Source organism: Streptomyces sp. NPDC001401 (assembly GCF_042895385.1).
GTDB lineage: Bacteria > Actinomycetota > Actinomycetes > Streptomycetales > Streptomycetaceae > Streptomyces.
Map to the genome: position 1 here is coordinate 229,038 of NZ_JBIAWI010000007.1, position 56,038 is coordinate 285,075.

50 protein-coding genes (2 of these 50 only partly in view) are annotated in these 56,038 nt (G+C 71.3%); 21 read left to right on the top strand and 29 right to left on the bottom strand.

What is annotated here, in order from left to right; all coding sequences use genetic code 11:
• Positions 1 to 541, bottom strand: the beginning of a protein-coding gene (locus ACFY10_RS24450) for a YncE family protein (RefSeq protein ID WP_390667312.1). The gene continues 1,367 nt to the left of window position 1, outside the view; only the first 541 of its 1,908 coding nucleotides appear in the window; the start codon lies at positions 539 to 541; its stop codon lies beyond the left edge, outside the window.
• A 66-nt stretch (positions 542 to 607) separates the two neighbouring features.
• On the bottom strand, positions 608 to 1,063 hold the full coding sequence (locus ACFY10_RS24455) for a hypothetical protein (RefSeq protein ID WP_390667313.1): 456 nt from the start codon (positions 1,061 to 1,063) through the stop codon (positions 608 to 610).
• A 407-nt stretch (positions 1,064 to 1,470) separates the two neighbouring features.
• Between ACFY10_RS24455 and ACFY10_RS24460 the strand changes: the two genes are divergently transcribed.
• The 3 genes from ACFY10_RS24460 (at position 1,471) to ACFY10_RS24470 (ending at position 4,115) form a co-directional block, all read left to right on the top strand.
• A complete protein-coding gene (locus ACFY10_RS24460; protein ID WP_390667314.1) occupies positions 1,471 to 1,926 on the top strand; it encodes an RpiB/LacA/LacB family sugar-phosphate isomerase in 456 nt (151 codons plus the stop codon).
• Between the two features lie 75 nt (positions 1,927 to 2,001).
• Positions 2,002 to 3,162, top strand: a complete 1,161-nt coding sequence (locus tag ACFY10_RS24465; RefSeq protein ID WP_390667315.1) for a PfkB family carbohydrate kinase — start codon at positions 2,002 to 2,004, stop codon at positions 3,160 to 3,162.
• Complete coding sequence (locus tag ACFY10_RS24470) at positions 3,159 to 4,115, top strand: pseudouridine-5'-phosphate glycosidase (RefSeq protein ID WP_390667316.1); 957 nt, start codon at positions 3,159 to 3,161, stop codon at positions 4,113 to 4,115. The genes ACFY10_RS24465 and ACFY10_RS24470 overlap by 4 nt, the downstream gene beginning before the upstream one ends.
• 18 nt (positions 4,116 to 4,133) lie before the next feature.
• On the opposite strand, the gene ilvY is transcribed toward ACFY10_RS24470, so the two are convergent.
• Positions 4,134 to 4,976 (bottom strand): HTH-type transcriptional activator IlvY, encoded by an 843-nt coding sequence (gene ilvY / locus ACFY10_RS24475; RefSeq protein ID WP_390667317.1) that lies wholly within the window; start codon positions 4,974 to 4,976, stop codon positions 4,134 to 4,136.
• A gap of 89 nt (positions 4,977 to 5,065) precedes the next feature.
• On the opposite strand from ilvY, the gene ACFY10_RS24480 reads away from it, so the two are divergent.
• Both ACFY10_RS24480 and ACFY10_RS24485 read left to right on the top strand, forming a co-directional pair.
• Positions 5,066 to 6,535 (top strand): ketol-acid reductoisomerase, encoded by a 1,470-nt coding sequence (locus tag ACFY10_RS24480; RefSeq protein WP_390667318.1) that lies wholly within the window; start codon positions 5,066 to 5,068, stop codon positions 6,533 to 6,535.
• A gap of 34 nt (positions 6,536 to 6,569) precedes the next feature.
• Positions 6,570 to 7,097, top strand: coding sequence for an SMI1/KNR4 family protein (locus ACFY10_RS24485; RefSeq protein ID WP_390667319.1), 528 nt, complete (start codon positions 6,570 to 6,572; stop codon positions 7,095 to 7,097).
• A gap of 9 nt (positions 7,098 to 7,106) precedes the next feature.
• Here the strand turns inward: ACFY10_RS24485 and ACFY10_RS24490 are convergent, their stop codons facing one another.
• From ACFY10_RS24490 to ACFY10_RS24510, 5 genes are read right to left on the bottom strand one after another with little or no spacing between them, the layout of a single operon-like run.
• The gene (locus ACFY10_RS24490; protein ID WP_390667320.1) at positions 7,107 to 7,502 is read right to left on the bottom strand and encodes a tautomerase family protein; all 396 of its coding nucleotides are present in this window, start codon (positions 7,500 to 7,502) and stop codon (positions 7,107 to 7,109) included.
• A gap of 23 nt (positions 7,503 to 7,525) precedes the next feature.
• Entirely contained in the window at positions 7,526 to 8,437 is a 912-nt protein-coding gene (locus ACFY10_RS24495; RefSeq protein WP_390667321.1) for a phosphotriesterase, read from the bottom strand.
• Entirely contained in the window at positions 8,431 to 9,015 is a 585-nt protein-coding gene (locus ACFY10_RS24500) for a DUF4865 family protein (protein ID WP_390667322.1), read from the bottom strand. The genes ACFY10_RS24495 and ACFY10_RS24500 overlap by 7 nt, the downstream gene beginning before the upstream one ends.
• An 11-nt stretch (positions 9,016 to 9,026) precedes the next feature.
• Positions 9,027 to 9,446: a cupin domain-containing protein gene (locus ACFY10_RS24505; RefSeq protein ID WP_390667323.1), complete on the bottom strand. Its 420-nt coding sequence runs from the start codon at positions 9,444 to 9,446 to the stop codon at positions 9,027 to 9,029.
• A gap of 12 nt (positions 9,447 to 9,458) precedes the next feature.
• The gene (locus tag ACFY10_RS24510; protein ID WP_390667324.1) at positions 9,459 to 10,043 is read right to left on the bottom strand and encodes a TetR/AcrR family transcriptional regulator; all 585 of its coding nucleotides are present in this window, start codon (positions 10,041 to 10,043) and stop codon (positions 9,459 to 9,461) included.
• Positions 10,044 to 10,227: 184 nt separating this feature from the next.
• Here ACFY10_RS24510 and ACFY10_RS24515 point away from each other — a divergent pair, with 184 nt between their 5' ends.
• The 3 genes from ACFY10_RS24515 to ACFY10_RS24525 are packed head-to-tail and all read left to right on the top strand — an operon-like array spanning position 10,228 to position 13,819.
• Entirely contained in the window at positions 10,228 to 10,515 is a 288-nt protein-coding gene (locus ACFY10_RS24515; protein WP_390667325.1) for an SHOCT domain-containing protein, read from the top strand.
• Complete coding sequence (locus ACFY10_RS24520; RefSeq protein ID WP_390667326.1) at positions 10,512 to 11,261, top strand: ABC transporter ATP-binding protein; 750 nt, start codon at positions 10,512 to 10,514, stop codon at positions 11,259 to 11,261. The genes ACFY10_RS24515 and ACFY10_RS24520 overlap by 4 nt, the downstream gene beginning before the upstream one ends.
• Positions 11,258 to 13,819 carry an ABC transporter permease gene (locus ACFY10_RS24525; RefSeq protein WP_390667327.1) on the top strand — a complete coding sequence of 854 codons (2,562 nt, stop codon included), beginning with the start codon at positions 11,258 to 11,260 and terminating at the stop codon, positions 13,817 to 13,819. The genes ACFY10_RS24520 and ACFY10_RS24525 overlap by 4 nt, the downstream gene beginning before the upstream one ends.
• A 198-nt stretch (positions 13,820 to 14,017) precedes the next feature.
• Here the strand turns inward: ACFY10_RS24525 and ACFY10_RS24530 are convergent, their stop codons facing one another.
• Positions 14,018 to 14,548 (bottom strand): ATP-binding protein, encoded by a 531-nt coding sequence (locus ACFY10_RS24530; protein WP_390667328.1) that lies wholly within the window; start codon positions 14,546 to 14,548, stop codon positions 14,018 to 14,020.
• 234 nt (positions 14,549 to 14,782) lie between these two features.
• On the bottom strand, positions 14,783 to 15,106 hold the full coding sequence (locus tag ACFY10_RS24535; RefSeq protein WP_266963703.1) for a hypothetical protein: 324 nt from the start codon (positions 15,104 to 15,106) through the stop codon (positions 14,783 to 14,785).
• Between the two features lie 329 nt (positions 15,107 to 15,435).
• Here ACFY10_RS24535 and ACFY10_RS24540 point away from each other — a divergent pair, with 329 nt between their 5' ends.
• Positions 15,436 to 16,560 carry a PLP-dependent cysteine synthase family protein gene (locus tag ACFY10_RS24540; RefSeq protein ID WP_390667329.1) on the top strand — a complete coding sequence of 375 codons (1,125 nt, stop codon included), beginning with the start codon at positions 15,436 to 15,438 and terminating at the stop codon, positions 16,558 to 16,560.
• 158 nt (positions 16,561 to 16,718) lie between these two features.
• Here the strand turns inward: ACFY10_RS24540 and ACFY10_RS24545 are convergent, their stop codons facing one another.
• Positions 16,719 to 17,189: an SRPBCC family protein gene (locus tag ACFY10_RS24545; protein ID WP_390667330.1), complete on the bottom strand. Its 471-nt coding sequence runs from the start codon at positions 17,187 to 17,189 to the stop codon at positions 16,719 to 16,721.
• A 94-nt stretch (positions 17,190 to 17,283) separates the two neighbouring features.
• The gene (locus ACFY10_RS24550) at positions 17,284 to 18,102 is read right to left on the bottom strand and encodes a DeoR/GlpR family DNA-binding transcription regulator (RefSeq protein ID WP_390667331.1); all 819 of its coding nucleotides are present in this window, start codon (positions 18,100 to 18,102) and stop codon (positions 17,284 to 17,286) included.
• A gap of 286 nt (positions 18,103 to 18,388) precedes the next feature.
• Here ACFY10_RS24550 and ACFY10_RS24555 point away from each other — a divergent pair, with 286 nt between their 5' ends.
• On the top strand, positions 18,389 to 20,743 hold the full coding sequence (locus tag ACFY10_RS24555; protein WP_390667332.1) for a hypothetical protein: 2,355 nt from the start codon (positions 18,389 to 18,391) through the stop codon (positions 20,741 to 20,743).
• Here ACFY10_RS24555 and ACFY10_RS24560 read toward each other — a convergent pair.
• From ACFY10_RS24560 to ACFY10_RS24575, 4 genes are all read right to left on the bottom strand, one after another.
• Positions 20,713 to 23,157: a right-handed parallel beta-helix repeat-containing protein gene (locus ACFY10_RS24560; RefSeq protein ID WP_390667333.1), complete on the bottom strand. Its 2,445-nt coding sequence runs from the start codon at positions 23,155 to 23,157 to the stop codon at positions 20,713 to 20,715. The two genes, ACFY10_RS24555 and ACFY10_RS24560, sit on opposite strands and share 31 nt — an antisense overlap.
• 108 nt (positions 23,158 to 23,265) lie before the next feature.
• A complete protein-coding gene (locus ACFY10_RS24565) occupies positions 23,266 to 23,871 on the bottom strand; it encodes a hypothetical protein (RefSeq protein ID WP_390667334.1) in 606 nt (201 codons plus the stop codon).
• 239 nt (positions 23,872 to 24,110) lie between these two features.
• Complete coding sequence (locus ACFY10_RS24570; protein WP_390667335.1) at positions 24,111 to 24,938, bottom strand: MOSC domain-containing protein; 828 nt, start codon at positions 24,936 to 24,938, stop codon at positions 24,111 to 24,113.
• Between the two features lie 43 nt (positions 24,939 to 24,981).
• Positions 24,982 to 25,416 (bottom strand): DUF6643 family protein, encoded by a 435-nt coding sequence (locus tag ACFY10_RS24575; RefSeq protein WP_390667336.1) that lies wholly within the window; start codon positions 25,414 to 25,416, stop codon positions 24,982 to 24,984.
• A 298-nt stretch (positions 25,417 to 25,714) separates the two neighbouring features.
• On the opposite strand from ACFY10_RS24575, the gene ACFY10_RS24580 reads away from it, so the two are divergent.
• On the top strand, positions 25,715 to 27,034 hold the full coding sequence (locus ACFY10_RS24580; protein WP_390667529.1) for a TerD family protein: 1,320 nt from the start codon (positions 25,715 to 25,717) through the stop codon (positions 27,032 to 27,034).
• 5 nt (positions 27,035 to 27,039) lie between these two features.
• On the opposite strand, the gene ACFY10_RS24585 is transcribed toward ACFY10_RS24580, so the two are convergent.
• Complete coding sequence (locus tag ACFY10_RS24585; RefSeq protein ID WP_390667337.1) at positions 27,040 to 28,239, bottom strand: glycosyltransferase; 1,200 nt, start codon at positions 28,237 to 28,239, stop codon at positions 27,040 to 27,042.
• Positions 28,240 to 28,278: 39 nt separating this feature from the next.
• Here ACFY10_RS24585 and ACFY10_RS24590 point away from each other — a divergent pair, with 39 nt between their 5' ends.
• Positions 28,279 to 29,064: a glutamate racemase gene (locus ACFY10_RS24590; RefSeq protein WP_390667338.1), complete on the top strand. Its 786-nt coding sequence runs from the start codon at positions 28,279 to 28,281 to the stop codon at positions 29,062 to 29,064.
• Between the two features lie 87 nt (positions 29,065 to 29,151).
• On the top strand, positions 29,152 to 29,697 hold the full coding sequence (locus ACFY10_RS24595; RefSeq protein WP_390667339.1) for a hypothetical protein: 546 nt from the start codon (positions 29,152 to 29,154) through the stop codon (positions 29,695 to 29,697).
• Between the two features lie 9 nt (positions 29,698 to 29,706).
• Here the strand turns inward: ACFY10_RS24595 and ACFY10_RS24600 are convergent, their stop codons facing one another.
• A complete protein-coding gene (locus ACFY10_RS24600; protein WP_390667340.1) occupies positions 29,707 to 30,774 on the bottom strand; it encodes an O-antigen ligase family protein in 1,068 nt (355 codons plus the stop codon).
• 246 nt (positions 30,775 to 31,020) lie between these two features.
• Here ACFY10_RS24600 and lnt point away from each other — a divergent pair, with 246 nt between their 5' ends.
• From lnt to ACFY10_RS24620, 4 genes are all read left to right on the top strand, one after another.
• Positions 31,021 to 32,631 carry an apolipoprotein N-acyltransferase gene (gene lnt, locus ACFY10_RS24605; RefSeq protein WP_390667341.1) on the top strand — a complete coding sequence of 537 codons (1,611 nt, stop codon included), beginning with the start codon at positions 31,021 to 31,023 and terminating at the stop codon, positions 32,629 to 32,631.
• 67 nt (positions 32,632 to 32,698) lie between these two features.
• Positions 32,699 to 33,178: an NUDIX domain-containing protein gene (locus ACFY10_RS24610; RefSeq protein WP_390667342.1), complete on the top strand. Its 480-nt coding sequence runs from the start codon at positions 32,699 to 32,701 to the stop codon at positions 33,176 to 33,178.
• Between the two features lie 54 nt (positions 33,179 to 33,232).
• The gene (locus tag ACFY10_RS24615; protein WP_390667343.1) at positions 33,233 to 34,033 is read left to right on the top strand and encodes a 3-hydroxybutyrate dehydrogenase; all 801 of its coding nucleotides are present in this window, start codon (positions 33,233 to 33,235) and stop codon (positions 34,031 to 34,033) included.
• A gap of 76 nt (positions 34,034 to 34,109) precedes the next feature.
• A complete protein-coding gene (locus ACFY10_RS24620; RefSeq protein ID WP_390667344.1) occupies positions 34,110 to 36,059 on the top strand; it encodes a helix-turn-helix domain-containing protein in 1,950 nt (649 codons plus the stop codon).
• A 39-nt stretch (positions 36,060 to 36,098) separates the two neighbouring features.
• Here ACFY10_RS24620 and ACFY10_RS24625 read toward each other — a convergent pair whose 3' ends face one another.
• The 7 genes from ACFY10_RS24625 to ACFY10_RS24655 all read right to left on the bottom strand — a co-directional run bounded on the left by ACFY10_RS24625 (position 36,099) and on the right by ACFY10_RS24655 (position 46,317).
• Complete coding sequence (locus ACFY10_RS24625; protein ID WP_390667345.1) at positions 36,099 to 37,493, bottom strand: MFS transporter; 1,395 nt, start codon at positions 37,491 to 37,493, stop codon at positions 36,099 to 36,101.
• A gap of 222 nt (positions 37,494 to 37,715) precedes the next feature.
• Positions 37,716 to 38,576, bottom strand: coding sequence for a 3-hydroxybutyryl-CoA dehydrogenase (locus tag ACFY10_RS24630; RefSeq protein WP_390667530.1), 861 nt, complete (start codon positions 38,574 to 38,576; stop codon positions 37,716 to 37,718).
• A gap of 29 nt (positions 38,577 to 38,605) precedes the next feature.
• Positions 38,606 to 41,836 (bottom strand): fused isobutyryl-CoA mutase/GTPase IcmF, encoded by a 3,231-nt coding sequence (gene icmF / locus ACFY10_RS24635; protein ID WP_390667346.1) that lies wholly within the window; start codon positions 41,834 to 41,836, stop codon positions 38,606 to 38,608.
• An 82-nt stretch (positions 41,837 to 41,918) separates the two neighbouring features.
• A complete protein-coding gene (locus ACFY10_RS24640; protein WP_390667347.1) occupies positions 41,919 to 42,893 on the bottom strand; it encodes a PDR/VanB family oxidoreductase in 975 nt (324 codons plus the stop codon).
• Positions 42,894 to 42,912: 19 nt separating this feature from the next.
• Entirely contained in the window at positions 42,913 to 44,103 is a 1,191-nt protein-coding gene (locus ACFY10_RS24645; protein WP_390667348.1) for an acetyl-CoA C-acyltransferase, read from the bottom strand.
• Positions 44,104 to 44,133: 30 nt separating this feature from the next.
• Positions 44,134 to 44,739: a histidine phosphatase family protein gene (locus ACFY10_RS24650; protein ID WP_390667349.1), complete on the bottom strand. Its 606-nt coding sequence runs from the start codon at positions 44,737 to 44,739 to the stop codon at positions 44,134 to 44,136.
• Positions 44,740 to 44,778: 39 nt separating this feature from the next.
• Positions 44,779 to 46,317, bottom strand: a complete 1,539-nt coding sequence (locus tag ACFY10_RS24655) for an AMP-binding protein (RefSeq protein ID WP_390667350.1) — start codon at positions 46,315 to 46,317, stop codon at positions 44,779 to 44,781.
• A 193-nt stretch (positions 46,318 to 46,510) separates the two neighbouring features.
• Here ACFY10_RS24655 and ACFY10_RS24660 point away from each other — a divergent pair, with 193 nt between their 5' ends.
• The 3 genes from ACFY10_RS24660 to ACFY10_RS24670 all read left to right on the top strand — a co-directional run bounded on the left by ACFY10_RS24660 (position 46,511) and on the right by ACFY10_RS24670 (position 49,421).
• A complete protein-coding gene (locus ACFY10_RS24660) occupies positions 46,511 to 47,749 on the top strand; it encodes an acyl-CoA dehydrogenase family protein (protein WP_390667351.1) in 1,239 nt (412 codons plus the stop codon).
• 106 nt (positions 47,750 to 47,855) lie between these two features.
• A complete protein-coding gene (locus ACFY10_RS24665) occupies positions 47,856 to 48,620 on the top strand; it encodes an SDR family NAD(P)-dependent oxidoreductase (RefSeq protein ID WP_390667352.1) in 765 nt (254 codons plus the stop codon).
• Between the two features lie 3 nt (positions 48,621 to 48,623).
• Positions 48,624 to 49,421, top strand: coding sequence for a ThuA domain-containing protein (locus ACFY10_RS24670; protein ID WP_390667353.1), 798 nt, complete (start codon positions 48,624 to 48,626; stop codon positions 49,419 to 49,421).
• A gap of 36 nt (positions 49,422 to 49,457) precedes the next feature.
• Here ACFY10_RS24670 and ACFY10_RS24675 read toward each other — a convergent pair whose 3' ends face one another.
• From ACFY10_RS24675 to ACFY10_RS24690, 4 genes are read right to left on the bottom strand one after another with little or no spacing between them, the layout of a single operon-like run.
• Entirely contained in the window at positions 49,458 to 50,501 is a 1,044-nt protein-coding gene (locus tag ACFY10_RS24675; RefSeq protein ID WP_390667354.1) for an NAD(P)-dependent alcohol dehydrogenase, read from the bottom strand.
• 2 nt (positions 50,502 to 50,503) lie between these two features.
• Positions 50,504 to 51,634 carry an ABC transporter permease gene (locus ACFY10_RS24680; RefSeq protein ID WP_390667355.1) on the bottom strand — a complete coding sequence of 377 codons (1,131 nt, stop codon included), beginning with the start codon at positions 51,632 to 51,634 and terminating at the stop codon, positions 50,504 to 50,506.
• Between the two features lie 27 nt (positions 51,635 to 51,661).
• A complete protein-coding gene (locus ACFY10_RS24685; RefSeq protein ID WP_390667356.1) occupies positions 51,662 to 53,173 on the bottom strand; it encodes a sugar ABC transporter ATP-binding protein in 1,512 nt (503 codons plus the stop codon).
• The gene (locus tag ACFY10_RS24690; RefSeq protein WP_390667357.1) at positions 53,170 to 54,312 is read right to left on the bottom strand and encodes a sugar ABC transporter substrate-binding protein; all 1,143 of its coding nucleotides are present in this window, start codon (positions 54,310 to 54,312) and stop codon (positions 53,170 to 53,172) included. Before ACFY10_RS24690 ends, ACFY10_RS24685 begins: the two co-directional genes overlap by 4 nt.
• Before the next feature lie 354 nt (positions 54,313 to 54,666).
• On the opposite strand from ACFY10_RS24690, the gene ACFY10_RS24695 reads away from it, so the two are divergent.
• Positions 54,667 to 56,038, top strand: partial view of an SRPBCC family protein gene (locus ACFY10_RS24695; protein ID WP_390667358.1) — the 5' portion only. Its footprint extends 38 nt past the window's final position; the window shows 1,372 of its 1,410 coding nt (coding positions 1-1,372); its start codon is at positions 54,667 to 54,669; its stop codon lies beyond the right edge, outside the window.

A 56,038-nucleotide genomic window follows, 5' to 3' on the forward strand; every position in this document is an offset into this window, starting at 1 on the left:
TAATCTTCTCGGACTGGTTCATCGCCATGCTCTTCTGTAGCTGCTGCTGCAGTGATGCTATGGCCTTTGCCCCGAAAGTGAGCTGTACCTGTCCCTGGAGCGACCAGCTGATTGTGTTCGAAATCGAGAATTCGACAGTGTGTGACCATTTGGTGGGTTCGGGATCGGTTCGATTGACGTACGTCTGCTTGGAGATCACGTCAGGAGGGGGCTGTACAATATCGCCTCGCTCATCGACAAGTGGTACCCCCACCGTCATATAGGCACGCCATCCGCGCTCGTGCGCCGCAGCCTCCTCGGCGGGAAAATCGCCGAACCGCTCCTTGTTCAAAGAAAACCCGGTAGGGGAGACATACCGGTCCGTTCCGTCTGCCGATTTCTTCTCGGCCCTCCTCTTCAGTTTGTCCCGGTCCCGCTCCAGGATGGCATCCGACTTGTCGGCGACATTCAGCTCCTTCAGGTTGCGGCCCGTCAGTGGGTGACGCATAAATCGTTCGCCGAGATAGGCCGTACTCACGTTGTTCTTGGTGGCTCCGCCCATGTCCTTCGGTCTCCTCGCGTAGTGGAACTCGATGATGTGTCAGCGAGTCGGCTTCCTGATCGGCTCCTACTCCTTGGCTGGCCCGTCGTCAGTCCGCTTGACGTTCTTGACCGATTCGTAGTTATCCTTTCTGAATTCGTCCAGCCGTTCGTCGCCGGCCTTCGGCCGGTCTTCGTCCGTAATCTCCACCTTCACCTTCTTGACTGCCTCGTCCTTGACCGAAGACGCCATACCGGATGTCGATTCGGGGTCTTCGCTGGCTTCCCGCTGCTTGTCGGCCACTGTCTGGGTGTTCTTGAACAGAGGGGTGAGGAAGTTGTTCATGATGCTGAGCGCCTCGGGCGACGTCTCGCGCATGATCTTCGGGTCGCGCGCGGCTTCAGGAATACCGTCGTAGAGCTCCGGATCGACCCCTTCCCGTTCGGGGCGGGCGCCTGGAATTTTTTCCGATACCTTTTGAGCGGACTCCTCGGCGGAATTCGCTTCACCTGCGCCGCTGTCGAAGATGTTCTTGAAAGACATGAGCTTCCCTCCATGATTAAGTTCTTCACATTCGAAGATCTCGTGTGCCTTCCTACCCCTCCGGTGATCGATCTATCCAGCTCGTCCCTGCGGTTCTCGCCATTCGCCTGGCCGTGGACCGGCGGTGACGTTGTCGCTTGGGCCACCATGGCGGCTGGAAATGATCCCCGGTTGGTTTCCATTTGAACGATGCCCTGAAATAGCCCCGCCTGCGACCTGCAATGATCAGCTTGGAGGAGTTATTTCAAGACGTTATCGAACTGCAGATTGCGTTGCGTCCAGGCCAGCTCGGAGGTCCCTAATATTGAGCCGAAACTATTGGGTCATCTGTTTATTGTTCGAGCGTGTGTGGGGGTCGGGCGTGGACACCCACCCGCCGTGAGCCGCGCGGCGTTAGGCTCCGGAACATGCGGATCTCCGTTTCCTCGGACATGGACGAACCCGTGGCGCGCTCGCTCGTCGCGGAACTGGGCAGGCGCGGCCACCAGGTCGTGCCCCACGGGGCGCTGAGCCCCGGGGACGACCCGCAGTGGGCCGCGTGCTCGGAGGCCGCGGCCCGTGAGGTCGCCGCGGGGAGCGCTGACCAGGCGGTCGTGTGCTGCTGGACCGGCACGGGCGCGTCCATCGCCGCCAACAAGGTGCCCGGCGTACGGGCGGCCCTGTGCACCGACGCCTACACCGCGGACGGCGCCCGCCGCTGGAACGACGCCAACGTGCTGGCGCTCAGCCTGCGCCTGACGTCCGAGCCGCTGCTCAAGGAGATCCTTGACGCCTGGTTCGCCGCCGAGGCCAGCGAGGACGCCGAGGACCGGCAGAACGTGGAGCGCGTGGGGCGGCTCGATCTCGGCAGGACCGCCGGCTGACGACGCGCACCGCTGCGCAAGACCCCGACAGCCACCCCTTGCTTACTCCAATAAAGGGCCTTTAGTTTAGTCAGCATGATGTTGACCCAGCGGGAGCGCGAGATCATCGCGCTGCTGCGCCGTGACCCGCTGGCCGGGCCGCAGGCGATCGCCGACGCCCTCGGCAGCACCCGGGCAGCGGTGAACGTGCACCTGTCCAACCTGGGCAAGAAGGGCGCCATCCTCGGCCGCGGCTACATCCTGCGCGAGGAGAACGCGGTCGTGGTCGTCGGCGGGGCCAACGTCGACGTGAAGGTGCGCAGCCTGGCCCCCGTGCGGCAGCGCACGAGCAATCCGGGGCGGGCCGGCACCACGGCCGGCGGCGTGGGCCGCAACATCGCGGAGAACCTGGCGCGGCTGGGCACCCCGACACATCTGATCGCCGCCGTCGGCCGCGACGCGGCGGGCGAGCGGCTCCTCGCGGAGACCGCGGCGGCCGGGGTGCGCCTCGACCACGTGCACCGCAGCGCGCACCCGACGGGGACGTACACGGCGGTCCTCGACGCCGACGGCGACCTGGTCGTGGCGGTCGCGGACATGGCGGCCACCGAAGCTCTGGCGCCCGAGGACCTGCACCCGGCCCGCGAGCTGATCGCCCACGCCGACATGCTCGTCCTGGACGGCAATCTGCCGGCCGAGGTGCTGGCCCACGCGATGGACGTCGCGCAGCCCGCCGCCGTACCCGTGGTGATCGACCCGGTCAGCGCCCCCAAGGCGGTACTGCTCGCGCCGCTGCTCACCGCCCGCCGCCCGGTCTTCGCACTGACACCGAACCTCGACGAACTGCGCGCCCTCCTCGGCCAACCCGTCGGCGACAGCGAGGCCGAGGTGACGGCCGCAGCCGGCACGCTGCACGCCCGCGGGGTGCGCCACGTGTGGGTACGGCTCGGCGCGCGCGGCAGCGTGCTGAGCACCTCGGGCGAGGACGCGACGTTCCTGGCCGCGCCGCCCGCCGAGGTCGCCGACGTCACCGGCGCCGGGGACGCGATGCTCGCCGCGTTCGTCCACGCCCTGCTGGCGGGCGGCGATCCGGTGGACGCCGCCCGCTACGGGCACGCGGCCGCGGCCCTGACGGTGGAGAGCCCGGCGACGGTGCGCCCCGACCTGACCCCGCGTCTGATCGAGGACGCGCTGGACGACGTGAACGACCCGACCGAACCGAACGACGTGAACGACCCGATGCGGAGCCAGAGATGACCACGCCCACCCCCGCCCCGACTCCCGCGACCCCCGTCCCGCATCCGCGCCTCGTGCTGACCGACGAGGTCCGCGAGGCGCTGCGCGACGGGCGTCCCGTCGTGGCGCTGGAGTCGACGATCATCAGCCACGGCATGCCGTACCCGCAGAACGTGCAGATGGCCGTCGAGGTCGAGCAGATCATCCGCGACGGCGGCGCCGTCCCCGCGACGATCGCCGTCCTGCACGGCAGGCCCCACATCGGGCTGACCCGGGCGGATCTGGAACTCCTCGCCACCGCGCCGGACGTCACCAAGGCCAGCGTCCGCGACCTCGCGTACGTCATCGCGCGCGGGGCCCACGGCGCGACGACCGTCGCCGCGACCATGCGGCTGGCCGCGCTCGCCGGCATTCGTACCTTCGTCACCGGCGGCATCGGCGGGGTGCACCGCGGCGCGCCGACGACGTTCGACATCAGCGCCGACCTGACGGAACTGGCCGCGACCGGTGTCGCGGTGATCAGCGCGGGCGTGAAGAGCATCCTCGACATCGGCCTGACTCTGGAGACCCTGGAGACACTCGGCGTGCCGGTCCTGACCTACGGCACCGACGAGTTCCCGGCGTTCTACTCGCGCCGCAGCGGCTTCACCTCGCCCATGCGCGTGGACTCGCCCGCCGAGATCGCCGCCGTGATGCACGCCCGCTGGGACCTCGGCATTCCCGGGGGCGTCAGCATCGCCAACCCCGTGCCCCAGGACGAGGAGGTCCCTGCCGAGCGCATGGACGGCGTCATCGCCCAGGCCCTGGCCGAGATGGACAAGGCGGGCATCACCGGCAAGGACACCACCCCGTACCTCCTCGGCCGGATCGTCGAGCTCACCGGGGGCGAGAGCCTGCGCACCAACATCGCGCTGGTGAAGAACAACGCCCGCCTCGGCGCGCGCATCGCGGTCGAGTACGCCAAGCTCGGCTGAGACCATCCCCGTTGCGGTTCACAGGCTCCACAGCGCGGCCACCAGCGGCCGCCGCAGATCCGCCCGCCGTACGCACAGCCCGATCGGGAACGGCTCCGGCGCCGGATCTGCGGGCACCACCGCCAGCCGGTCGCGCACCGCACTGTGTTCCAGTACGAGCCGGGGGACCACACCCGTGCCGCAGCCCAGGGCGACCAGTGTCAGCAGCCCCTCGTGGCCGTCCGGTTCACAGGCCACCTCCGGTCGCGTGCCGCGGGTGCGGAACCAGCGGTCGGCGGCCTCGCGGACCAGCCCCCGGTGGGGGAGGACGAAGGGGCCGTCGAGAGCGGGGTCCGGGCGGTCGGTCGCGGTGACGAGGACCAGCTCGGTGACCGCCACCGTGCGGCTCACCAGCCCCTCCGGCAGCCGGGCCGGGATGCCCGCCACGGCCACGTCGACCTCGCCCTCGTCGAGCCGGGCCAGTGCGGCCGCCGCGTCACCGGTGCGCAGGTCGAGCAGGACCTGGGGGTGGGCGGTGCGGAAGGGTGCCAACAGGTCTGGCAGCAGCGCCTGGCAGGCGGTCACCGTGGCGAACACCGCGAGACGGCCGGTGAGTTGGGCCGGGTCGGGGTGCTCCTCGCGGTAGGAGCGCCACAACTCCAGTGCCTGGACGGCGTATTCGCGGAAGCGGTGCCCCTCCGCCGTCAGCGACACCCCGCGCGGCCCGCGCTCGAACAGCCGGTGCCCGAGGTCGGTCTCCAGCCGCTGCACCGTGCGCGTGAGTGTCGCCGGGCTGACATGACAGTCCAGGCTCGTCCGCCCGAAGTTCAGCGTCTGCGCCAGATGCAGAAAAAGACGCAGCTCCCGATGGTCGTCCCGCACGTCCGTGACCTCGATCTTTCACTTCGTGCAACACCCCGCTGCGCAGGTTGCGCTTGCCGCAACGCTCGGTCGGAGCCTACAACTCGACCATGACCTCGACCACGTACACCTCCCGCGTCTTCCCCCTCGAAACGATGGACGTGCCCGGCGGCACCGAGACCATCCTGCGCGGTGGCCGGCATCTCTTCCCGCTGCTGCCGCAGGCCTTCGCCGGCGTGCGCCGCATCGGCGTGATCGGCTGGGGCCCGCAGGGCCGCGCCCAGGCCCTCAACCTGCGCGACTCGCTGACCGGCACGGACATCCGGGTGGCCGTCGGACTGCGCCCGGAATCCGCGTCGGCCGCCGACGCCCGCGCCCACGGCTTCACGGAGGAGAACGGCACGCTCGGCGACTGGCTCGCCGTCACCGCCGACAGCGACCTCGTGATCCTCCTGATCGCGGACGCCGCCCTCGCCGCCCACCACCAGGAGATCTTCGCGGCCCTCAAGCCAGGCGCCGTCATCGGCCTCTCGCACGGCTTCCTGCTCGGCCATCTCCGGGAAACCGGCGGGGAGTTCCCGCCCCGACACGGGGTGATCGCCGTGTGCCCCAAGGGCATGGGCGACTCCGTGCGGCGCCTGTACCAGCAGGGCGAGGAGATCAACGGCGCCGGAATCAACAGCAGTTACGCCGTCCACGCCGACCCCGACGGCCGCGCCACCGACCTCGCGCTCGGCTGGTCGGTCGCGCTCGGATCGCCGTACACCTTCCGCACCACGCTCGACAGCGAGTACCTCTCCGACATCGTCGGCGAGCGCGCCATCCTGCTCGGCGCCGTGCACGGCATCGTCGAGAGCCTGTACGCGCGGGCCCGCCTCGGCGGCGACGACCCCGTCACCGCGTACGAGAAGGCCTGCGAGAACATCACGGGACCGATCGGCCGCACCATCTCGCACACCGGGCTGCGCGCCGTGCGCGAGGGCCTCGACGCGGCCGGCCGGGACGTCTTCGACCGTGCGTACACCGCGACGTACGGACCTGCCCGCGAGATCGTCGCCGAGATCTACGACGAGGTCGCCGACGGCACCGAGCTGCGCAGCGTGATCCTTGCCGAACGGCGGCTCGGCAGCCGCCCGATGAGCAGGATCGGCGGCTCGCCCATGTGGTCGGTCAGCGGCGAGGTGCACGCCCGGCGCGGCGAACGCGAGCTGCCTGTCGACCCGTTCACCGCGGGCATCTTCGTTGCCACCATGACCGCCCAGATCGACGAGTTCGCCGAGCGCGGCCATCCCTGGTCGGAGATCGTCAACGAGTCGGTCATCGAGGCCGTCGACTCCCTGCTGCCCTACATGCACGCCCGCAACGTCGCCCACATGGTCGACAACTGCTCCCGCACGGCCCGCCTCGGCGCCCGCCGCTGGGGCCCGCGCTTCCAGACGGCCTACGAGCAGATCGCCTACCCGGCCGCCGAACACCCGGCGGACGAGGCCTTGTTGACGGCCTTCAACACCCACCCCGTCCACGAGGCCCTGGCCGCGGCGGCGAAACTGCGGCCGTCCGTGGACATCTTCGTCTCCTAGGGGCGTTGTCAGTGGCGGAGACTAGCCTGCACGCATGATCGAGACGACCGCCGACGACCGCCGCTTTCCGCCCGCCCTGGCCGAGCTGGCCCGCGTGGAGTTCGACTTCGACGAGGAGGAGTACGTCGACTACGAGCCCTACGACGCCTTCGACTCCGCCGAGGAGACCACCCACTGGCTGCGCCAGTGGACCGGCAACCATGAGCTCGACGGCGACGCGTACCGGGTCTTCGGGCAGGACGGCACCGGCGGTCTCGCCGCCCTCTGGTGCGTGCGGCCGGGGCGGCCCCTCGCCGAGCAGCCCGTGGTGTTCCTGGGGTCGGAGGGCGAACGGGGGGTGGTGGCGGCGAACCTGTCCGACTTCCTGTGGGTGCTGGCCGAGGGCCTGGGGCCGATGGAAGTCGTGGAATACGAGCAGTACGAGGCACGTCCGAACGCGGCGCTGACCGAGCTCGCCGAGCGGCATGCGACCACTCCGCGCCGGGCCGCCCGGGAGATCATCACCGACGCGCAGGCTGAGTTCGCGACCTTCTCCGAGGATCTGGACAAGCTCTGCCGCTGATGCGGCCGGTCAGCAGCCCGCCGCATCCAGATACTGCGCCACCCCGTGACCGAGCGACCAGTCGGCCCATTCGTTCTCGGTCACGGTGACGAACACGTTCCGCGGCTCGGTCCCCGCGTAGGCGTGGGCGAGCTCGGCGATGCGCCGGTACAGGGCCTGCTTCTGCGCGGGTGTGCGTCCGGACCGCATCGTGATCGCCACGTAGACGATGCCGTGATCGCGCTGCACGCCGAGGTAATTGCCGTAGCGCAGCGTGCTGTTGGTGCCGCCGTGGCCGACCAGGACCTGGAAGTGGTCGTCGGGCGGGATGCCCAGCGTCTCCACCAGGGCGTCGTGCACGGCGCGGCCGAGGGCGTGGAGACGATCACCGTCGGCACTCAGCGCGTCGATACGGACGAACGGCATACGAGGTCACTCCTTCCCGTCTCTCAGCGCCAGTCCACGCCGAAGGCGCGGCCCGGATTGTCGGTGAGGATGCGGTGCGTCGGCTCCTTGCCCAATGCGTGCTCCAGTCGCGGCCGCACGCGCCGCAGCAGATACGGCATCCCGGGCCCGCCGTCGACCGACCGCGCCCCGGCGACCACGGTGTCCCCGCCCAGCAGCAGCCGATGCCCGAAACCCGCCTCGGCGAGGGCCCGTACGGCGTCCGGCATGCGCCAGTCGGTGGCGTGATGCGCGCGGGACGGGCCGTCGAACGCCAGCCAGCAGCCCGCCTCCGCGGCCTGGCGCTGGATCACGAAGTCGGGGCAGCGGTTGAGGTGGCCGAGGATCACGCGATGCGGCGGGACGCCCAACTCGCCGCACAGCAGGTCCAGTACGTCGAGTGCGCCCGTGCCCATCTCGAGGTGGACGGCGATCGCCGCGCCCGTTGCGTGGTGGGCCTCGGCCGCGGCGGTCATGGTCCAGCGGGCGTGCGTGTCGAGGGCGTGGAAGCCGCCCGCCACCTTGACGAGCCCGGCGCGAACGCCCGACGTGCCGATGCCTTCGGTGAGTTCGGAGACGAACACGTCGGCGAGTTTGCCGCGCAGTTCGTCGAGCAACTCCGGTGTGTAGTGGGCGGCTTGGTGCAGTCCGGTCGCACAGATGACGTGCACGCCGGCCGCCCGGGACAGTAGGGGCAGGTCGGCGGCCCGCCGCCCCATCCCCCAAGGCGTCCACTGCACGACGCTCGCCCCGCCCGCCGCACGGAACGCCTCCAACTCGGCCCGCGCGCCGGTGGCGTCGCTCAACTCCTGGCCGGGCAGCTGCGGGCTGCGGATGAAGAGATGGTCGTGCGCGTCACAGACGCCCAGGTCGGCGGGCCGCACGTCCCCCAGCACCGTACGGACGCTGCTCACCACTGCCGTCCGCGCGGCAGCCGGTCCAGCCCCGGCGCCGACATGTGCAGCACCTCGAACACATCGCCGTCGGCCTTCGGCGTGTCGTGCTCCCACAGCGAGAAGTGGACCAGCTGCCAGCGGCTCGAGTCCACGGCAGCCGCCGCAAGCACCGCACCGTCCTCGCCGGCCAGCCGCGCCGTCTCCCGCGCCGCGTCCGCCATGACGTCGGCCAACACCACGCCCTCAGGCACCGGTTGCCGCCGCCGCACCGCGAACCGCGCCGGGACGCCGGTGCCCCCGCCCTCCTCGTAGGCCAGGCCCGTCCACTGCCGGACCGACGGCCGCCCGAAGTCGTTGCTGAGCCCCTGGAAGGCGCCGCCCCACAGGAAGGTGTTCATGCCCTCCATGGTGTTCCACAGGTAGAACGGCGCGTACTGGTTGACCGGCGAGCCGTTCACTCCGCGCTCACGCAGGAGGTACGTCTTGAGGCCGAGGCCCTCCCAGTCGTCCAGCAGATGCCCGATGCGGGCGACACGGCCGCGGATGATGCCCGTGTCGTAGTCGGCCGGCAGGGTCAGTTCGTACTGCATGGCGTGCATCGGGTGCCTCCTCAGGCAGGGGTGTCCTGCGAATCACCGACGGGGTAGTCCTCCGGGCCGACGTGCGCGTCCCACTCCGTGGTGGTGCCGTCCTCGGCGGCCTCGACGACCGCGAGATGCGTCATGAAGGTGCGCGGCCCGGCGCCGTGCCAGTGCCACTCGTCCGGCTCGATCCACACGGTCTCGCCCGCGCGGATCGACTCCGCCGCACCGCCCTTGCGCTGCACCAGCCCCTCGCCCTCCAGGACGTGCAGCACCTGACCGTGCGGATGGCGGTGCCAGGCGGTGTGGGCGCCGGGCGCGAAGTGGACGTTGAACATGCGCAGTCGGGACGGGGCCGCGGGCTCGGCTATCTCGTCGAGCCACACCGAGCCGGTGAAGTTCTCCGCCGGGCCCTGCCGGGTGTCGGGGCGCTTCCTGGTGATGTGCACAGACCTGAACTCCTAACGCGGGGCGAGAAGGGAGAGCAGCCCTCGGACGGCGGCGTCGAAGGCGGTGGGGGAGCCGGAGGCGCGGGCGAGGACATAACCGCCCTGGACGGTCGCGAGGACGGTCGCGGCGATCTCCTCGCCGTCCAGCGAGAGCGCGAACTGGCCCTGCTCCTTGCCCTCTTCGACGATCCCGGCGATCAGCTCGCGGATCGCGTCGAGCGTCTCGTCGACCGGCTCCCGAAGTTCGTCGCTGGCGATGACGTCCGGATCCATCGTCAGCCGCCCGACGGGGCAGCCGCGCAGCACGTCACGCTCGCGCAGCAGATAGGCCTCGATGCGCTCGTACGGTGTCCCCGGCCCGCCGAGTACTCCCTCGGCGGTAGCCCGCAACTCCTCGGCCGTCCGCCGGATCGCCGCCAGGGCGAGATCGGGCTTGCCCTTGAAGTGGTGGTACATGCTGCCCTGTCCGGCGCCCGAGCGTTCCAGGATCGCCTTGGGGCTGGTACCCACGTAACCGCGCTCCCACAGCAGCTCACGGGTGGACTCGATCAGCCGGTCCGAGGTGCTCTCCGAGGTGCTCATGCGTCGACTGTACATACTAGTAGTTACAGAAGTCGAGCCCTTTAGGAAGCCTGCCAGGAGCAGCGGAATCGACCCCGTGTACTCCCCGGGAGGTACGCGCAGTGCCGCTGGCCGTACGACGACCTGGACCCCTGCCCGGCGGGAGTCTCGAGACATCACCACCAGACCCGCAGCGGACCCATTCAGGAGATGACTCGAGATGCAGACCCTCGCAGACTGGAACGGCGGCCCCGGACCGTGGATCCTCTTCTTCCCGCTGATCTGGGCGGCCGTCGTGATCGGCGTCGTGACCGTCCTGCGCCGCACCGTGTGGCGCGGCCGCGGTGGCCCCTGGCGGGCCATGGGGGACACCCGTCCCTCCGGCGACTCGCCGCTCGCCGTGCTCGGCCGCCGCTTCGCCTCCGGCGAGATCGACGAGGACGAGTACTGGCGCCGACTGTCCGTGCTGGACGAGCAGTTCGGCCGCACGAAGGGCGGTGCGGCGTGACGACCACGACCGCCGTGCGGACGGCCGCGCGGGTCGTCGACGCCGTGAAGGTGTACGGCCGCGGCGACACCGAGGTGAGGGCCCTGGACGGGGTGAGCGTCGACTTCCCGGTCGGCCGCTTCACCGCGATCATGGGGCCCTCGGGCTCGGGCAAGTCCACGCTGATGCACTGCGCGGCCGGCCTCGACACGCTCAGCTCGGGCACCGCGTACATCGGCGACACCGACCTGGGCGGCCTGGACGACCGCCGCCTGACCCTGCTGCGCCGCGACCGCGTCGGCTTCGTCTTCCAGGCGTTCAACCTGGTGCCCACGCTGAGCGTCGCGGAGAACATCACGCTGCCGCTGGACCTCGCGGGCGGCAAGGGGGACCCGGAGTGGATCGACGCGCTGATCGACGTCGTCGGCCTGCGCGACCGCCTTCACCACCGGCCCTCCGAGCTCTCCGGCGGCCAGCAGCAACGCGTCGCCGTGGCACGGGCGTTCGCCGGACAGCCGGACGTCGTCTTCGCCGACGAGCCGACCGGCAACCTCGACTCCCGCTCCGGCGAGGAGGTCCTCGGCCTGCTCGGCCGCGCCGTGCGCCAGACCTCCCGCACCGTCGTCATGGTCACCCACGACCCGGTCGCCGCCGCCCACGCCGACGAGGTCGTCTTCCTCGCCGACGGACGCCTGGTCGACCGGATGGAATCCCCGACCGCCGACAAGGTCCTGGACCGCATGAAAGCCTTCGAGGTGCCCTCATGAACGCCGCCGTACGGCTGAGCGTGTCCTCCCTGCGCGCCCACAAGCGGCGCTTCGCCGGCACCTTTCTCGCCGTGTTCCTCGGCGTCGCCTTCCTGGCCGGCACCCTGGTCATGGGCGACACGCTGCGCGCCAGCTTCGACTCGATGTTCGGCAACGCGACCAGCGGCACGGACGCCGTGGTCCGCGGCGCCGACGCCATCACCACGCCCGGCGAGAGCCAGGGCGTGCGCCGGCCCGTCGACACGGCCCTGGTGAACACCCTGGAACAGGTGCCCGGGGTCGCGGCCGCCGCACCCGACATCGAGGGCGCCGGCCAGCTTGTCGGCAAGAACGGCAAGCCCATCGGCGGCCAGGGCCCGCCCACCCTCGCCGGCAACTGGATCACCGACGCCCAGCTCAACCCGTACCAGCTCGCCGAGGGCCGCGCCCCGCAGAAGTCCGGCGAGGTCGTCGTCAACCGCGGCACCGCCAAGAAGGGCAACCTGAAGATCGGCGACACCACCACCCTGCGCACCCCGGACCCGGTCAAGGTGACGATCGTCGGCCTGGCGACCTTCGGCGGCGAGGACGGCATGGCGCAGGTGACCTTCACCGGCATGACCGGCGCTGACGCCGAGAAGTACCTCACCGCCCGGCCGGGCGAGGCGTCGAGCATCAAGGTGCGGGCCGGACCCGGCGTCAGCGAGAAGGAACTCGTCGACCGGCTGACTCCCGTACTGCCCGGGGGAGTTGAGGCCATCACCGGTCAGGCGTCGGCCCAGGAGGACACCGACATGATCTCCAGCCAGTTCCTGACCGTTTTCACCACCTTCCTGCTGGTGTTCTCCGGCATCGCCCTGCTGGTCGCGACCTTCTCCATCCATAACACCTTCGCGATCGTCGTGGCCCAACGCACCCGCGAGAACGCCCTGTTGCGCGCCCTCGGCGCCTCCCGCCGCCAGGTCACCGCCACGACCCTCATCGAGGCCACCGCTGTCGCCGTGACCGCCTCGGCGGCAGGCCTTGCTGGCGGCATCGGCATCGCCGCCGGCCTCCAAGCCCTCTTCCCGGCAATCGGATTCCCCTTCCCCGACGGCAACTTGGTCATCAGCGCCCTGTCCATGACCCTCCCGCTGGCGGTCGGCATCGTGGTCTGCCTGGGCTCCGCGCTGCTGCCCGCAGCCCGCGCCGGCCGCACCGCCCCGCTGGCTGCCCTGCGCGAGACGGCTGTCGACACCTCCGGCGCCTCCCGCACGCGTGCCGTGACCGGCATGGGCCTGGCCGCCCTCGCCGTCGCCACCACGCTCTCCGGCGTCCTGGTGTCACCGTCCTTGTGGATGGCGGGACTTGGCGCCGTACTCGCCCTGGTCGCGTTCGTGGTCCTCGGACCGGTCGCCTCGACCACGGCCGTACGCATCCTCGGCGGCCCCCTCGACAGGCTCCGCGGCGTCACCGGCGGCCTCGCCCGGCGCAACGCCCTGCGCAGCCCCAAGCGGACGGCCGCCACCGCAAGCGCCCTGATGATCGGCGTGGCCGTAGTCTCCCTCTTCACCGTGTTCGGCGCCTCGCTGAAGGCCACCATGGACCAGACCGTGTCGCGGTCCTTCGCCGGCGACGTCGCCGTCAGCACACCGTCCTTCGGCGCGGGCGGCAGCGGGCTGAGCCCCCGCCTTGCCGGGGCCGTCCAGCAGCTGCCCGAGGTCGACACGGCCGTAGGCCTGGGCCGCGGAGTCGCGAAGGCCGACGGCAAGGGACGGGCGTTGACCGTCACCGACCCCCTCGCCCTGGAGCGCACCTTCGACCTCGGCAGGGTCGACGGCTCCCTGCGCAACCTCGGCACCGACGGCATCGCCATCACCAGGTTGGAGGCCGACAAGCAGCACCTCACCACCGGCGACAAGGCCCAGCTCACGTTCACCGACGGCAAGAAGCAGACCTTCACCGTCCGCGCGGTCTACGGCCGGTCCGAACTCGCCGGCGACTACGTCATCACCCGTGCCGCCTGGGCGCCGCACCGCACCCAGGACTCCGACACCCTCCTCGCCGTCTCCTTCAAGGACGGCGTGAGCGCGGACGCGGGCAAGGCAGCCGTGCAGAAGGTCGCCGACCGCTACGGCAACCCCGAGGTGCAGACCCGCGACGAGTACGCCCAGTCCTCGGCCGGCGGCATCGACATGATGCTGACCCTCGTCTACGCCCTGCTCGCCCTCGCGGTCCTCATCGCGCTGCTCGGTATCGCCAACACCCTGACCCTGGCCATCCACGAACGCACCCGCGAACTGGGCCTGCTCAGGGCCGTCGGCCAGACCCGTCCCCAGCTGCGGGCCATGGTCCGCTGGGAGTCGGTCCTCGTCGCCGCCTTCGGCACCGTCGGCGGCCTCGGGCTCGGCGCCTTCCTCGGCTGGGTGCTGGTCAAGGCCTCGGACGGCGCCAGCGACAGCGCCTTCGCCTTCGCGATCCCGCCCGTGCAGCTCGTGATCGTGGCCCTGGTGGGTCTCGCGGCCGGCGCCCTCGCGGGCCTGCGCCCGGCCCGGCGGGCCGCACGCCTGGACGTGCTGCGCGCCATCGCCACCGAGTGACCTGGGGCCAGAAACAAGGTCGTCAAGCGCAATGGCCAACGGCACGCCGAGGGCAACTGGCCCAACAGCAAGGGCCCTCCAACGCCGACTGCACCACCGGACACCGGCCGGGAGGGAGCCGTAGGGGCGCGTCGGTCTCTCGACACCGGCTAAGGCGCCCCGAAGGCGACCGACCCATCCAATACAGTCACCGCCCGGTCAGCCGGCAACGGCGGACCGGGCGGGAGCGTGCGGGGACCGGCGGCCGTCGACCGCGTGCTCGACCTCCACGAGCCGACGGGCCGGTTTGTCGGCCGTACGGCGCGGAGAGCGGGCCGGCGCCGCCACCGGAGCCGGTGTGGTGGGCAGCGCAAACCAGACGACCTTGCCCGACTCGCCGTCCGGGCGCGCCCCCCAGCTCTCGCTCACCGCGGCCACCATGGCCAGCCCGCGCCCGGTGGTGGCGCAGGGTTCCACGTCCCGCACCTCGGGCAGGCGGGGGTCGTGGTCGCGCACGGAGACCATGAGCCGGTCCAGCACCAGCTCTATCTCCACGGTGCACAGCTTGTCGGGCTGGGCATGCAGGTGGACGTTGGTCAACAGCTCCGTCACACCGAGCGCGGCCCGGTCGATGAGGGGGTCCAGATGCCAGTAGCGCAACTGCGCAGAGACGATTCTGCGGACCTGGCCGATCCGCGACGGCAGGGCTTGCAGCTCTACCGTGCAGTGCCTGCTTGGGTGACTGATCACGGCTGCGACTCCCCGACTTAAGAGGTCCGGAAGAACACGGAGTACGGATCCAGCAGGTGCCTGAGGGAAATGGCCACCTGCCGTCGTGCCCGGCGGGCTGGTTCGCAGCGTTATCGCCGGTAAACCCAGAGTGACGTGAGAACAGCGTGACCCAGGGGGCGCGGTACCGCAACTCGCGATCGGCGCAACCGACCGCGCGGGAGCAGCCCCGCCGCCGTCGTCCTGTGGGCTGTGTCAGCCGCCGCGCCCCGCCGCTTTCCGTACGGCCTCGATGAACCGGCGTGCCGCGGGCGGCCCCGGCTCGCCCGGCGCCGGATCGTGATCGCCCAGGGTCAGCAGGTACCGCTTGCCGTTGAGGTCCGCGAGCGCCCGGTCCTCCGCGGCGAACCAGGGCTTGGAGGCGCGCACCGCCTGTACCGGTGCGCTGTCGATCTCGGTGCCGTAACTGGTGAGCAACGCCAGCCTGCCGTCGCTGATCCGGACCTGCCCGGCCCGGGTGAGCGAACGCAGCCGTTTGCCGATCCGCACGCCCGTCGCCGTGAACTCCGGCTCCGCCATGCCGCCCGCCCCCTTGTGGCCGTCCGGTGCGCTGGACCGTGCTCCTGCGTGGGCCGTGATCCAGCTCGTGTCGTGATCCAGTGTGCGCCCCCGTTCGGTGCAGTCTGCCCGCACCCGGCGTCGAGCACCAGTACGCACGGCACCTGGGACCGAGCGCCCGGAGCACTCGTGCGAATGCGCCCCCACCCTCACCCGCCCCCTGGCCCCAGGGTGTTCTTTGAGGCGCTCAAAGGTGCGTTTATGCAGGTGAGAAGCGTGCGGAAGGTGTTTATGATCGATGCGTCGGCCGCGCGACGCGCCGTCGGCGCACAGCCTAAGGAGCACCCGTCGTGAGCACCCCCCAGCAGACCCGGACCGGCAAGACCCTCGACGTCGACCAGAGTGACGCCGCCTACCGCGACTGGCTGAAAGAAGCCGTCCGCAAGGTCCAGGCCGATGCCAACCGCTCGGCCGACACGCATCTGCTCCGCTTCCCGCTGCCCGAGAAATGGGGCATCGACCTGTACCTGAAGGACGAGTCGACCCACCCGACCGGCAGCCTCAAGCACCGGCTCGCCCGCTCGCTCTTCCTCTACGGGCTGTGCAACGGCTGGATCCGGCCGGGCCGCCCGGTGATCGAGGCGTCCAGCGGCTCGACGGCCGTCTCCGAGGCGTACTTCGCCAAGCTGATCGGCGTGCCCTTCATCGCCGTCATGCCGCGCACGACGAGCGCGGAGAAGTGCCGTCTCATCGAATTCCACGGCGGGCAGTGCCACTTCGTGGACGACTCGCGCAAAATGTACGAGGAGTCGGCCGGCCTCGCGGTGGAGACCGGCGGCCACTACATGGACCAGTTCACCTACGCCGAACGGGCCACGGACTGGCGCGGCAACAACAACATCGCCGAATCCATCTTCCGCCAGCTGGAGTTGGAGCGGTTCCCGGAGCCCGCGTGGATCGTGGCGACGGCCGGCACCGGCGGCACCTCGGCGACCCTCGCCCGCTACGTCCACTACACCCAGCGCGACACCCGCGTCTGCGTGGCCGATCCGGAGAACTCCTGTTTCTTCGAGGGCTGGACCACCGGCGATCCGGACGTCACCAGCGACAGCGGCTCGCGCATCGAGGGCATCGGCCGCCCCCGTATGGAACCGAGCTTCGTGCCCGGCGCCATCGACCGGATGATGAAGGTTCCCGACGCGGCCAGCGTCGCCGCCGTACGTGCGCTGGAGCAGGCCATCGGCCGCAAGGCGGGCGGCTCGACGGGCACCGGACTGTGGAGCGCGCTGAAGATCGTCGCCGAGATGGTGGCCGAGGGACGGAAGGGGAGCGTGGTGACGCTGCTGTGCGACCCGGGCGACCGCTACCTCGACAAGTACTACTCGGACGCATGGCTCGCCGAACAGGGCCTGGACATCGAGCCGTACACGGCGGCGATCGACTCATTGCTGGAGACGGGCGTCTGGCCCTGCTGAGCGGCTGTCCCCAACCGGCTTCGCCGAGGTACTGCGGGTAAGTCAGCGCCCCAAAGGGGTGCGGGGCTCTGACATCAGCGGCTCCGCCGCGGGGCGCGACCAGCCACAGCGATGCCGCAGCCGAAAAACGACCCATCGCCGCGCATCCCGCGGAGCGGTCAGCGCGTGAGCCGCCGGTCCAGCGACATCACCGCGTCCCGGAAGGCCCGCCCAAGCCCCGCCCGTGCCGCCTTCACCACCAGCCGGAACGGTGCCGTCCCGTCCGCGGCGAAGGTCCACTGCACGCGCGTGCCGGTCCCGGCCGGAACCAGCCGCCACTCCTCGGCCAGGGCGCGGGCGCCCGGCGCGTTGGTGACGTCGACCCGGTAGGCGTACACCTCGGCCTCCTTCGCCGCGAGGACGGTCTCCCGGAAGCGCCCGCCGCCCTTGAGCCGGATGTCGCGCCCGGCGCCGCCGTCGAGCGACCGCGCCTGCGTCACGGCGGCGAACCATTCCGCCCACCCCGGCACATCGTCGTTGAGGGCGTGGAAGACCGCCTCGGGTGCCGCGGAGATCTCCTGCGCGAAGACCAGGCGCACGGGTGCGGTGTCGACGAAGTCGAGCCCGACGGGACGCAGACGGTGGGCCATGAACGCGAACCCCCTTGGCGGAGAAGGGAAGTTGACCGGGGCAACGTCCACGGTAACTGGCGATCCGTCAGATGTCTGCACCGCCCGGAGCGGATCAGCTCTCCGGCTCGCCCACCACGACCAGCCGGCGCAGATGCTCGGAGATCTCCTCGCGCGCGTCGCCCGCCAGACCCGCGTCCGTCACCAGCGTGTCGACCTGCTCCAGCGCCGCGAACGAACTCAGGCCCACCACACCCCACTTGGTGTGGTCGGCGACCACCACGACCCGCCGCGCCGACTGCACCAGGCGCCGGTTGGTCTCGGCCTCCGCGAGGTTCGGCGTCGACAGGCCGGCCTCGACCGATATGCCGTGCACACCGAGGAACAGCACGTCGAAGTGGAGCGCCGCGATCGCCTGGTCGGCCACCGGCCCCACCAGCGAGTCGGAGGGCGTGCGCACCCCGCCGGTCAGCACCACCGTGGCCGCACCCTGCCGCGGACCGGAGGTGCGCTGCGCCGCGTGGAAGACGTCGGCCACCCGCACCGAGTTCGTCACGACGGTCAGGTCCGGCACGTCCAGCAGATGGTGGGCCAGCGCATACGTCGTCGTACCGCCCGACAGCGCGATCGCGGTACCCGGCGCCACCAGCTGGGCCGCCGAGCGTGCAATGTCCTCCTTGGCCGTCAGCTCAAGGCCCGACTTGGCCTCGAAGCCCGGCTCGTGCGTGCTCGCCTCCACGACCGGCACCGCGCCGCCGTGCACCTTCTCCAGCACACCCTGGCGGGCCAGCGCGTCCAGGTCGCGGCGCACCGTCATGTCCGACACGCCGAGCTTGCGGGTCAGCTCGTTCACGCGGACCCCGCCCCGGCGCCGCACCTCGTCCAGGATCAGGGCGCGCCGCTGCTCCGCGAGGAGGTTCTGATTCTCACTCACGTACGCTCCGGTCCTTTCGTCGCAAGCCGTCCGACACGCCCTGCACACCTGCTCCGACAAGGACATTCTCCCCTGCCCCGGTGCGCGGACGTCCCATCCTTGCACGGGTGGGTCCCCACGGTGCCACCGGCTCGACGCGCGCATGTCACCAACGCCCCATCTGTTCCCCGCATGTCACTCGGAACGGGGAGATTACGTGTTCAGGGGTGTACGCCCCCGCCGAAGCGGAGATCCTTGTGCCCGCACGAACACAAGGAGTCGGCGCGTCACGGGGGAAGTGCGAACAGTGGAACGTGCGCAGGAACGTGTCCCGACCAGCGGCTCCGTCCCGGGGCCCGAGGGATCAGCAACCGCCCTGGAACTCCTGGTCCACGGCGTGGGCGGCACCACACCCCAGGAGATGCTCAATGATCCGCGCACGGTGCGGATCACCGGCGACGACACGGCGGCCGTCTTCCGGCGCGCCGAGGACGTCGACGCGGAGAGCAGACCCGAGGTCTACCGAGGCAGACCGGTGCCGGAGGCGTACGTCTGGTGCAATCTCACCTCCGGCAACAGCGCGCGGGCCCTGTGGCTGCTGCTCCTGCCGTTCATGGTGGTCAACCTCGCCCACTGGATGCGCCCCACCGCGCGCGGCCACCAGCGGACGGTCCGCCTGTACGGGCTGCTGGTGCGGCTCGCGGGCCTGACACTGACGGTGCTGCTGGTCGCGGCCGCCTGCGAAGTCGCCCTGGACCTGGTGGCCTGGCAGTGCGCGGGCACACGCGCGTGCGCCGAGCGGCACTCCTGGCTGGGCTTCCTGTCGCCCGACATGTCGCAGAACGGCTGGTGGAGCAGGCCCGGCCGCCGGCTCGTCGTCGCCGCCCTGGTGCCCGCCGCGCTCACCGGCCTGCTGTGGTACCTCTCCCACCGCACCTGGAGCGCGTACGAGTCCCAGCGGCCGATCGACCGCCGGCCCGAACCCGACGAGGACACCGGCCGCACCGCCCTGGGCCGGCCCGGCTTCTGGTACGGCCGCCGGCTGGTCGCCCGGCTGCGCGCCGCCCACACCGCCGCGGGCCTGCTGACGGTCGCCGCGGCGGTCGTCTCCTCCGCGGCCCGCTTCGACCGCAGGCCCGGCGGCCCCGCGGCACTCGACACGGTCGGCCGGCTTCTGGAGGTGGCACTCCTGGCCACCGCCGCCGTCGTGGTGTGGGTGGTCTGCCGCCGCGGGCGCAGCGAGAACCGCCTCGACCAGGAGCTCGACGAGCACCTCGTACGACGCCTGCCGCTGACCGCCCTCGTCCTGCTGCTGCTGTCCACGGGGTACGCCGGCTGGGAGCGCCCGGGGTGGCGGTCGGCCGGCCTGCTGGCCGGCGGCGGCACCACCTTCGGCGGTCTCGCCCTGGTCCAGGGCTTACTGGTGATCGCCCTCGCGGTGGTCGCCCACCTGCTGTACCGCAGCCACCCCGACGCGCGCGCCGTGCTGCACGGCCAGGGCGGACCCGCCGTCGCGATGCTGGCCTGCGCCCTGGGCGGGGTGATGTCCGGCGGCGTCTCCCAGCGGGTGTCGGACTGGCTGGACGGCACCGGCACCTCCATCGACGGCCCGCCGGTCCTGCTGACCTGGCAGGCGTCCGTGATCCCGGTACTGCTGCTCGTCCTGCTCGTGTTCTGCGCCGGGCTCGGCCGACGGGCCTGGCTCCTGCGCCGCACCGCACTGGGCACCGTCGAGCTCGACTACCCCGGCGAGCCCAAGGACACGGCGCGCACCCGGCGCATCGCCACCACGCGCGCGCTGGCCACGCTCACCGACCGCGGCCCCCTCGTCGTCGCCGTCACCTCCGCCACGACCCTGCTGCTGGGCGCCGGAGCCCTCCTCGGCGCGAAGATCACCGAAGAGGCGCCCGGTGAGGCCGCGCAGCACGCCTTCGCCTTCGTGCACGGAGCCGCCCAGACCGCACAGGCCCTGGGCTCCTGGCTGATCGGCCTGGGCTTCATACTGTTCGTCACCTGGGGCAGGCGTGCCTACAAGGACGCCTCCGCCCGGCGCACCATCGGCATCCTCTGGGACGTCGGCACCTTCTGGCCGCGCGCCGCCCACCCCTTCGCCCCGCCCTGCTACGCCGAGCGCGCGGTGCCCGACCTGACCTGGCGGATGGCGACCTGGACGCGCGCCACCGGCGGCCGCCTCGTGATCTCCGGACACTCCCAGGGCAGCGTGCTCGCGGCCGCCGCGGCCTGGCAGCTGAAGCCGTCCGTCCGCAGACGGGTCGCCCTGCTGACCTACGGATCCCCGATCGAGCGCCTCTACGGCCGCTGGTTCCCGGCCCACTTCGGCCCCGCCGCCCTCAGCTCCCTGCACCACGACGTGGACTGCTGGCGCAACCTGTACCGGCTCACCGACCCCATCGGCGGCCCGGTCGGGCTGCCGGGCGACTGCGGCCCCGAGGTGGACCGCGCACCGCTGAAGGACCCGCTCGCCTACGGCCGCACCGCACGGCACCCGCTGCCTGCCCCGATCCTGGGCCACTCCGACTACCAGGCCGACCCGGCCTTCGCCGAGGAGCGAGAACGGCTGCTGGCCCGTCTGCGCTCGGAGGTGCCCGCTCCGCGCCCGGGGGCGGGAGCTCAGGGCGACTCGGGCAGATCCTCGGCGTAGAGCAGGGTCAGATCGTCCGTGCTCGGCTCGGCGAACTGGGCGACCCGGCCCGCATGCCGCTCCACCATCGCCTCGAAGGTCTGGCGGGCGGTCCGGCCGTTGCCGAACGCCGGGCCCTTCGGGATCGCCGTGAAGTACTTCAGCAGGGCCTCCGCGGTGCCCGGCGCCAGCCGGTACTCGTGCTCGTCGGCCTGCTGCTCGACGATCCGCAGCAGTTCGTCGGGCTCGTAGTCGCTGAAGGTGATGGTCCGTGAGAAACGTGAGGCCACACCGGGGTTGACCGAAAGAAACCGTTCCATCTCGGCGGTGTAGCCCGCGACGATCACCACGACGGCGTCCCGGTGGTCCTCCATCAGCTTCACCAGCGTGTCGATGGCCTCCTTGCCGAAGTCCCGGCCCGAGTCCTCCGGCGACAGCGCGTACGCCTCGTCGATGAACAGCACACCGCCGCGCGCCCGGTCGAAGGCCTCCTGGGTGCGGATCGCCGTCGAGCCGATGTGCTCACCGACCAGGTCGACCCGGGACACCTCGACCAGATGCCCCTTCTCCAGTACGCCGAGCGAGGCGAGGATCTCGCCGTAGAGCCGGGCCACGGTCGTCTTGCCGGTGCCGGGGGAGCCGGTGAAGACCAGATGCCGCTTGACCGACGCCGCCTTGAGGCCCGCCTGCTGCCGGCGCCGGCCCACCTCGATCATGTCGGTCAGCGCGCGGACCTCGCGCTTGACGCTGTCCAGGCCCACCAGCGCGTCGAGTTCACCCAGCACGGCCTTCGACGTCCGCGCCGGCTGCTCGGGCTGCTGGGGCTGCGCGGCGGCGATCAGGGGCTCCTGCTCGGTGGTGCGCTGCCCGGGGATCGCGCCAAGCAGGCCGGGCGACTGACCGGTGGTCTGTACGGCGGTCTCCCGGGCCGCGGGCGGCCTGAGGCCCGCGCTCTCGTCGCTGGTGCAGTCCTCGACGACCGGGCCGGAACCGGGGGCCGCGTCGCCGCCTTCTGCGAACTCGTACCCACCGCGCGCGCAGCGCTCCGTGCGGCACTTCTTCAGCGTCGTACGGCTGCCGTCGATCACATGGAAGCCGTAGCCGCCGCTGCCCGTCACCCGGCAGCCCAGGAAGCTGCCGCGCCCGCCCGCCGACACATAGAACCCGGCTTCCGCGGGGGAGTCGACCGTGCACCGCTCGATGGTGGGGTCCGCGCCCTTGGTGACGATCACTCCGGTCTGGGTGGCGTCGATGGTGCAGTTGCTCAGGGTGCCGCCGCTGCCGTGGTCGCGGAACCAGGCGCCCGTCGCGGCGTCCCGGATGCGGCAGTCGTCGAGTTGTGCGGTCGCGCCGTCGCTCACCGACACGGCCGTGTTGCGCACCTGCGACAGGTCGCTGTCGACGACGTCCGCGCGCGAGCCGCGGTCCAGGACGAACAGGGCGTCCGGCACGTCGTGCACCCGGCAGGAGTCGAGCACCGCAGTGGCGCCGTCGCTGACCCACACCGCCGGGTAGTCGCCCGTGCTGTCGAAGATCTCGCACTGGTTGGCGTCCACGCGGGTGCCCGGATCCCACACCGACAGGCCGTTGCGCCCGAACTGACGCACCGTCGTCCGGGTCAGGGTGAGCACCGAGCGCGAGCGCAGATCGACCGCGTTCTCCGGGATGTCGTGGATGCGGCAGTCGGCCAGGGTGAGCACCGCGTCCGTGTCGAGCGTTACACCGTCCGCCGTGGTGCGGTGCACATCGCAGTCCGTGAGGTGCGCGGTGGCCCGGCCGGTGACCTGGACGCCGCTGCCCCGCACCTCGTACACCTCGCAACCCACCGCCTCCAGCGCGGAGTTCTCCCCGGTCGCCGACAGCCCCGCCCCCGAGGCGTGATGGATGCGGCACCGCTCAAGGCGCGGGTGCGCACCGCCGCGGACCGCGACCCCCGACTGGCCGGCGGCCACCACCTCGCACTCCTCGAACACCCCGCCCCCGCCGTCGAGTACGGCGATACCGATGCCGGCCGGATTGTCGACGGTGCACCGCCGCACGGTGGGACGCGCCCCTGCGCGCACCTCGATGCCGGCCGCGGACCGGGTGATGATCCGGACGTCCAGCAGCTCCGGTGTGCCCTCCTCGACCAGCAGGGCGGGCGCCGCCGCGTCCTGCCCCTCCACGTGCAGGTCCTGGACCACCGCCGAGGCACGCACGGTCAGCGGCACCCCGTCCACGGGCGCGATCCGCACCGAACCGGGGGAGCCCTCGGGCCCGCGCAGGGTCACCGACCGCTGTATGACGAGGTTTTCCCGGTAGGTGCCGGGCGCGACGGTGAGGACGTCACCGTCGGCGGCGGCCTCCAGGGCGGCGGCGAGCGATGCGTACTCACCCGTGCGGCGTCGCCACCGCGATGTGCCGGTGTGCGTCACCTGGACCGTGCCCTGTGCCATGGCGTTTTTGTGCCCCCACCTCGTGGTACGCGGGTTGATGCCGATTGCGTTCGGCCGGTCCACCGTAGCGTGCGCGCGGGCGGTGGGTTGACCAGAGCCGTAAGGCCGTCAGCTGCCGGTGCCGGTCCTGCCCCAGTCCGGGCCCGCCCGGTCCCAGGCCTGGTCCCAACGGGCGTACCGGCGACGGACCATGCGCCAGACGATCAGCCGCCGGCCGCCCTCGACGGCCCCCGCGGCGAGCAGGGCGGCACCGACCCCGGCGAGCACCGCGTGCGTGGTCGCCGTCGTGGGGTCCAGCGGACGGGCCACTATCTGGCCGTGCAGGTCCGTCCATATCTTGAAGTGGTCGCCGCGGTGCGGGGACTTGAGGTCCGCCAGGGCCGCGGCGTGGTGTCCGGAGCCGTCCGGTGCGGTCCAGTCGGCTATGACGCGGCTGCGCAGATCCCGCGACCCCGACGTCTCGGGGTCGGTGTCCAGTGGGGAGCGGTCCAGCTTGCGCACCACGGTGGCCGTCACCAGGTGGCGGGCCACGCGCTGGTCCCGTACGGACTGCTGCAGGGCGTCCTGGGCGACGCCGCCGACGAGAGAACCGATCACGGGTGCGACGGCCAGGATCAGCAGCAGCGCCACCAGCGCCACCCAGGCCTCGACCAGATCGCTCGTGCGCCGCAGCGGATTGTGCCGCCAGCGCCAGAGTCCGCCGATTGCTCGCACCGTCCCGCACCCCCTTCCCGCTCCGTGATAACCCCCGGTGGAGCCGTTCACCCGCGGGCCCGGTCAAAGAGAGATCGAAATCACCTGCCCCCGGGGCCTCTCATGAACTTCTCACGAAAACCCAACGCGCAGGCCCCCGGCCCTGGTTCCCGCGCACCGTTCCTTGACCGGATCTTTCTTCGCGCCCCTTCTTCGCGGGCCGACGCGCAGCCCTCCTGCAGCGCCGCCCCACGAGCCGGCTAAGCGAGAACCGTGACCGGATCGCCGACCCGGACCGTGCCGGGGGAGAGGGGCACCAGGTTCTGACCGAACGCCAGGCTGCCGCCGATGCGGCGGTGGCGTCCCAGGGTGGCCAGTGGTTCCTTGCCCCGCACGGCGGTTTCCTGGTCGGTGGTGGTCACCACGCAGCGCCCGCACATCTTGGCGACGCGGAAGGTGACCTCGCCGATCGCGATGCGGGACCAGCCGTCCTCGGCCCAGGCGGCGGTGCCGGCCACGACCACGTTCGGCCGGAAGCGGTTCATCGGCAGCGGGCCCTCGGCCGGGCGGGCGCCCTGGGCGATCAGGGAGTTGAGGGCGTCGAGGGAGGCGATTGTGGTGAGCAGCAAGGGATAGCCGTCGGCGAAGCTGACCGTCTCGCCCGGTTGTGCGTACTCAGGGTCGACGGGCCGGCGCGTGGCCGGATCATCCATGTGCACAAGGCGCACATCGACGCCGAGATAGTCGCTGCACCAGGCGTGCGCGGCCGCGTCCTCGGCGAGCACTCCCTCGACCTTGTCGCCGAAGATCTCCACCGGCACGGTGCCGGCCGGCCGGGGCACCTCCACGGTCAGCGGGTCCAGGCCCGGTGCGGACAGGCGAACGCCGCCGCCGGGCACGAGCTCGGCGGCGGCCAGCGCAAGGCGCGGCTGCTGACGTTGTGTGACGACCTTTCCCCCGGCGTCGATCAGCACCCAGCGCCGGTCTCCGGCCAGCCCCCAGGGCTCCACGACGGCTTCCCGGGGCGCAAGGCCCCGGAACGCCTTCACCGGATGGACGTGAATCGACTGCAGCAGCGCGTTCCCCATCAGGCCATCGTGCCAGGCGGCAGTGACAAGCGGGGAGGGCGGCTCAGTAGCCGCGGTACTGCTGCTGGTTGTTGTACGGGTCCTGATAGGGAGCCGGGGCGGGCCGGGCGGCCGCGGGGCGCATCGCCTCGTAGCCCGTGCCGGCCGGCATCGGCCGTTGTGGCTGCGGCGGCTGCGGGCCGGGATAGCCGCGCGGCGCCGTGGCCTGCTGAGGGATGTAGGCCGCGGGCGCCTGCTGCAGCGGAGCCGGCTGCTGCGCCTGCGGATAGCCGTAGGAGGGCTGGGAGGGGCCCGCCGGAAGGGCGGGCAGAGCCGACGGCAGGGCCGGCAGGTAGCTGCCCGGCGCGTCGTACGCGGCGGGGACCCGGATCGGAGCGATCTGCGGGGTGCCCCGCTCGGCGACGAGCCTGTCGTAGATCGGGGTGTCCGGGAAGGCGGAGTAGTAGCCGCCGCCGAAGGTGGAGCGGGGGGAGGTCATGGCACATAAGTTAAGCCCTCGATGTGCTAGTTGGGGAGACCGATAAGAGGGTTGTTTTCAGTGTCGGCAGTGACGCGGGATCCCCAATGCGAGCGAACTTGGCAAAAAAGGGCGCCGATCGAGGTACAGGTCGTGTAAAGGCCGAGTTCCGGGCGGGTTACCTGCGGTTGGCCACCGGTCTTCCTGTGCTCCTCGTGGGAGTTCGCTGTCGTGGGGAATAGGTTGTGCGTGTAGAGAACCGGAAGAGCCGCCGGGGCCCGGACTGGCGCAGTGACACGTGATGGGGGCGGACATGTCAATGCCGAAAGGATCGAATACTCCGGTGCCGACGACGGCGCTGCGGGTGGAATTGGGGTGGCGTTCCGGACCCGGCGTGCCGGACGCGGACGCCTCCGCACTTCTGCTCGTGGGCGGCAAGGTCCGCTCCGACGGCGACTTCGTCTTCTACAACCAGCCCGTGCACACCTCCGGGGCGGTCCGGCACGAGGGCAAGCGGGACGGCGGCGGCCGATTCGTCGACACCCTCCTTGTCGACCTCGCGCGCGTGGAGCCCGCGGTCGAGACGATCGTCCTCGCCGCCTCCGCGGACGGCGGCACGTTCGGACAGGTCCCCGACCTCTACATCGAGGTCCGTGACGCCGCCCAGGGTGGTGCGGTGGCCCGCTTCGACAGCACGGGCGCGAGCGTGGAAACCGCTTTCGTACTCGGTGAGTTCTACCGCCGCCAGGGCGCCTGGAAGTTCCGCGCCGTCGGTCAGGGCTACAGCAGCGGACTCGAGGGCCTGGCGACGGACTTCGGGATCGCGGTGGACGAGCCGCAGCACACCGCTCCCGCGCCGCCGCCCCCGGCCGCACCGCCGATGACCACGCCCCCGCCCGTCGCGCCGCCGCCCACCGCACCGCCGGTCCATATGCCCCCGCCGGTCGCACCCCCGGCCGCCGTGCAGCCGCCCCCGCCGCCGGCGCCGCCCACGCAACCGGTCCGCCTGAGCAAGGTGACGCTCACCAAGGCGGCCCCCACGGTCTCGCTGGCCAAACAGGGCGGCACCTCGGGCGCCATGCGCGTGAACCTCAACTGGCAGGTGCGCAAGCAGTTCTCGGGATGGGGCAGCAAACGCGGCCGCGCGGTCGCCATGCACGCAGACCTCGACCTCGACCTGTGCGCCCTGTACGAACTCGCCGACGGCAGCAAGGGCGTCGTACAGGCCCTCGGCAACGCCTTCGGGGCCCTGCAGCGGCCGCCGTACATCCACCTCGACGGCGACGACCGCACCGGCGCCGTCACGAGCGGCGAGAACCTCACCATCAACCTCGACCACAAACAGTCCTTCAGGCGCATCCTCGTCTTCGTGACCATCTACGAAGGCGCGCGGTCCTTCGCCGACCTGCACGCCACGGTCACCCTCCAGCCGCAGTACGGCGCTGCGATCGACTTCTCCCTCGACGAGTGCACCGTCCCCTCGACGGTGTGCGCCCTCGCCCTGATCACCAAGACGGGCAACGACCTGGTCGTCCAGCGCGAGGCCCGCTACCTGGTGCCCGAGCGCGGGGTGAGCCCCCAGCGGACCGTCGACTACGCCTACGGATGGGGCATGAACTGGACCCCGGGCAGGAAGTGAGCGCCCTAGAGAGGGCGCTCGTCCGCGACGGCGTCCGGGCGCGCGTAGGTGCGGCCCTTCCAGGCCGCACCGCGTCCCCTGTAGTGCTGCACCGCGGAATCGACCGTCATGAGGAGATAGAGGAACGCGGTGAACGGCAGCAGCGGAGCGAGCCACACCGGCCGGCGGTAATAGCGCAGCATCGGGACGTACGTCCCCGTCATCACCAGCCACGCGGCACCGCCGAGGGCCCCGGCTGCCCCGTCCCCGGCGGCCAGGCCCGCGACCAGGGCGGCGGGCGGCACCAGATACACCAGGACCAGCCCGACGACCGTCCCGAGCAGCAGCAGCGGATTGTGCCGCAACTGCGCGTACGCGCTGCGTGACACCATCCGCCACAGGTCGTGCAGCCGCGGATAGGGCCGCACGCTGTCCACCCGCTCGGCCAGCCCCAGCCAGATGCGTCCGCCGCTGCCCTTGACCGCGCGCGCGAGCGCCACGTCGTCGATGACGGCGTGCCGGATCGCGTCCGGGATCCGCGCCCGCTCGGCGGCGTCGGTGCGCAGCAGTACGCAGCCGCCCGCGGCGGCCGCCGTCCGCGTCCCCTTCCGGCCGATCCGGCGGAACGGGTACAACTGCGCGAAGAAATAGACGAAGGCCGGCACCACGAGCTGCTCCCACCGGCTCTCCACTCGCAGCCGAGCCATCTGCGACACGACGTCGAAGCCGCCGCTGCGCGCGGCGGCGACCAACTCGCGCAGGCTGTCCGGGGCGTGCGCGATGTCCGCGTCCGTCAGCAGCAGATATTCGGGCCCGCGCGCGCGTGCCAGGCCGATGCCGTGCCGCGCGGCCCACAGCTTGCCCGTCCAGCCGGCGGGCGGTTCGCCGGGGGAGGCGACGGTCAGGGGCAGTCCGCCGTGTGTGTCCGCCAGGTCGCGGGCCAGCTGCCCGGTGCCGTCCGAGCTGCCGTCGTCGACCAGAAAGATCTCCGCCCGGCCCGGGTACTGCTGGGCCAGCAGCGACGGCAGGCTCGCGGGCAGCACGGCGGCCTCGTCGCGCGCCGGGACGACCACGCACACCGACGGCCACTCGCCGGGATCCTGGCGGCGCGGGAGCCTGACGTCCGTGCGCCAGAAGAAGCCCTGACAGAGCAGCAGCCACAGCCAGGCGGCGAGTGATACGGCGGCGATCCACACGATGGCGCTCACCCGCGCAGTCTGCCCCACCCCACCGGCCCGCAAGGGCCCATCGTCTATCGTGGCCGGGTGAAGATCGCGCTCATGGACTCCGGAATCGGTCTGCTTCCCGCCGCTGCCGTGGCGCGCCGTCTGCGGCCCGACGCGGATCTGGTCCTGTCGTGGGACCCCGACGGGATGCCCTGGGGACCGCGCACACCGGAGGACATCACGCAGCGCGCCCTAGACGTCGCCGGGGCTGCCGCCGCGCACAGGCCCGATGTTCTGATCGTCGCCTGCAACACCGCGTCCGTGCACTCCCTTCCGGCGCTGCGCGCCCGTTTCGAGCCGAAGCTGCCGATCATCGGCACCGTGCCCGCGATCAAGCCCGCCGCCGCGGGCGGCGGCCCCGTCGCCATCTGGGCGACGCCCGCCACAACGGGCAGCCCCTACCAGCGCGGTCTCATTGCCGAGTTCGCCGCGGGTGTGGACGTCACCGAGGTGCCCTGTCCCGGGCTTGCGGACGCCGTGCACCATGCCGACGAAGCAGCGGTCGAGGCCGCCATCGCCGCGGCCGCCGCACGCACCCCCGACGACATCACGACCCTCGTCCTCGGCTGCACCAACTATGAACTGGTGGCCGAGCGCATTCGCGCCGCCGTACAGCAACCCGGCCGGCCGCCGCTCATCCTGCACGGCACCGCCGGCGCGGTCGTCGCCCAGGGCCTGCGCCGGATCGGCGAGCAGCCCGCCCCCGAGTCCCCCGCCGACGGCACCCTCACGGTGCTGCTCAGCGGCCGTGAGGCCGAGCTGCCCGAGACCGCGCTGACCTATGAAGAGGGACGTTTCCTCAAGGCGGTCAGTCCCGCGCGGTGACCCGGGGCACGCCCTGACGGCCTCGTCGGCGCAGTCACTCTCCGCCACCCGCTACCCGCGCTGCGAAACCTGAGTAACCTCATGAGTATGAGGGACCACCCCCACGGCGAGCAGGCCCAGCACCCCGACGTCTGGACCGGACGCGCCACCAAGCGGGTCCAGTGGCTGCCGGCGCTGGCCGGTGCGGCCGTCATGGCGCTCGGCATCGAGCTGGCCGTCGACTCCGCCTGGACGTCGGGCATCGCCCCGCTCGTGATGGCCGTCGTCGGCTGCATCGCCGCCGGGCTGCTGGTCCTCTTCGGCACGCTGGCCTTCCTGCATGTCGATCTCAAGCTCGACAAGGAGTGCCTCGAGGTGCGCTGCGGCCACATCGGTGTGCCGCGCCGCCGCATCCCGCTCTCGCATGTCGCCGGCGCCGAGTTCGACGCGCACGTCAATCCGCGGCACTGGGGCGGCTGGGGCTATCGCTGGCGGCCCGAGAAGGGCACCGCGGTGGTCGTGCGCCGCGGCGAGGGTGTCGTGCTGCGCCTGTGGGACGGCCACACGTTCACGGTGACGGTGGACAACGCCGAGGCCGCGGTACGGGTCATCAGGGACCGTCTGCGGCCGGGCACGACCGGCGCACTGCACTGAGCAGCACCGTCACGGCGTCAGCCGGTCGCCGCGCGGGCGCAGGCCCGCCTCCGGCTGCGGTGACTCGTCGGCGAGCGGCCGGGCCGTGGCCAGGCCCGCAAGAAGGCCCGCACCGACCGACACGGCGGTGAAGCTCAGCGCATTGCCGACCGCGGCGATCGCCGCGAGCGCCGTCAGGGCCGCCCCCGCCGTGAGTACCACCGGCGTGGGCCGCGCAGAGCGCCACAGCGCATGCAGCACCCAGCAGAAGGACGCCCCCAGCAGGGCCACGCCGACGACGCCCTGTTCCGCCGCCTGCTGCAACAGCGCCGAGTGCGGCTTGCCGTCCGAGAGCAGGGTCCGGGTCGCCGTCGTGCTCAGTTCACCGAAACGCTCCGGGCCCACGCCCAGGGCGGCGTTGCGGTGCGCGAGATGCAGGGCGTCCTGCCACAGCTGGACCCGGTGCTGGGTGAGCTGGCCTTCCAGGGACGTGGTCAGCCCCTCGGGCAGCGCATTTCCGGCAACGGCCCAGGTCAGGCCGGTCACCAGGGCCGCGGTCAGGGCGAGGCCGGCGATGCCCGCGCCGCGGCTGCGCATACGGCCGGCGGCCAGGGAGCACAGCACCACGGCGGTACAGGTGACGAAACCGCTGGTCGAGCCCAGGACGGCCGCGGTCACGGTGATGGCGGCCGCCAGCGCTCCCATCGCGAACCGCCCGGCCGACGACTCGGCGGCCCAGGCCGCGCAGCACGCAGCGCCGACGCACAGGGTCAGCAGCGCGGCAGTGGCACCGGCGTGTCCGAGCGGTGCCACGATCTGCGGCCCCGGGGCCAGGTACGGCACGGCCACCACCAGGCCCAGCCCGGCCAGCGCCCCTGCACACGGCGCGGCCACCGGCAGCAACACCCCGCAGATCCGCCCCACGGCATAACCGGCCGCCACGGCCAGCACCGCCAGCAGCACGCCCTCCGGGCGGCCCTCATGCACGGTCGCCGTGATCAGCGACCAGGTGGCACACGCCCCGAGCACCACCACGCCCACCGCGTCAGAAACGTTTCGTCTCTCGCCGACCTCCCCAGGACCGGCCTCAGACGTCATCCCTGTGGAACCCACCCCGCCCCCCGAACCGGAACCGAAGCCCCCCGACCTCGCACGACCCAGGCCGCCGAGGCCGTGACCGGCCGGGCGACTGTGGCTGGGCACACCGTAACGGCTGATGGACGTTTTGTGGATGAGTTGGGCCGAGTTACGCAGGAACGATGCGGCGCCTGCGCCGCGCAGTGCCCCGTGCTGCCCGGCGGACCGCGCTGTCCGTGTCAAGGTCACCCGCCGTACACTCCCGGAGTGACCGTCACCGCAACCTCCGTGGACGAGTCGGACCAGTTGCAGCCGCAGGGCGCGCCCGCATCGCGCGCGGTGCGCCTCGTACGCTTCGTTCCGGCCCTCGCCGCCGCGCTCTCCGGAGTGCTGCTCTATGTAAGTTTCCCGCCGCGCACCCTGTGGTGGCTGGCCGTTCCGGCCTTCGCCGTCTTCGGCTGGGTGCTGCGCGGCCGCAGCTGGAAGGCAGGCCTCGGCCTCGGCTATCTCTTCGGCCTCGGCTTCCTGCTGCCGCTGCTGGTGTGGACCGGCGTGGAGGTCGGCTCCGTGCCCTGGCTGGCCCTGGTGGCGATCGAGGCGATCTTCGTCGCGCTGGTCGGTGCGGGCGTCGCCGTGGTGTCGAAGCTGCCCGCGTGGCCGGTGTGGGCGGCCGCGGTGTGGATCGCGGGCGAGGCGGCACGCGCGCGTGTGCCGTTCAACGGCTTCCCCTGGGGCAAGATCGCGTTCGGTCAGGCCGACGGCGTCTTCCTGCCGCTGGCCGCGGTGGGCGGCACCCCGGTACTCGGCTTCGCGGTCGTCCTGTGCGGCTTCGGCCTCTACGAGGTCGTACGCCTGGCCCTGGACGCGCGGCGCACCCGGGCCGTCCAGCGGTCGGCCGCGGCCATAGCCCTGCTGAGCGTTGCCGTGCCGGTGGTCGGCGCGGTCGCCGCCCGTTCGCTGGTCAGCGACAAGGCCGAGGACGGCTATGCGACCGTCGCACTCATCCAGGGCAATGTGCCGCGCTCCGGGCTGGAGTTCAACGCCCAGCGGCGTGCCGTGCTCGACTACCACGCGCGCGAGACGATGCGCCTGGCCGCCGAGGTCAAGGCCGGCAAGACGCCCAAGCCCGACCTCGTGCTGTGGCCGGAGAACTCCTCCGACGTCGACCCGTTCGACAACGCCGACGCGTACGCCGTCATCGACAGCGCGGCCAAGGCGATCGGCGTGCCCGTCTCGGTTGGCTCTGTCGTCGAGCGGCACGGTAAGTGGTACAACGAGCAGATCCTCTGGGATCCCGAGAAGGGCCCTGTCGACAGCTACGACAAGCGGCAGATCCAGCCGTTCGGCGAGTACCTGCCGCTGCGCTCGCTCATCGGCGCGATCAACAGCGACTGGACGTCACTGCAACGCCAGGACTTCAGCCGGGGCACCAAGCCGGGCGTCTTTGCCATGGCCCACGCAAAGGTCGGCCTGGTCACCTGCTACGAGGCCGCCTTCGACTGGGCCGTGCGCTCCGAGGTCACCGACGGCGCGCAGCTGATCTCCGTGCCGAGCAACAACGCGACCTTCGACCGCAGCGAGATGACCTACCAGCAGCTCGCCATGTCCCGCGTCCGTGCCGTCGAGCACAGCCGCACCGTGACGGTGCCGGTCACCAGCGGCGTCAGCGCGATCATCATGCCGGACGGGAAGATCACCCAGAAGACCGGCATGTTCGTGCCCGCCCACCTGGTGCAGAAGGTACCGCTGCGGTCGTCCGAGACGCCGGCCACCCGGGTGGGCATCCTGCCGGAGATCGCCCTGGTGCTGGTTGCCGCGGGCGGACTCGGCTGGGCGATCGGCGCCGGGGTGCGCGGGCGGCGCGCCCGGGACGCATAGCCGTACGCCCGGCGCACGCCCCGTGAAGTGCGCCGGGACCGTGACACCGGCCCTTAGGGTCGGTGTCATGCCAACTCCTGATTTCATCCGCGAGATCCGGGCCTCCGCAGGCCACCAGCTGCTCTGGCTTCCCGGCGTGAGCGCCGTCGTCTTCGACGACGAGGGCAGAGTCCTGCTCGGGCAGCGCGCGGACAACCACCGGTGGGCGCTGATCTCCGGCATCCCGGACCCAGGTGAGCAACCCGCCGCCGCCCTCGTGCGCGAGGTGCAGGAGGAGACGGGCGTCCGGGTCGCCGTCGAGCGGCTGATCGCGGTGCGGTCCGGACGGCAGGTCACCTACCCCAACGGCGACACCTGCCAGTTCATGGACCTCTGCTTCCGCTGCCGCGTCATCGACGGCGAGGCCCGGGTGAACGACGACGAGTCCCTGGCGGTGGGCTGGTTCGCGCTGGACGAGCTGCCCGAGATGACCGACTACCACCACTTCCGGATCAAGCAGGCCCTGTCCGACGAACCCACGTGGTTCGAGCCCATGAGTTCCGAGTGAAGTATGGGTGGTGACCATATGTGGGGTGGCGGGGGTGCTGCTTAGGGTCGAGACATGACCCCGCCCAGCGCCCTCCCGGCTCCCCACACCCCCTCCCTGGACCTCGGCGGCCGGACCGTCCTCGTCACCGGCGCCGCCGGCGGCATCGGCCGCGCCTGTGCGCTGCGCCTGGCGGCCGCCGGGGCCAAGGTGAGAGCGGTCGACCGGGACGGCGAGGGTCTGGAGTCGCTCGCCGAGCAGGCCGGGGGTCTCGCGGGCACGGTCGAGCCGCATGCCCTCGATCTCACCGACCTCGACGCCGCCGAACTGGCCGCCGCGGGCACCGACGTCCTGGTCAACAACGCCGGGCTGCAGCTGGTGCGCCCCATCGAGGAGTTTCCGCCCGAGGTCTTCCACACCGTGCTCACCGTGATGCTGGAGGCGCCCTTCCGCCTCATCCGCGGAGCGCTGCCCCACATGTACGGCCAGGGGTGGGGCCGTATCGTCAATGTGTCCTCCGTCCACGGGCTGCGTGCCTCGGCCTACAAGTCGGCCTATGTGGCCGCCAAACACGGTCTGGAGGGCCTGTCCAAGACCGCCGCCCTCGAAGGCGCGCCCCACGGCGTCACCTCGAACTGTGTGAACCCCGCCTATGTGCGCACCCCCCTGGTCGAGAAGCAGCTCGCCGACCAGGCACAGGCGCACGGCATCCCCGCGGAGCGGGTCCTTGCAGAGGTGCTGCTGCAGGACAGCGCCGTCAAACGGCTCATCGAACCGGAGGAGGTCGCCGAGGCCGTGGCCTATCTGTGCAGCCCGCATGCCTCCTTCGTGACCGGCACGTCGCTCGTCCTCGACGGCGGCTGGACCGCGCACTGACCAGGCCCGCGCCCGTGCAGCTAGGAGTTGTCCACAGGGCTGACGGGGCGGCCGTGCGATGAGGAATCCTGTGAGCATGTCCCGCGATCACGTGCAGTCCGCCGAGCTCGCCGACGCCGAAGCGGCCGGGCCGGCGCTCAGCGGCGCCGAGACGCCCTTCCTTCAGCTGCTGGCCAGGGGCGCCTCCGCCGACGCCTACGAGCAGCCGGTGCTGCTGGCCCGCGCCGAGGCACGGCCGGCCGAGACGATCGCCGCGCTCGAGCAGGCCAAGCTGCTCGCGCTGCGGGTGCGTGCGGAACTGGAGGGGCGCCGCCGCCGGGAGGCCGAGCTGTCCGCGCTCTTCGAGACGGCCCACGACCTGGCGGGCCTGCGCGACCTGGACGCCGTACTGCAGGCGATCGTGCAGCGCGCCCGCTCCCTGCTCGGCACGGACGTCGCCTACCTCAGCCTGAACGACCCGGACCGCGGCGACACCTATATGCGGGTGACCGAGGGCTCGGTCGCCGCCCGCTTCCAGCAGCTGCGGCTCGGCATGGGGGAGGGGCTCGGCGGCCTCGTGGCCCAGACCGCCCGCCCGTACGTCACCGACGACTACTTCAAGGACGACCGCTTCCAGCACACCAACGCCATCGACGCCGGAGTGCGGGACGAAGGCCTGGTCGCCATCCTCGGCGTGCCCCTGATGCTGGGCCACCATGTCATCGGCGTCCTGTTCGCGGCCGACCGGCGTGCCCGGGTCTTCGAACGGGAGCAGATCGCGCTGCTCGGCTCGTTCGCCGCGCTGGCCGCGGCCGCCATCGACACCGCCAACCTCCTCACCGAGACCCGCTCGGCCCTGGCCGGCCTGGAGCGCGCCAACGAGATCATCCAGGACCGCAGCGGCGTCATCGAGCGCGCCTCCGACGTCCACGACCGGCTCGCGGAGCTTGTGCTGCGCGGCGGCGGGGTCCACGACGTGGCCGCGGCCGTCTCCCAAGTCCTCGACGGCACGGTCGAGTTCACCGAGGCCCTCGACGCACCGGCGGCCCCCCTGGAGGCCTCCCGCGCCGAAGGGCACGCCGTACGCCACCAGGACGACTGGATCGCCGCGGTGGCCGCCGGCGGCGAACTGCTCGGCGCGCTCGTCCTGCGCGGCCACCCCGGCCTCGACCCCGTGGACCAGCTCACCCTGGAGCGCGCCGCGATGGTCACCTCGCTGCTGCTGCTCGCCAGACGCTCGGCCGCCGAGGCCGAACAGCGCGTCCGCGGCGAGCTGTTGGACGATCTCCTCGACGCCCGCGACCGCGACCCGCGCCTGCTGCGCGAGCGCGCGTCCCGGCTGCACGCCGACCTGGACGCCACCCACGTGGTGCTCGCCGCCCGACTCGACGGCACGGCCCCCGACGCCGACCAGGAGGCGGCCGCCCGCCGACGCCTGTGGTCCGCCGCCTCGCACCTCGCCGCGACCCGGCACGGCCTGGCCGCCGCGCGCGACGGCGGCACCGTCCTGCTGCTGCCGCTGGCCCCCGACGACACCGCCACCGACCTGGCCCGCCGCACCGCCCACCAGCTGGGCACCGCGGTCCACGAGGCAGTCACCGTCGGCGCCTCCGCCCCCGTCCAGGACCTCGCCGCCCACCCCGACACCGCGGCCGCCGCCTACGCGGAGGGCCGGCGCTGCCTGGACGCCCTGCGCCTGCTCGGCCGCCCCGGCGACGGGGCCGCAGCCGAGGACTTCGGCTTCCTCGGCCTGCTGCTCGCCGGGGACCGGGACATCGCCGGCTTCGTGGACCGCACGATCGGACACGTCGTCGCCTACGACGAACGGCGCGGCACCGACCTCGTGCGCACCCTCGACGCCTACTTCACCTGCGGCATGAGCCCGGCCCGCACCAAGGACGAACTCCACGTCCACGTCAACACGGTGGCCCAGCGCCTGGAGCGCGTCGCCCGCCTCCTGGGCGACGACTGGCAGGAACCCGCCCGCGCCCTGGAGATCCAACTCGCCCTGCGTCTGCACCGGTTGTCGGCACGCGCCACACACTGACCCCCGTACGCGAGGCGTACGGGGGCAGGTTCCGGCAGGTCACACGGTGCGCGCGTCCGCCGCCGTGGCCGTCGTATGCTCCGCGCCGACGGACGGGTCGACCTCGGCCAGGTCCCGGTGACGGGTCTCCTTGGCGACCCCCACCGCGAGGACCGTCAGGACGGCCGCGGCGATGACGTACAGGGCGATGGGGGTGGAGCTGTCGTAGTCGGCCAGCAGTGCGGTGGCGATGAGGGGCGCCGGCGCGCCCGCGGCGACGGAGGCGAACTGGGCGCCGATGGAGGCACCGGAGTAGCGCATCCGGGTCGCGAACATCTCGGAGAAGAAGGCGGCTTGGGGCGCGTACATCGCACCGTGCAGCACCAGGCCCACGGTGACCGCGAGGACCAGGTTGCCGAAGCCGCCGGTGTCGATGAGGGAGAAGAAGGGGAACATCCACAGCCCGACGCCGATGGCGCCCAGCAGATACACCGGACGGCGTCCGACCCGGTCCGACAGTGCGCCCCAGGCCGGGATGACCGCGAAGTGCACCGCCGACGCGATCAGCACCGCGTTGAGCGCGGTCTGCTTGGAGACACCGGCCGACGTGGTGGCGTAGACGAGGATGAACGCGGTGATGACGTAGTAGCTGATGTTCTCCGCCATGCGCGCGCCCATGGCCACCAGCACATCCCGCCAGTGGTCGCGCAGTACGGACACGAGCGGCAGCTTCTCCGCCGCCGCCGACCGGTCGGCCTTGCGGGCCTCCGCCTGTGCCAACGCCTGCCGGAACACGGGCGATTCATCGACAGAAAGACGAATCCACAAACCGACGATCACCAGCACGCCGGAGAGCAGGAACGGGATCCGCCAGCCCCAGGAGCCGAAGGCGTCGTCCGACAGCACGGCCGTCAGCAGGGACAGCACACCCGTCGCGAGCAACTGCCCGGCGGGCGCCCCGGTCTGCGGCCACGACGCCCAGAAGCCGCGCCGCCGGGCATCGCCGTGCTCCGACACCAGCAACACGGCCCCGCCCCACTCGCCGCCCAGCGCGAAGCCCTGGATCAGGCGCAGGGTGGTCAGCAGCACGGGCGCGGCGGTGCCGACCGTCGCATGCGTCGGCAGCAACCCGATCGCGAACGTCGCCCCACCCATCAGCAGCAGACTCAGCACCAGCAGCTTCTTGCGCCCGATCCGGTCGCCGAAGTGCCCGAAGACCAGCGCGCCCAGCGGACGGGCGGCGAATCCGACGGCATACGTCAGGAAGGAGAGGAGGGTGCCGACCAGGGGATCCGAGTCGGGGAAGAACAGCTTGTTGAAGACGAGCGCTGCGGCGGAACCGTAGAGGAAGAAGTCGTACCACTCGATGGTGGTGCCGATGAGGCTGGCGGCGACGATGCGCTTGAGACTGGCGGGGGTGCCGGGCGTCGGTGGAGCGGATGCTGCGGAGGCCATGTGCGCCACTTCCTCGTGTGCGATGGGGACGGGTACGTGTCGGCACACCGTAGGAAGAGGCAGGTCAGGCGGACATGTGGTGGGACTACATAGTTCGGGGGTGGAGTGTGCGTGCGTCCCCTATGCCTCCACTTCGAAGTCCGAGTGAGGAGTCTTGTACCCATCACGTAGCGTCACGACGGTACTGGGCAGACCTGGGCTTTGTGGGCGGCCGGCCTTTGTTCAGGCGTCGTACGCGTAGAAGCCGCGGCCGTTCTTGCGGCCGAGGTGGCCTGCGGCGACCATGCGGCGCAGTAGTGCCGGCGGGGCGTACAGCGGTTCCTTGAACTCCTCGTACATCGACTCGGCGACGGCTTGGGCGGTGTCCAGGCCGATCAGGTCGAGCAGGCGGAGCGGACCCATGGGGTGGGCGCAGCCGAGTTCCATGCCTTGGTCGATGTCCTGGGGCCGGGCGCCGCCGGACTCCACCATCCGGACCGCGCTGAGCAGGTAGGGCACGAGGAGGGCGTTGACGACGAAGCCGGAGCGGTCGGGTGCCTGGATGGGCTGCTTGCCGAGTTGCGTCGCCAGGTCGCGGGTGCGCTGCACGGTGTCCGGGCTGGTGGTGAGGGCGGGAACGAGCTCGACCAACCTCTGTACCGGAACGGGGTTGAAGAAGTGCATGCCGATGACCTGGCCGGGACGGTCGGTGACGACGGCGAGATCCACGACGGGGATGGAGGAGGTGTTGGTGGCCAGGATCGCCGCGGGGTCTTCGACCGCCTTGTCCAGGGAGCGCAGGACGTCGGTCTTGATCTCGCGGTTCTCGGCGACGGCCTCGACTACGAATTGACGGTCGGACAGGTCACTGAGGTCGTGGGTGAACGAGAGCCGGGCGAGGGCCTGGCCGCGCTGTTCCTCGGTGATCTTGCCGCGCTGCACGCCTCGGTCGAGGGAGGCGGTGACCCGACGGCGGCCTGCCTCGACGGCGTCGGGGGTGGCTTCGGCGACACGGACGTAGAGGCCGCCCAGGGCGGCGACTTCGGCGATGCCGGAGCCCATGAGGCCGCAGCCGACGACGCCGAGACGGGTGACGGAGTCCATGTGATGTCCCATCCGGTCAGTGGTAGTGGTCAGACGTTGCGGCGGTACTGGCCGCCGACCTCGAAGAAGGCGTCGGTGATCTGCTGCAGCGAGCAGACGCGGGCGGCGTCCATGAGGACGGCGAAGACGTTGTCGCCGCCCACCGCCGCGTCCTTGAGGGCGGCCAGGGCGGTGTGGGCCGGCTCCTGGTGTCGGGCCTGGAAGTCCTGTACGCGCGCCAGTTGGGAGTGCTTCTCCTCCTCGGTGGCGCGGGCGAGTTCGATGACGCCGGGCTCGGCGATGTCGGCGTGGGGGTTGCGGAAGGTGTTGACGCCGATGAGGGGCAGAGTGCCGTCGTGCTTGCGCTGTTCATAGAGCATCGACTCGTCTTGGATACGGCCGCGCTGGTAGCCGGTCTCCATCGCGCCGAGCACACCGCCGCGCTCGCTGATCCGCTCGAACTCCTCCAGGACGGCCTCCTCGACCAGGTCGGTGAGTTCGTCGATGATGAACGACCCCTGCAGGGGGTTCTCGTTCATCGCCAGGCCCCACTCCCGGTTGATGATCAGCTGGATGGCCAGGGCGCGGCGGACCGAGTCCTCGGTGGGGGTGGTGACGGCCTCGTCGTAGGCGTTGGTGTGCAGGCTGTTGCAGTTGTCGTAGATCGCGATGAGCGCCTGCAGGGTGGTGCGGATGTCGTTGAAGTCCATCTCCTGGGCGTGCAGCGAGCGTCCCGAGGTCTGGACGTGGTACTTCAGCTTCTGGCTGCGCTCGCCCGCGCCGTACTTCTCCTTCATCGCGACGGCCCAGATACGGCGGGCCACGCGGCCGAGGACGGAGTACTCGGGGTCCATGCCGTTGGAGAAGAAGAACGACAGGTTCGGGGCGAAGTCGTCGATGCGCATGCCGCGGGCGAGGTAGGCCTCGACGTAGGTGAAGCCGTTGGCCAGGGTGAAGGCGAGTTGGCTGATGGGGTTCGCGCCGGCTTCGGCGATGTGGTAGCCGGAGATGGACACCGAGTAGAAGTTGCGGACCTTCTGTTCGATGAACCACTCCTGGATGTCGGCCATCATCCGCAGGGAGAACTCGGTGGAGAACAGGCAGGTGTTCTGGCCCTGGTCCTCCTTGAGGATGTCGGCCTGGACTGTGCCGCGCACGTTCGCCAGCGCGTGCGCCCGCAGCTCGGCCGTCTCCTCGGGCGACGGTTCGCGGCCCTCGGTGGCCCGGAAGCGTTCGAGTTGCTGGTCGACGGCGGTGTTGAGGAAGAAGGCCAGGATGGTCGGCGCGGGCCCGTTGATCGTCATCGACACCGACGTCGTCGGCGCGACCAGGTCGAAGCCGTCGTAGAGCGCCTTCATGTCCTCCAGCGTGGCCACCGAGACGCCGGAGGTGCCGACCTTGCCGTAGATGTCGGGGCGTTCGTCGGGGTCGCGGCCGTAGAGGGTGACGGAGTCGAAGGCGGTGGACAGGCGGGTGGCGGGCTGGCCCTCGGAGAGCAGCTTGAAGCGGCGGTTGGTGCGGAACGGGTCGCCCTCGCCCGCGAACATCCGCGCCGGGTCCTCACCGTCACGCTTGAAGGGGAACACCCCGGCGGTGAAGGGGAAGTGGCCGGGCAGGTTCTCCCCGCGCCAGAACCGCACCAGCTCCCCGTGGTCGGTGAAGCGGGGCAGGGCGACGCGGGGGATCTTGTTGCCGGAGAGCGACTCGCGGGTCAGCCTGGTGCGGATCTCCTTGTCACGGACCTTCACGACCTGCTCGTCGCCGGAGTAGGCGGCGATGACGGCGGGCCAGTTCTCGATCTGCTCGCTGATGTCGTGCGGGAGCCGCCTGCGGGCCTCGTCGAGCAGCGACTGCACGTTCGCGGCGTCGGAGCCGACCTCGACGAGCTCGCCCCGGACCGCGTCCAAGCGCTGCACTCGCCGTGCCGCCTCGGCCAGTTGGGCGGTCTCGCCGTGGTAGGCGCGGACGGTGTCGGTGATCTCGGCGAGGTAGCGCACCCGGTCCGCGGGGACGACCTGGCGGATGCCGGAGGAGTGGCGAATGCCGACCGGTGCCAGCGTGCCTTCGGACAGCGGCAGTCCCTTCTCGGCCAGGGCGGTCTTCAGGTGCTGGTGCAGCGCGGTGACCCCGTCGTCGTTGAAGGTGGCCGCCGAGGTGCCGTACACCGGCATGTCCTCGGGCCGCATGCCGAACGCCTCGCGGTTGCGGACCAGTTGGCGGCCCACGTCGCGCAGCGCGTCCTTGGCGCCGCGCCGCTCGAACTTGTTGATCGCCACCACGTCGGCGAAGTCGAGCATGTCGATCTTCTCGAGCTGCGAGGCGGCGCCGAACTCCGGCGTCATCACGTACATCGAGGTGTCGACGAACGGCACGATCGCCGCGTCGCCCTGGCCGATGCCCGGCGTCTCCACGATCACCAGGTCGAAGCCGGCGGCCTTCACGACGTCGATCACGTCCGCGAGGTGCTCGGGCAGCTCGCGGCTGCCGCGGGTGGCCAGGCTGCGGAAGAAGACTCGGCTGCCGTCCAGGGAGTTCATCCGGATCCGGTCACCGAGCAGGGCGCCACCGCCGCGGCGACGGGTCGGGTCGACCGCGATCACTGCGATCCGCAGCTTGTCCTGCTGGTCGACACGGAACCGGCGCACCAACTCGTCGGTCAGGGACGACTTCCCCGAACCACCGGTGCCCGTGATGCCGAGCACCGGCACCGACCCGGCGGCAGCCGTGGCACGCAGTTGTGCGAGGAACTCCGGGGGCAGTTTGCCGAGTTCCGCACCGGTGATGGCGCGGGCGATCGCGAACCGGTCACCGGCCAGTACGGCGGCCGCTTCGGCCGGTTTGCCGTCCCAGAGGTCGAAGTCGCAGTCCCGCACCACCGAGTTGACCATCCCGGCCAGGCCCATCCGCTGGCCGTCCTCCGGGGAGAAGATGGTCACCCCGCTGTTGCGCAGCCGGGCTATCTCGTCGGGAACGATGACGCCCCCTCCGCCGCCCACCACGCGGATGTGGCCGGCGCCCTGCGCACGCAGCGACTCGACCAGGTACTCGAAGTACTCGACGTGCCCGCCCTGGTAGGACGAGACGGCCACGCCGTGTGCGTCCTCCTCCAGCGCCGCGTCCACGACCTCCCGCACCGACCGGTTGTGGCCCAGGTGGATCACCTCCGCACCCTGGGACTGGAAGATCCGCCGCATGATGTTGATCGACGCGTCGTGCCCGTCGAACAGAGCTGAAGCGGTGACCAGGCGAACAGGGTGCACGGGCCGGTGCAGATCGCTCATGAGGGCCTTCCCGGACGGAGCAGGGTACTGCTGACATCAGAAATACTAGGACGTCCTAGTAAATTGCTGGAGGTGATCGCCGTCACAGGTCGAGGACCAGGCGCGGCCCGCACGAGCGGGAGACACAGATGAGCATGGTGTCGCCGGCGGCCCGCTCGTCCTCGCTCAGCAGCGAGTCGCGATGGTCGGGCTTGCCCTCCAGTACGTCCGTCTCACAGGTGCCGCACGTGCCTTCCCGGCACGAGAAGTCCACCGCGACGCCGGCCTCCTCGACGGTTTCGAGTACCGAGCGGTCCGACGGCACGGTGAGGGTGAGCCCGGAACGAGCGAGCTCCAGCTCGAAGGCCCCGGCCGGGCCGGACCCGGTCGGCTGCGCCGGGGCGAACCGCTCGAGGCCCAGCGTGCCGGGGGGCCAGCCCGCGCACTGCTCCTGCACCGCCAGCAGCAGGGGTTCGGGCCCGCAGGCGTGCACCAGGGTGCCCTCCTCGGGTACGCCGAGGTGGGCGGCGAGGTCCAGCAGGCCGTACTCGTCCTGCGGACGGATGAGCACGCGATCCCCGTGCGCGGCGAGGCGGTCGAGGAACGCCATGGAAGTGCGGGTGCGGCCGCCGTACAGCAGAAGCCAGTCGTCTCCCGCGGCCTCGGCGGCCTCCAGCATGGGAAGGATGGGCGTGATGCCGACGCCGCCGGCGATGAACAGATGGCGTGCGGCGGGCCGCAACGGGAAGTTGTTCCGCGGCCCGCGGACCCGCACGGTGGTGCCTTCGTACAGGTGGTCGTGGACGTACGCGGAACCGCCCCGGCCCCGCGGCTCGCGCAGCACGGCGATCTGCCAGGCCGCACGGTCGGCCGGGTGCCCGCACAGGGAGTACTGACGGATCAGGCCGCCCTCTTCACCGTCGTCGCCGTCCAGGAGTACGTCGATGTGGGCGCCCGGAGCCCAGGCGGGAAGCACACCGCCGTCGGGGCGGCGCAGGATGAGGGAGACGACGCCGTCGGCGGCGGGGGTACGGGTCGCCACGGTGAGGGGCGTCCAGGCGGGCAGTTGGTCGTTCATGGTGGGTCAGCTCCGGGGTTCAGGCCTGAGTCGGCACGTGAAGCAGCAGCGCGTCGCCCTGGCCGCCGCCCCCGCACAGGGCCGCCGCTCCGCTGCCGCCTCCGCGCCGTCGCAGTTCGGTCGCGAGGGTCAGCATCAGCCGGGCTCCGGTCATGCCGACCGGGTGCCCGAGCGCGATCGCGCCGCCGTTGACGTTCACCTTGTCCAGGGGGATGTCCAGCTCCCGTACGGAAGCCAGGGCCACCGAGGCGAACGCCTCGTTGATCTCGAACAGGTCCAGATCGGCGCACTTCAGCCGGCCGTCCCGGGACAGGGCGTCGCGGACTGCGCCGGCCGGCTGGACGAGCAGCGAGGGGTCGGGGCCCGCGACCGTGCCGTAGGCGCCGATCTCGGCGAGCGGGGTCAGGCCCTCCCGGCGGGCGCGCTGCGCGCTCATCACGACGAGGGCCGCGGCGCCGTCGGACAGCTGTGACGAGTTGCCCGCGGTGATCGTGCCCGCCCCCAAGAAGGCCGGCTTGAGCCGCCCCAGGCCCTCTGCGGTGCTCCCCGGCCGTACGCCTTCGTCGGTGTCGACCACCGTCTCGCCCCGGCGCCCGGCCACGGTGACCGGGACGATCTCCTCGGACAGTGCACCCGACTCCTGCGCCTGGGCGGCCCGTTGATGGGACAGCGCGCTGTACGCGTCCTGCTCCTCGCGCGTCAGGGCGTACGGCTGCTGATAGCGCTCGGTGGCCGCTCCCATGGAGACGCCGTCGAAGGCGCAGACGAGGGCGTCACGGTCGAGGGCGTCCTCCACCGTGGTCGAGCCGTACTTCCAGCCGGTGCGTGATCCGCGCAGCAGGTGCGGGGCGCCCGACATGGACTCCATGCCACCGGCGACGACCACCTCATGCCGGCCGGAGGCGATCATGAGGTCGGCCAGGGCGATGGCGTGCAGACCGGACAGGCAGAGCTTGTTGACGGTGCTCGCGGGGACGGAGAACGGAATGCCGGCGCGGATCGCGGCCTGCCGTGCCGGGTTGGGGCCGGCCCCGGCCTGCACGACATGGCCCATGACGACGGCTTCCACGGCTGCCGGTTCCAGGTGCACGGCGGCCAGCGCCGCGCCGATGGCGTGGGCGCCGAGGTCGACGGCGGACACCGTGCTCAGGGCGCCCATGAGTCTGCCGATGGGCGTCCTTGCTCCGGCGACGATGACGGATCCGGGCATGGCCGGGACCTCCTGGGGAGTGGGACGGGGTCAGGCGGCCGCGTCGACGGCACGTCGGGCGATCATGTGGGCCGTTTCGTTCACCGAGTGCAGAACGATCCGGCCGCCGGGCATGCGCCGCACCCGGCTGACGGACGTGTAGCCGGGATGGAACCAGAACATCGTCGGCAGGCCGAGCACCGTCGCCAGGTAGGTGTTGGTGATCCCGCCGTGGCACACGACCGCGATCCGCCCGCCGGGATGGGCGTCGAAGATGGTGTCCATGGCGCGTACGGCACGCGCACGGAAGGCGTCCCAGTCCAGGTCGGGCACGAAGTCCTCGTAGCGTCCCTCGGCGAGTGCCGCCCCGCGGGGGTCCTCCGCGCCGATCTGCTCCGGTGGCATATAGGGGTGGGAGACGTCGGTGTCCCACTCGCGCAGGTCGTCCAGGACGGTGGCGGTCATGCCGGTGAGCCGTTCCAAGGGAGCCACCGTCTCGCGGGCACGCAGGAACGGGCTGGTGTACAGGGCGTCGACGTCCTCGTGCACGAGCCAGGCGGCGAGTCGCTCTGCCTGGGCACTGCCCTCCGGTGACAGCCCCGGGTCGAACACGCCCGCCAGGGGGAGGCCGTGCCGGACGAGGAGGAGTTCGGTCATGGGTGATCCTTCGTACGCGTGAGGGACGGGCGGGTCGGCTCAGCCGGCGATGGTCCGTTCCGAGCTCCAATAGGGGCGCCGCATCGCACGCTTGTCGAGCTTGCCCATCGCGTTGCGCAGCAGCTCGGGGACGAACTCGTACGACTTCGGGCACTTGTAGGCGGCGAGGCGGTCGCGGCAGAACCGGTCCAGGTCCTCGGTCGGCGGCTCGTCGGCCGCGGCCACGACCAGCGCCCGCAGCGACTCGCCGAAGTCCGCATCGGGCACGCCGATGACCGCGACCTCGGCGACCGCCGGGTGCTGCCGCAGGACCGCCTCGCTCTCGGCCGGGTACAGGTTCACGCCGCCGGAGACCACGACGTCCGCGGCCCGGTCGGTGATGAAGATGTAGCCGTTCGCGTCCACGTAGCCGATGTCGCCGAGCGTGAAGACGCCGGGGGAGAGATAGGCGGACCTGGTCTTGTCCGGGTCCGCGTGGTAGCGGACGCCCTGCTCCTCCGGAGCCCGGAAGGCCAGCAGTCCGCGTTCGCCGGGCGGCAGTTGCCGGCCGTCGTCGTCGGTGACCAGGACCTCGAACGGGGGCCGGACACGCCCGACCGAGCCCGGGTGCGCCAGCCACTCGGCGCTGCTGATGCGGGCGACGGTTCCCGCTTCGCTGGCGCCGTACGACTCGATCAGCACCGGGCCGAACCAGTCGATCATGGCTCGCTTCACGTCCGGCGGACACGCGGAGCCGGTGTGCGAGACCTGCCGCAGGCTGGAGACGTCGTAGCGGGCGCGGGCCTCTTCCGGGAGGGCGAGCAGTCGTTGGAAGTGGGTGGGCACCATCACCGTCGAGGAGACCCGCCACCTCTGCACCCGGCTGAGGAACGTCTCCGCGTCGTATCTGTCGAGGACGATGACCGGCTGACCGGCCGCCAGGTGACGCAGTGAGGTCAGCGGCGCGTTGTGCTGCAGCGGGCCGCACACCAGGTGCGGTCCCGGCGGGAACCCGGGCCGGGCGGCCATCGCGGCGAGGTAGGCGGAGCTGTCGGCGACCGGGCCGCTCACCCAGCGCACCTCGGTACCGCGCGCCCGTCCGGTGGTTCCCGAGGTGTAGACGAGCGGAGGCCGGGCGGGCCGGTCCGTCGGGGCCGTGCGTTCGGCGGGCGCGGCCGCGAGCCACGCGTCCCAGGCGAAGGCGTGCCCGACCGCCGGGGTTCCGTGCATCACGACCGGAAGGCCCAGTTCCCGGGCCGCGTCGAGGGCGGCACCCGCGCCCACCGGTCCGGCGATGATTCCGGTCACGCCCGCGTCGATGATCTGGTCGACGAGTTCGCCCGACGTGAGATTCCGGGATGTGGCCACGGTCCCCACTCCGGCACGCAGGCCCGCCAGATGGGCCACCAGCGTCGGGATCGCGTTGTCGCCGAGGACTGCGACCCGGTCGTCGGGGCCGGGCGCGAGCTCCAGCAGCCGTGCCGTCGCCCGCGCCACCTGGTCGGCAAGGCCCGACCAGGACAGCACGCCAAGGTCGTCCGCCAGGGCGGGCTCGTCGGGTGTCTCCTGGGCGCGACGGTCGAGTGGCAGCAGCGACATGGCTCCTCCGGCGGCTCCTGGGCCTCTCCCGATTCGAAGGGAGAGGAGATGCGGAGACTGTAGCGTTTATCAAGAAAGTACGGAACACTCAGGTTCCAGGCGGAGTCATTTCCCCAAGTTTCAGAGGTGGGGGCGGTGTACTCCCGATCACCGTTACTCAAACTGCCGTCTGGTAAGTATCCGAGGAGGAGCCATGTCCCAGCCCGATCCGGACGCATGGCGCACACAGGTCCGGCAGTGGCTGGCCGGCGTGCTCGAACCGGCGCGGGCGCCGCAGTCCGCCGGAGGTGCCGCCGACCTCGCCGTGTTCCACAATCTCCCGGAGGACGAGGAACGCCTGCTCCTCGAGCGCTGCCGCGTCTACCAGCGCGCCCGCTTCGACGCCGGGTACCAGGCGCTGACCCTCCCCGAGGACAAGGGCGGCGCGGGCCTGACCGCCGCCCATGTGGCGGCCTTCGCCAAGGAGGAGTCGGCCTTCGAGGTGCCGCCGTCGACCGAGCTGATCAGCGTCACGGTGCGCCTTGTCGGCATGGCCGTCTCCCTGTTCGGGACGGCCGAGCAACGTGACACGTACGCGCGCGCGTTCCTGCGCACCGACCTGCTGGCCTGCCAGCTCTTCAGCGAACCCGGTGCCGGATCCGACCTCGCGGCCCTGCGCACCCGTGCCCGCCAAGAAGGCGACGAGTGGGTGATCGACGGTCAGAAGGTGTGGACCTCGGGCGCCCAGTTCGCCGACTACGGTCTGCTGCTCGCCCGCACCGACCCGGACGTGGTCAAACAAGCCGGCATCACCGCATTCCTGGTCCCGATGGACGCCACCGGCGTGGAGGTGCGCCCCATCCGTCAGATGAGCGGCGGCGCCTCCTTCAACGAGGTCTTCCTCAGCGGCGTCCGTGTTCCGGACCGGCTGCGGATAGGGCGACCGGGCCAGGGATGGGAGGTCGCCACCACCACCCTCGCCTTCGAGCGGACCGCCTCCGGCGGCGGCAACCGCCGTAAGGGCGGCACGTTCGCGGATGTCCTCGCACTCGCCCGCTCCCTCGGCCGCACCGAGGACCCGCTGGTCCGCCAGCGCCTCGCCGACCTGTACGTACGCGCCGCCCTGCGCGCGGCCACCGTGGACCGCGTCGCCAGGACGAGCGCCGCCGGCGGCCGGCCGGGCCCGGAGGCGTCGCTGACCAAACTCATGGCCTCCGACCTGCTCACCCGCACAGGACAGGTCGCCACCGAGCTGATGGGCGCGCGGATCAGCGCCGACACCGGGGAGGCGGGCACCTTCGCCTGGGCGCAGCACCTGCTCGGCGCCCCCGGCTATCGGCTGGCCGGAGGCACCGACCAGATCCAGCGCAACCTGATCGGCGAACGGGTGCTGAAGCTGCCGCCGGAGCCGCGGGTGGACCGCATGCCGTTCTCGCAGCTTCCCGGCAACTGAGGCGCCGGGTTCCTTTCAGCAGCAGCATTCGGCAGCCGCATTCCGCAGCCGCATTCCGCAGTCACATTCGGCAATCGCATTCGGCAATCACAAAGGAGTGACATCGATGGATCTGGGACTGACAGGCGCGAAGGCGCTGGTGACCGGCGCGAGCCGGGGCATCGGGCGGGCGATCGCCACCACCCTGGCGGCCGAGGGCTGTGCGCTGGCCCTGTGCGCCCGTGGCGAGGAAGGCTTGGCCAAGGCCGCCGCCGAACTGCGCGGCGAGGGGGCCACGGTGTTCGCGGAACCGGTCGACGTCACCGACCCGGCCGCGCTCGCGGGCTTCGTGCAGCGCGCGGCCGGTGAACTCGGCGGCCTGGACCTGCTGGTGTCCAACGTGTCGGCGGGCAACGTGAAGGGCCCCGAGTCCTGGGAGGCCAGCCTGCGCGGCGACCTGATCCCGTTCGCGGGACTCGTCGAGGCGGCCCTGCCCCACCTGGAGGCCTCCGACCGGGCCGCCGTCGTCGCCATCGGCACCACCAACGCCTCCGACACCGCGCGCCCGGCCGGAGCGAACTCGTACTCCGCGCTCAAGGCAGCCGTGGTCCAGCACGCCTCGGCCCTCGCGCACGCCCTCGCGCCGAAGGGCATCCGCGTCAACACCGTCTCGCCCGGCCCGATCGACTTCCCCAGCGGCGCCTGGGAGACGATCCGCACCAGCCGCCCGGAGGTGTACGAGGAGGTGCTCGCCAAGCTCCCGATCGGCCGTTACGGCACCGCGGAGGACGTGGCAGCGGCGGTGGCGTTCCTGCTCGGGCGGACCGGCTCCTTCTGCGTCGGGGTCAACCTCGTGGTGGACGGCGGGCTGCTCACCCGCGTCCAGTACTGAGCCGTGGCGGGCCCGGCCGGCCGCCTGGACGCCGTGTTGGTCTGCGGCGGCCGCTGGCACGACTACGACTACGCGCGGCTTCGGCTGCTGGAGCTGCTCGGTGAGCATCCACGGGTGCGCACCACCGTGTATCAGGACTACGACTGCCTGGCCGCGCTCGAGAAGGCCGACCTGCTGGTCACCTACACCTGTGACGTCCGGCCCCGCCCGGCGCAGCGGGCCGCGCTCGCCCGGTTCGTCGAGCGGGGCGGACGCTGGCTCGCCCTGCACGGCACCAACTCGGTGATCGAGCCCTCGGCGAGTGACGGACCGCGGGTGTTCACGACCCCGAGGCTCCTGGGGGAACTGGCGCCGGTGCTCGGCAGCCAGTTCCTGGCCCATCCGCCGATCGAGCCGTACGAGGTGCGGGTGACCCGACCCGAGCATCCGCTGGTCGCCGGGATCGGCCCGTTCACGGTCACCGACGAGCTGTACGTGTGCGAACTGCACGGGGAGTTGGAGGTGCTGCTCCATGCCGAGTACACGGGGCCGTGCCGCGGTTTCGCCGAGGGTGACACGGCGGCCCTCGACGCCGCGCCCCGGCCGGTGCTGTATCTCAACCGGCACGGTCTCGGCGAGGTCTGCTACTTCACCCTCGGGCACTGCAGGGGCCGTTACGACGTACAGGACCTGGGCGTGGACGACACCGGCCGGGTGGACCGGGGGCCGTGGGAGACGCCGGAGTTCATGACGGTGCTGCGGCGGTGTGTGGGGCGGACGGTGAGTGGGCGAAACCCGGCAGAGGAGCGGGCCGGCACCTGAGCGGGGCTCGGGCGTCGGCCCTGCACGGGTCGCGGCTCAACCGTGCGGCAGGACCACTGCACGGCCGTTGATGTCGCCGGCGTGCAGACGCTCGTAGGCCGTCGGCGCCTCGTCGAGGGTGAACGTCTCGACGTGGGAGGAGACCAGGCCCTGTCGCGCCAGCTCGACGACCTCGATGAGTTCCGGGCGGCTGCCCCAGTAGGGGAACGAGGCGGAGACCTCGAACGGCAGCCCGCCGCCGAAGCCTACCGCCAGGGTGCCGCCGCCGATGCCGACGATCGTCACGTCGCCCGCCACCGCCACCGACGCCGCGGCCACCGCGAGCGTCGCCTCTGCTCCCACGAAGTCCAGCACCACGTCCGCTCCCGTCCCGCCGGTGAACTCCCGGATCCCTGCGGCCGCCGCGCCGTCGGAGAGGAGCGTCTCGTGGGCGCCGACGGTGCGTGCCAGCTCGAGCTTCTCCTTGCTCACGTCGAGGGCGACCACCCTGGCCGGTGTCAGGGCGCGGAGCAGCTGTACGGCGAGATGACCCAGGCCGCCGACCCCGATCACCACCGCCGTGCTGCCCGGGACCAGCTTGGGCAGTGACTTCCTGATCGCGTGATAGGGCGTCAGCCCCGCGTCGGTGAGCGGGGCGGCCTGCACCGGGTCCAGTCCGTTCAGCGGCACCAGGTGGCGGGGCGAGTCCACCAGCATGTACTCGGCGAGCGCACCGGGGGAGCCGAGTCCCGGCGGCAGGATCCCGAGCCCGGCGGCGCGCGGGCAGCAGTTCTCCTTGCCCTGGGCGCAGTTGTGGCAGTGCCCGCAGCCCCGCGGGCCGTACACCGCCACGTCGTCGCCTTCCGACACTGCCGTGACACCGCTGCCCACGGCCGCGACCGTGCCGACACCCTCGTGGCCGAGCGTCATCGGCAGCAGGTAGGGGAACTGCTCTTCGGGCCAGCCCATGACCGCCAGGTCGGAGTGGCACAGGCCCGCCGCCGTCACCTTCAACAGCACCTGGCCCGGGCCCGGTTCGGGCGCGGGAACCTCGACGACCTCAGGGGCGTGTCCCACCCTCCAGTACTGCACAGCCTTCATTGTCAGGTCTCCTTGCCGGTGGCAGGCAGGACGCCGCTCTCCGTTGGAGTCTCGGCGCCGGCATTCGAGGGGATTCCCTTCCGGCGGCGCAGCACGGCAGGCAGGGCGATCCGGCCACCCGTGAGGACCAGCGCCACGATGAGGACCGAGCCGGTGAACAGGCTCGCGGCCCACTGCGCGCTGGTGGCGAGCCCGAGTCCGGTGATGCCCGTGCCGAGCAGGAGGACGGCGAGAACCGTGCCCCAGGCGTTGAAGCGGCCCGCGCGCAACTGGGTCGCCCCGACGAAGGCGGCGGCGTAGGCCGACAGCAGATACGGGGTGCCCGCGGTCGGCGAGCCGGATCCGACCGAGGACGCGAAGACGATGCCGGCAAAGCCGGAGAGCAGCGCTGAGGTCACCAGGGTCAGAAAGCGCAGCCGGTCGGTGCGCACGCCCTGCAGCCGGGCCGCGTCGGCGTTGAAGCCGGTCGCGTACAACCGGCGCCCGGTGGCGGTGTGTTCCAGCAGGAACCAGATGGCGAGCGCGGCGAGCAGCAGATACAGCACCGGCAGGGTGATGCCGCCCGCGTCCAGCTGGGCGATGCTCGCGAACGGCTTGGCGAGCAGCTGCACACCGGTGATGGAGCTGTCGTTGGTGACCATGGTGATCAGTGACTGGATCAGCGCGCCGGTGGCCAGGGTGGCGATGAACGAGTCGACGCGCAGGACCACCACCACGATCCCGTTGACGACTCCGATCAGCAGTGCGGCGGCCATCGCCAGGGTGATCGCCGCGCCGGGACCGAGTCCGGCGGAGACCAGGAAGCGGGCGGTCAGCACGCTGGTGAGCGACATGGTGTAGGCGACCGAGAGGTCGAAGACGCGTGCGGCCAGTGGCGGTACGACGCTGAGTGCCACCAGGCCGGCCACGGCGTTGCCGTTCAGTACCTGCTTGACCGTGATGATGGTCGGGAACGTGTCCGGCGCCCACACGGAGAAGAGCACGACGATGACCAGCCACACGTATACGGCGCCGATGTTCCGGAACGACAGGGCGGTCACCGCCCGCCGGCCCAGTGCGCCGGGGACGAACACCGCGGACCTGTGCGGTGCGGACGGCGGTAGCTCCGCCGCCCGGGTCGGTGTGGATGTCATGTCAGAGGGTCCCTTCCAAGGCTCATGTCACTCGGTTCCTTCCATGGCGTGCACGAGCGCGGGCTCGGTGATGTCCCGGCCACTGATCTCCCGTGCGATCCGGCCGTGGCGCACCACCAGGACGCGGGTGCACAGCGCGAGCAGGTCCTGCGTGTCGGAGGAGCACACGATGACGCCCATGCCCTCGTCGGCCTGACGCTCTATCAGGTCGTAGAGCTGCAGCCGGGTGGCGACGTCCACGCCCGCCGTGGGTTCGCACAGCGCCAGCACGGGCGGGCGCTGTGCCAGACAGCGGGCCATGACGACCTTCTGCTGGTTGCCGCCGCTCAGGGTGGTGATCCGCGCCCCGGGTCCCGCCGTACGCACCCCGACCCGGCTGATCCAGTCCTCCGCCAGGGCGGACTCGCGGCGCCGGTGCAGTCGCCCGGCCCGGGCGCGTAGCCGGTGCAGGAGCGGGAGGGTGAGGTTCTCGCCGACCGAGAAGTCGCCGATCACTCCCTCGCCCGCCCGGTCCGCCGGGACCAGGGGAAGGCCCAGGGCGTCGGCGTCACGCGCCTCGGTCCACTGCTCGGAGCGTTCCGGCAGCCGCAGCCTGCCGCTCACCGCCCCGGCATGGGCCCCGCACACCACGTACGGCACGATCTCGTGGCCGGAGCCGACCAGACCGGTGATGCCCAGACGCTCGCCCCTGGCCAGGTCGAGGTCGACTCCCCGCAGGGGCCCGGCCCACAGGTCACGGACCTCCAGTACGGGGTCGGCGGGACCGGCGGAGGGCGCCGGGCGGTGGTCGGTCTCCGTCTCCTCGCCCGCCATCAGTTCCGCCAGCGAGCGCGGAGTGAGCTCGGCGACCCGGCGCGTGGCGATCCGGCGTCCGCCGCGGATGACGGTGACCCGGTCGGCGAGCGCGAAGATCTCGTCCATCCGGTGCGAGACGTACAGGACACCGGCGCCGTCGTCGCGGACCTCCCGCACGATGTCGAAGAGGCGGGCCACCTCGCCGGGCGGCAGCACGGCGGTGGGCTCGTCGAGCACCAGGACACCGCGGCCGCCCTCCCAGCCCTGCAGCGCGGCGGCGATGGCCACCACCGCGCGCTGCACCGGGGTCGCCGTCACCAGGGGACGGCGTACGTCGATGCCGAGACCGAACCGTTCGACGAGGGCGGTCGTCCGTCGCTCCATCTCCGGCCAGCGGATGTTGCCGAACGCCGTGCGGGCGAAGCCGTGGCTGAGCGCCAGATTGTCGATGGCGCTCAACTCGCCCACCAGCCCCAGCTCCTGGTGGACGAAGCGGAGCCGGTCGTGGCGGGAGGCCGTGACATGGCCGAGGTCGAAGGGCTCGCCGTCGAGTTCGGCCACCGCACCCGGCTCCGCGTGGTGGAAGCCGGCGAGGATCTTGATGAGGGTGGACTTGCCGGAGCCGTTGGGCCCGATGAGGGCGTGAATCTCGCCGGGGGCGACCTCGAGATCCACGTCCCTCAGTGCCTGGGTGCCGCCGAATCGCTTCGACAGGGCGGCCACACGCAGTACCGGCCCGGTCAACTCAGGCCCCAGAGCGCCTTGAACTGCTTCTGGTAGCTCTCGACGATCGGGAAGTCACCATCGGCGGAAGGCAGGTTGTCCTTGGTGACGAGCATGTTGGGCAGTGCCGCCTTCTGGTCCACGGCCATGGACTGGCCGGTGAAGTGCCGGGCCAGCGCGTCGACCTGGAGCCAGGCCGTCTCATGGGAGTTCAGCGCCATCGCGCCGTCGGTGAGACCGCTCTGGATGTACTGGTAGTTCTGCGCGTCACCGACGTTGACCACGATGTGCTTGCCGGTGATGCCGGCGGTCTTCAGCGCGGCCGGTACGCCCACGTTGAGCAGGCCCAGGGAGAAGACGACATGGGTCACCTTCGGGTGTGAGCGGAGATACGACACCACGCGGTCCGGCATGTCCTTGCCCACCGCGGTGATCGGCACGTCGACGTTGTCCAGCGCGCAACCGGCGCACCACTTCTTGTAGTTGGCCGCGAAGGAGTCCTTGACGGGCTTGAGGATCGTGTACGCCGGCAGATCGAAGTACACGGTGTTCGCCTGGGCGCCGCTGTTCGACACCACCCACGAGGCGAGCATCCGGCCCTGGATGCCGACGTCCTTCGGCCCGTTCTTCAGCAGGGAGATGCCGTCGCCCACCACGTCGTCGGCGTTGGACTGGATGACGGGGATACCGGCCGCCTTCAGCTGTGCCAGCTGCTTGGCGTAGACGGCACGCGGGAAACCGGAGGCGACGACGGCGTCCGGCTTGTCGCGTACGGCCTGTTCGTAGGCGGCCTGGACGGACTCCGGCGTGCCCTGGGTGGCGATCTGCTTCACCTTCCAGCCGAGTTGTCCCGCGGCGCCGGTGAAGAAGTCGGCGAGGTCCTTGCAGGACTGGACGCCGCACAGGATGAAGTCGATCTTCTTGCCCTTGGGGATCTTCTTGCCGACCGGCTGGGTGACGGAGATCGCGGCCGGGCGCTGCGCATACGTCTTCAGAGCCGCGCGGGCCGCCGTCAGGCCGGGCGATCCGGGCGCCGCCGCCTGCGAGGAGTCGGCGGCCGGGGTCGTGCCGCTGCCGCACGCCGCCAGGGTGAGCAGGGCAGTGACGGGGACGATCGCGGTGAGGGCGCGGCGGACCGCGCGACCGGGTCTGGAACTCATCGTTGAGTACTCCCGTGGTGTGGCGCACGCAAGAGGTGCTGGGGAAGGCAGGGCTGCGTGGATCGCCGGCGTGGGGTACGGCGCGGGCCACCGGGGTGAGAGCCCCGGGGCGCTGGGTCCGGGACGGGCAAGACCGTTCCGGGACGGAGAAACTTATGAGGCACTACAGCCTCAAGTGGGTCGGAGTGTGACATGCCCCGGCGTGCTTGGGGAGAGGGTCGCCGCAAGAAAATCCTGGATCTCAAGCTGATTCCGCGATGACCTCGGCAGATGCGGGCTCGTTCACCGTCGCGAGTGTTGCTCCCGACCGCAACCGGTAACTACACTCACTCTAAAGTTTCTGCCGGAGGAGAGATGATGGACGAAACATCGGAGCTGGGCACGGCGCGGTGCCCCGGGCCCAGCGTCCAGGACTACCTCGACCAGGACAGCCGCCCTGTTCCCCCCGCCCTGAGGTACGAGCGGAACGACCACCTCGGCAGCGAGGACATCGACACCGCCCGCTTCACCTCCCGCGAATGGGCCGAACGCGAGATGCGGCAGGTGTGGCGCCGTGTCTGGCAGTTCGCCTGCCTGGAGAGCGAGATTCCCGAGGTCGGCGACCACGAGGTCTACGAGATCGGCGACGACTCGCTCATCGTCGTGCGCACGGCCCCTGAGGAGATCCGCGCCTTCGTCAACGTCTGCCTGCACCGCGGACGCAAACTGCGCACCGGCGGCGGCAACGTCAGCGAGTTCCGCTGCTCGTTCCACGGCTTCGCCTGGAACCTCGACGGCACGATGCAGACCCCGCCCTGTGCCTGGGACTTCCCGCACGTCACCCCGGAGAAGTTCGCCCTCCCCGAGGCCCGGGTGGCCACCTGGCGCGGCTTCGTCTTCATCAACATGGACCCGTACGCGGAGTCCTTCGACTCCTACCGCGGCACCTTCGACGACTACTACATCTGGCCACTGGAGAACCGCTACAAGTCGCTGCACATCGCCAAGGTGCTGCCCTGCAACTGGAAGATCGCACAGGACGCGTTCATCGAGTCCTTCCACGTGATCGCCACCCACCCGCAGATGCTGCCGTGGCTCGCCGACGCCAACTCCCAGTACGACGTCATGGCGGACCAGCCGAACTGGAACCGGATGATCAACATCCAGGGCGCGCCCAGCCCGCACGTGGCGGACTCCGTCACGGAGGAGGACGTCCTCGAGACGTTCTACGACTCGCGTTCGTTCTACGCCGCGGCCCAGGGCCGTGACCTGGTGATGCAGGAGGGCGACGAAATGCCGGCGATCCCGCCGGGCGGCACCGCCCGCCAGGTCCTCGCCGAGCGGATGCGCGCGCAACTGGCGGCCACCTCGCAGCAGGACTTCTCGCAGACCGCCGACACCGAACTGCTGGACGCCATCAACTACTTGCTGTTCCCCAACTTCAACCCCTGGGGCGGCGCCAAGTCCAACATCATCTACCGGTTCCGGCCCAACGGCCTAGACCCGGACTCCTGCACCGCGGAGATCATCTTCATGTCCTCCCCGAAGCAGCCCGGCGAGATGCCGCCCCCGGTGAAGATCCGCTGGGTGCCGGAGGACATGCTCTTCGCCGACATCCCCGAACTCGGCGTGCTCGGCCCTGTCTTCGACCAGGACTGCGAAAACCTCCCCTACGTCCAGCAGGGCCTCAAGGCGATGCGCAAGCCGGGCATCACCCTGGCCAACTACCAGGAGAGCCGCATCCGCC

Coding starts and splice junctions, on each gene's coding strand:
- ACFY10_RS24455 (WP_390667313.1), bottom strand. CDS start 1,063: ATGTCTTTCAAGAACATCTTCGACAGCGGCGCAGGTGAAGCGAATTCC.
- ACFY10_RS24460 (WP_390667314.1), top strand. CDS start 1,471: ATGCGGATCTCCGTTTCCTCGGACATGGACGAACCCGTGGCGCGCTCG.
- ACFY10_RS24465 (WP_390667315.1), top strand. CDS start 2,002: ATGATGTTGACCCAGCGGGAGCGCGAGATCATCGCGCTGCTGCGCCGT.
- ACFY10_RS24470 (WP_390667316.1), top strand. CDS start 3,159: ATGACCACGCCCACCCCCGCCCCGACTCCCGCGACCCCCGTCCCGCAT.
- ACFY10_RS24480 (WP_390667318.1), top strand. CDS start 5,066: ATGACCTCGACCACGTACACCTCCCGCGTCTTCCCCCTCGAAACGATG.
- ACFY10_RS24485 (WP_390667319.1), top strand. CDS start 6,570: ATGATCGAGACGACCGCCGACGACCGCCGCTTTCCGCCCGCCCTGGCC.
- ACFY10_RS24490 (WP_390667320.1), bottom strand. CDS start 7,502: ATGCCGTTCGTCCGTATCGACGCGCTGAGTGCCGACGGTGATCGTCTC.
- ACFY10_RS24500 (WP_390667322.1), bottom strand. CDS start 9,015: ATGCACGCCATGCAGTACGAACTGACCCTGCCGGCCGACTACGACACG.
- ACFY10_RS24510 (WP_390667324.1), bottom strand. CDS start 10,043: ATGTACAGTCGACGCATGAGCACCTCGGAGAGCACCTCGGACCGGCTG.
- ACFY10_RS24515 (WP_390667325.1), top strand. CDS start 10,228: ATGCAGACCCTCGCAGACTGGAACGGCGGCCCCGGACCGTGGATCCTC.
- ACFY10_RS24525 (WP_390667327.1), top strand. CDS start 11,258: ATGAACGCCGCCGTACGGCTGAGCGTGTCCTCCCTGCGCGCCCACAAG.
- ACFY10_RS24535 (WP_266963703.1), bottom strand. CDS start 15,106: ATGGCGGAGCCGGAGTTCACGGCGACGGGCGTGCGGATCGGCAAACGG.
- ACFY10_RS24545 (WP_390667330.1), bottom strand. CDS start 17,189: ATGGCCCACCGTCTGCGTCCCGTCGGGCTCGACTTCGTCGACACCGCA.
- ACFY10_RS24560 (WP_390667333.1), bottom strand. CDS start 23,157: ATGGCACAGGGCACGGTCCAGGTGACGCACACCGGCACATCGCGGTGG.
- ACFY10_RS24570 (WP_390667335.1), bottom strand. CDS start 24,938: ATGGGGAACGCGCTGCTGCAGTCGATTCACGTCCATCCGGTGAAGGCG.
- ACFY10_RS24575 (WP_390667336.1), bottom strand. CDS start 25,416: ATGACCTCCCCCCGCTCCACCTTCGGCGGCGGCTACTACTCCGCCTTC.
- ACFY10_RS24580 (WP_390667529.1), top strand. CDS start 25,715: ATGCCGAAAGGATCGAATACTCCGGTGCCGACGACGGCGCTGCGGGTG.
- ACFY10_RS24595 (WP_390667339.1), top strand. CDS start 29,152: ATGAGGGACCACCCCCACGGCGAGCAGGCCCAGCACCCCGACGTCTGG.
- ACFY10_RS24600 (WP_390667340.1), bottom strand. CDS start 30,774: ATGACGTCTGAGGCCGGTCCTGGGGAGGTCGGCGAGAGACGAAACGTT.
- ACFY10_RS24610 (WP_390667342.1), top strand. CDS start 32,699: ATGCCAACTCCTGATTTCATCCGCGAGATCCGGGCCTCCGCAGGCCAC.
- ACFY10_RS24615 (WP_390667343.1), top strand. CDS start 33,233: ATGACCCCGCCCAGCGCCCTCCCGGCTCCCCACACCCCCTCCCTGGAC.
- ACFY10_RS24620 (WP_390667344.1), top strand. CDS start 34,110: ATGTCCCGCGATCACGTGCAGTCCGCCGAGCTCGCCGACGCCGAAGCG.
- ACFY10_RS24625 (WP_390667345.1), bottom strand. CDS start 37,493: ATGGCCTCCGCAGCATCCGCTCCACCGACGCCCGGCACCCCCGCCAGT.
- ACFY10_RS24630 (WP_390667530.1), bottom strand. CDS start 38,576: ATGGACTCCGTCACCCGTCTCGGCGTCGTCGGCTGCGGCCTCATGGGC.
- icmF (WP_390667346.1), bottom strand. CDS start 41,836: ATGAGCGATCTGCACCGGCCCGTGCACCCTGTTCGCCTGGTCACCGCT.
- ACFY10_RS24640 (WP_390667347.1), bottom strand. CDS start 42,893: ATGAACGACCAACTGCCCGCCTGGACGCCCCTCACCGTGGCGACCCGT.
- ACFY10_RS24645 (WP_390667348.1), bottom strand. CDS start 44,103: ATGCCCGGATCCGTCATCGTCGCCGGAGCAAGGACGCCCATCGGCAGA.
- ACFY10_RS24650 (WP_390667349.1), bottom strand. CDS start 44,739: ATGACCGAACTCCTCCTCGTCCGGCACGGCCTCCCCCTGGCGGGCGTG.
- ACFY10_RS24655 (WP_390667350.1), bottom strand. CDS start 46,317: ATGTCGCTGCTGCCACTCGACCGTCGCGCCCAGGAGACACCCGACGAG.
- ACFY10_RS24660 (WP_390667351.1), top strand. CDS start 46,511: ATGTCCCAGCCCGATCCGGACGCATGGCGCACACAGGTCCGGCAGTGG.
- ACFY10_RS24665 (WP_390667352.1), top strand. CDS start 47,856: ATGGATCTGGGACTGACAGGCGCGAAGGCGCTGGTGACCGGCGCGAGC.
- ACFY10_RS24675 (WP_390667354.1), bottom strand. CDS start 50,501: ATGAAGGCTGTGCAGTACTGGAGGGTGGGACACGCCCCTGAGGTCGTC.
- ACFY10_RS24680 (WP_390667355.1), bottom strand. CDS start 51,634: ATGACATCCACACCGACCCGGGCGGCGGAGCTACCGCCGTCCGCACCG.
- ACFY10_RS24690 (WP_390667357.1), bottom strand. CDS start 54,312: ATGAGTTCCAGACCCGGTCGCGCGGTCCGCCGCGCCCTCACCGCGATC.